This window comes from Peribacillus sp. V2I11 (genome assembly GCF_030817135.1).
In the GTDB taxonomy this organism is placed as follows: domain Bacteria; phylum Bacillota; class Bacilli; order Bacillales; family DSM-1321; genus Peribacillus; species Peribacillus simplex.
Genome location: NZ_JAUSYW010000001.1, coordinates 1,082,239 through 1,138,848, shown reverse-complemented (window position 1 = coordinate 1,138,848; position 56,610 = coordinate 1,082,239). Strand labels below are relative to the sequence as shown.

General features: G+C 41.0%; 64 protein-coding genes and 2 riboswitches (2 of these 66 cut by a window edge). Of the genes, 37 read left to right on the top strand and 27 right to left on the bottom strand.

Going from position 1 to position 56,610, the window contains the following annotated elements; translation table 11 throughout:
* Both metC and QFZ73_RS05535 read right to left on the bottom strand, forming a co-directional pair.
* Positions 1-659: the 5' portion of a cystathionine beta-lyase gene (metC, locus tag QFZ73_RS05540; protein ID WP_251433260.1), read on the bottom strand. Its footprint begins 523 nt before the window's first position; 659 of the gene's 1,182 nt are visible here — the first part of the coding sequence; the start codon lies at positions 657-659; the stop codon falls past the left edge of the window.
* A complete protein-coding gene (locus tag QFZ73_RS05535) occupies positions 656-1,768 on the bottom strand; it encodes a methionine biosynthesis PLP-dependent protein (protein WP_307263932.1) in 1,113 nt (370 codons plus the stop codon). Before QFZ73_RS05535 ends, metC begins: the two co-directional genes overlap by 4 nt.
* An 86-nt stretch (positions 1,769-1,854) precedes the next feature.
* A riboswitch (SAM riboswitch) is annotated at positions 1,855-1,968 on the bottom strand.
* Positions 1,969-2,293: 325 nt separating this feature from the next.
* On the opposite strand from QFZ73_RS05535, the gene fumC reads away from it, so the two are divergent.
* On the top strand, positions 2,294-3,676 hold the full coding sequence (fumC, locus tag QFZ73_RS05530) for a class II fumarate hydratase (RefSeq protein ID WP_307263929.1): 1,383 nt from the start codon (positions 2,294-2,296) through the stop codon (positions 3,674-3,676).
* Positions 3,677-3,780: 104 nt separating this feature from the next.
* Positions 3,781-4,023 carry a hypothetical protein gene (locus QFZ73_RS05525; RefSeq protein WP_063232298.1) on the top strand — a complete coding sequence of 81 codons (243 nt, stop codon included), beginning with the start codon at positions 3,781-3,783 and terminating at the stop codon, positions 4,021-4,023.
* A 59-nt stretch (positions 4,024-4,082) separates the two neighbouring features.
* On the opposite strand, the gene QFZ73_RS05520 is transcribed toward QFZ73_RS05525, so the two are convergent.
* Together QFZ73_RS05520 and QFZ73_RS05515 are read right to left on the bottom strand one after the other, a co-directional pair.
* A complete protein-coding gene (locus QFZ73_RS05520) occupies positions 4,083-5,228 on the bottom strand; it encodes an ABC transporter ATP-binding protein (protein ID WP_307263924.1) in 1,146 nt (381 codons plus the stop codon).
* A 119-nt stretch (positions 5,229-5,347) separates the two neighbouring features.
* Positions 5,348-6,232, bottom strand: a complete 885-nt coding sequence (locus QFZ73_RS05515; RefSeq protein WP_307263921.1) for a PucR family transcriptional regulator — start codon at positions 6,230-6,232, stop codon at positions 5,348-5,350.
* Positions 6,233-6,433: 201 nt separating this feature from the next.
* On the opposite strand from QFZ73_RS05515, the gene QFZ73_RS05510 reads away from it, so the two are divergent.
* A complete protein-coding gene (locus tag QFZ73_RS05510; RefSeq protein ID WP_307263918.1) occupies positions 6,434-7,471 on the top strand; it encodes an NAD-dependent epimerase/dehydratase family protein in 1,038 nt (345 codons plus the stop codon).
* A gap of 144 nt (positions 7,472-7,615) precedes the next feature.
* On the opposite strand, the gene QFZ73_RS05505 is transcribed toward QFZ73_RS05510, so the two are convergent.
* The 4 genes from QFZ73_RS05505 to QFZ73_RS05490 form a co-directional block, all read right to left on the bottom strand.
* A complete protein-coding gene (locus tag QFZ73_RS05505; RefSeq protein ID WP_307263915.1) occupies positions 7,616-8,722 on the bottom strand; it encodes an iron-containing alcohol dehydrogenase family protein in 1,107 nt (368 codons plus the stop codon).
* Between the two features lie 62 nt (positions 8,723-8,784).
* Entirely contained in the window at positions 8,785-9,606 is an 822-nt protein-coding gene (locus QFZ73_RS05500; RefSeq protein WP_307263913.1) for a MetQ/NlpA family ABC transporter substrate-binding protein, read from the bottom strand.
* Positions 9,607-9,661: 55 nt separating this feature from the next.
* Positions 9,662-10,330, bottom strand: coding sequence for a methionine ABC transporter permease (locus QFZ73_RS05495; RefSeq protein ID WP_207440868.1), 669 nt, complete (start codon positions 10,328-10,330; stop codon positions 9,662-9,664).
* Positions 10,317-11,333, bottom strand: a complete 1,017-nt coding sequence (locus QFZ73_RS05490; RefSeq protein ID WP_307263910.1) for a methionine ABC transporter ATP-binding protein — start codon at positions 11,331-11,333, stop codon at positions 10,317-10,319. Before QFZ73_RS05490 ends, QFZ73_RS05495 begins: the two co-directional genes overlap by 14 nt.
* 69 nt (positions 11,334-11,402) lie before the next feature.
* Positions 11,403-11,507, bottom strand: a riboswitch (SAM riboswitch).
* A gap of 294 nt (positions 11,508-11,801) precedes the next feature.
* Between QFZ73_RS05490 and QFZ73_RS05485 the strand changes: the two genes are divergently transcribed.
* Positions 11,802-12,626, top strand: coding sequence for an MBL fold metallo-hydrolase (locus QFZ73_RS05485; RefSeq protein WP_307263906.1), 825 nt, complete (start codon positions 11,802-11,804; stop codon positions 12,624-12,626).
* A 103-nt stretch (positions 12,627-12,729) separates the two neighbouring features.
* Here QFZ73_RS05485 and QFZ73_RS05480 read toward each other — a convergent pair whose 3' ends face one another.
* The 6 genes from QFZ73_RS05480 to QFZ73_RS05455 form a co-directional block, all read right to left on the bottom strand.
* Entirely contained in the window at positions 12,730-12,918 is a 189-nt protein-coding gene (locus QFZ73_RS05480; RefSeq protein WP_053534060.1) for a hypothetical protein, read from the bottom strand.
* Positions 12,919-13,003: 85 nt separating this feature from the next.
* Complete coding sequence (locus QFZ73_RS05475) at positions 13,004-13,207, bottom strand: YheE family protein (protein WP_251433303.1); 204 nt, start codon at positions 13,205-13,207, stop codon at positions 13,004-13,006.
* Positions 13,208-13,270: 63 nt separating this feature from the next.
* Positions 13,271-14,467, bottom strand: a complete 1,197-nt coding sequence (locus QFZ73_RS05470; protein WP_307263898.1) for a YheC/YheD family endospore coat-associated protein — start codon at positions 14,465-14,467, stop codon at positions 13,271-13,273.
* Positions 14,464-15,831, bottom strand: a complete 1,368-nt coding sequence (locus QFZ73_RS05465) for a YheC/YheD family endospore coat-associated protein (protein ID WP_251433308.1) — start codon at positions 15,829-15,831, stop codon at positions 14,464-14,466. The genes QFZ73_RS05470 and QFZ73_RS05465 overlap by 4 nt, the downstream gene beginning before the upstream one ends.
* A gap of 3 nt (positions 15,832-15,834) precedes the next feature.
* A complete protein-coding gene (locus QFZ73_RS05460; protein ID WP_307263893.1) occupies positions 15,835-16,905 on the bottom strand; it encodes a YheC/YheD family endospore coat-associated protein in 1,071 nt (356 codons plus the stop codon).
* A 16-nt stretch (positions 16,906-16,921) separates the two neighbouring features.
* On the bottom strand, positions 16,922-18,283 hold the full coding sequence (locus QFZ73_RS05455; RefSeq protein WP_307263891.1) for a YheC/YheD family endospore coat-associated protein: 1,362 nt from the start codon (positions 18,281-18,283) through the stop codon (positions 16,922-16,924).
* A gap of 220 nt (positions 18,284-18,503) precedes the next feature.
* Between QFZ73_RS05455 and QFZ73_RS05450 the strand changes: the two genes are divergently transcribed.
* The 5 genes from QFZ73_RS05450 to QFZ73_RS05430 all read left to right on the top strand — a co-directional run bounded on the left by QFZ73_RS05450 (position 18,504) and on the right by QFZ73_RS05430 (position 21,372).
* Positions 18,504-18,824 (top strand): DUF445 domain-containing protein, encoded by a 321-nt coding sequence (locus QFZ73_RS05450; protein ID WP_251433316.1) that lies wholly within the window; start codon positions 18,504-18,506, stop codon positions 18,822-18,824.
* Positions 18,825-18,840: 16 nt separating this feature from the next.
* Positions 18,841-19,596, top strand: coding sequence for a DUF445 family protein (locus QFZ73_RS05445; RefSeq protein ID WP_307263886.1), 756 nt, complete (start codon positions 18,841-18,843; stop codon positions 19,594-19,596).
* 19 nt (positions 19,597-19,615) lie between these two features.
* Positions 19,616-19,972, top strand: coding sequence for a YlbF/YmcA family competence regulator (locus tag QFZ73_RS05440; protein WP_307263882.1), 357 nt, complete (start codon positions 19,616-19,618; stop codon positions 19,970-19,972).
* 146 nt (positions 19,973-20,118) lie between these two features.
* Positions 20,119-20,985: a Cof-type HAD-IIB family hydrolase gene (locus QFZ73_RS05435; RefSeq protein WP_307263880.1), complete on the top strand. Its 867-nt coding sequence runs from the start codon at positions 20,119-20,121 to the stop codon at positions 20,983-20,985.
* Positions 20,986-21,099: 114 nt separating this feature from the next.
* On the top strand, positions 21,100-21,372 hold the full coding sequence (locus QFZ73_RS05430; protein WP_251433325.1) for a transcriptional regulator SplA domain-containing protein: 273 nt from the start codon (positions 21,100-21,102) through the stop codon (positions 21,370-21,372).
* A gap of 539 nt (positions 21,373-21,911) precedes the next feature.
* Here the strand turns inward: QFZ73_RS05430 and QFZ73_RS05425 are convergent.
* Complete coding sequence (locus QFZ73_RS05425) at positions 21,912-22,361, bottom strand: DinB family protein (protein WP_307263876.1); 450 nt, start codon at positions 22,359-22,361, stop codon at positions 21,912-21,914.
* A gap of 345 nt (positions 22,362-22,706) precedes the next feature.
* Here QFZ73_RS05425 and QFZ73_RS05420 point away from each other — a divergent pair, with 345 nt between their 5' ends.
* From QFZ73_RS05420 to QFZ73_RS05375, 10 genes are all read left to right on the top strand, one after another.
* Positions 22,707-23,009, top strand: a complete 303-nt coding sequence (locus QFZ73_RS05420; RefSeq protein ID WP_048687392.1) for an urease subunit gamma — start codon at positions 22,707-22,709, stop codon at positions 23,007-23,009.
* A gap of 16 nt (positions 23,010-23,025) precedes the next feature.
* Positions 23,026-23,340 (top strand): urease subunit beta, encoded by a 315-nt coding sequence (locus QFZ73_RS05415; RefSeq protein ID WP_251433330.1) that lies wholly within the window; start codon positions 23,026-23,028, stop codon positions 23,338-23,340.
* 4 nt (positions 23,341-23,344) lie between these two features.
* Positions 23,345-25,054: an urease subunit alpha gene (gene ureC / locus QFZ73_RS05410; protein WP_251433333.1), complete on the top strand. Its 1,710-nt coding sequence runs from the start codon at positions 23,345-23,347 to the stop codon at positions 25,052-25,054.
* Between the two features lie 9 nt (positions 25,055-25,063).
* On the top strand, positions 25,064-25,510 hold the full coding sequence (gene ureE / locus QFZ73_RS05405; RefSeq protein WP_063232276.1) for an urease accessory protein UreE: 447 nt from the start codon (positions 25,064-25,066) through the stop codon (positions 25,508-25,510).
* The gene (locus tag QFZ73_RS05400; RefSeq protein ID WP_307263865.1) at positions 25,503-26,189 is read left to right on the top strand and encodes an urease accessory protein UreF; all 687 of its coding nucleotides are present in this window, start codon (positions 25,503-25,505) and stop codon (positions 26,187-26,189) included. The genes ureE and QFZ73_RS05400 overlap by 8 nt, the downstream gene beginning before the upstream one ends.
* Positions 26,190-26,239: 50 nt before the next feature.
* Positions 26,240-26,857, top strand: a complete 618-nt coding sequence (gene ureG, locus QFZ73_RS05395) for an urease accessory protein UreG (RefSeq protein ID WP_251433339.1) — start codon at positions 26,240-26,242, stop codon at positions 26,855-26,857.
* The gene (locus tag QFZ73_RS05390; protein ID WP_307263861.1) at positions 26,854-27,669 is read left to right on the top strand and encodes an urease accessory protein UreD; all 816 of its coding nucleotides are present in this window, start codon (positions 26,854-26,856) and stop codon (positions 27,667-27,669) included. The genes ureG and QFZ73_RS05390 overlap by 4 nt, the downstream gene beginning before the upstream one ends.
* A 21-nt stretch (positions 27,670-27,690) precedes the next feature.
* Entirely contained in the window at positions 27,691-28,335 is a 645-nt protein-coding gene (locus QFZ73_RS05385) for an urease accessory protein UreH domain-containing protein (protein ID WP_307263858.1), read from the top strand.
* Between the two features lie 163 nt (positions 28,336-28,498).
* Positions 28,499-28,894, top strand: a complete 396-nt coding sequence (locus QFZ73_RS05380) for a hypothetical protein (RefSeq protein ID WP_251433348.1) — start codon at positions 28,499-28,501, stop codon at positions 28,892-28,894.
* Positions 28,895-29,035: 141 nt separating this feature from the next.
* Positions 29,036-29,512, top strand: a complete 477-nt coding sequence (locus tag QFZ73_RS05375; RefSeq protein ID WP_307263852.1) for an HIT family protein — start codon at positions 29,036-29,038, stop codon at positions 29,510-29,512.
* Between the two features lie 484 nt (positions 29,513-29,996).
* Here the strand turns inward: QFZ73_RS05375 and QFZ73_RS05370 are convergent, their stop codons facing one another.
* Positions 29,997-30,875, bottom strand: a complete 879-nt coding sequence (locus QFZ73_RS05370) for a dimethylarginine dimethylaminohydrolase family protein (protein ID WP_307263849.1) — start codon at positions 30,873-30,875, stop codon at positions 29,997-29,999.
* A 597-nt stretch (positions 30,876-31,472) separates the two neighbouring features.
* Here QFZ73_RS05370 and QFZ73_RS05365 point away from each other — a divergent pair.
* Positions 31,473-33,086: a long-chain fatty acid--CoA ligase gene (locus QFZ73_RS05365; protein ID WP_307263846.1), complete on the top strand. Its 1,614-nt coding sequence runs from the start codon at positions 31,473-31,475 to the stop codon at positions 33,084-33,086.
* Between the two features lie 96 nt (positions 33,087-33,182).
* Complete coding sequence (locus QFZ73_RS05360) at positions 33,183-33,980, top strand: enoyl-CoA hydratase (RefSeq protein ID WP_251433360.1); 798 nt, start codon at positions 33,183-33,185, stop codon at positions 33,978-33,980.
* Positions 33,981-34,387: 407 nt separating this feature from the next.
* On the opposite strand, the gene QFZ73_RS05355 is transcribed toward QFZ73_RS05360, so the two are convergent.
* Entirely contained in the window at positions 34,388-34,576 is a 189-nt protein-coding gene (locus QFZ73_RS05355) for a YhzD family protein (RefSeq protein WP_251433362.1), read from the bottom strand.
* 338 nt (positions 34,577-34,914) lie between these two features.
* On the opposite strand from QFZ73_RS05355, the gene cysK reads away from it, so the two are divergent.
* The 8 genes from cysK (at position 34,915) to QFZ73_RS05315 (ending at position 43,964) form a co-directional block, all read left to right on the top strand.
* Entirely contained in the window at positions 34,915-35,838 is a 924-nt protein-coding gene (cysK, locus tag QFZ73_RS05350) for a cysteine synthase A (protein ID WP_251433365.1), read from the top strand.
* 194 nt (positions 35,839-36,032) lie between these two features.
* Entirely contained in the window at positions 36,033-37,235 is a 1,203-nt protein-coding gene (locus tag QFZ73_RS05345) for a metallophosphoesterase family protein (RefSeq protein WP_307272608.1), read from the top strand.
* 21 nt (positions 37,236-37,256) lie between these two features.
* A complete protein-coding gene (locus QFZ73_RS05340) occupies positions 37,257-40,277 on the top strand; it encodes an ATP-binding protein (RefSeq protein WP_307263835.1) in 3,021 nt (1,006 codons plus the stop codon).
* Between the two features lie 41 nt (positions 40,278-40,318).
* On the top strand, positions 40,319-40,726 hold the full coding sequence (locus QFZ73_RS05335) for a hypothetical protein (RefSeq protein WP_251433371.1): 408 nt from the start codon (positions 40,319-40,321) through the stop codon (positions 40,724-40,726).
* Positions 40,727-41,051: 325 nt separating this feature from the next.
* Complete coding sequence (locus QFZ73_RS05330; RefSeq protein WP_251433374.1) at positions 41,052-41,876, top strand: ABC transporter ATP-binding protein; 825 nt, start codon at positions 41,052-41,054, stop codon at positions 41,874-41,876.
* Positions 41,869-42,567, top strand: a complete 699-nt coding sequence (locus QFZ73_RS05325) for a (2Fe-2S)-binding protein (RefSeq protein ID WP_251433389.1) — start codon at positions 41,869-41,871, stop codon at positions 42,565-42,567. The genes QFZ73_RS05330 and QFZ73_RS05325 overlap by 8 nt, the downstream gene beginning before the upstream one ends.
* 176 nt (positions 42,568-42,743) lie before the next feature.
* Positions 42,744-43,682, top strand: a complete 939-nt coding sequence (gene yhaM, locus QFZ73_RS05320) for a 3'-5' exoribonuclease YhaM (RefSeq protein WP_251433392.1) — start codon at positions 42,744-42,746, stop codon at positions 43,680-43,682.
* A 99-nt stretch (positions 43,683-43,781) separates the two neighbouring features.
* A complete protein-coding gene (locus QFZ73_RS05315) occupies positions 43,782-43,964 on the top strand; it encodes a sporulation YhaL family protein (protein ID WP_053344914.1) in 183 nt (60 codons plus the stop codon).
* Between the two features lie 53 nt (positions 43,965-44,017).
* On the opposite strand, the gene QFZ73_RS05310 is transcribed toward QFZ73_RS05315, so the two are convergent.
* Positions 44,018-44,884, bottom strand: coding sequence for a peptidylprolyl isomerase (locus QFZ73_RS05310; protein ID WP_251433395.1), 867 nt, complete (start codon positions 44,882-44,884; stop codon positions 44,018-44,020).
* A 199-nt stretch (positions 44,885-45,083) separates the two neighbouring features.
* Here QFZ73_RS05310 and QFZ73_RS05305 point away from each other — a divergent pair, with 199 nt between their 5' ends.
* Both QFZ73_RS05305 and QFZ73_RS05300 read left to right on the top strand, forming a co-directional pair.
* Positions 45,084-45,167, top strand: coding sequence for a YjcZ family sporulation protein (locus QFZ73_RS05305; RefSeq protein WP_081112840.1), 84 nt, complete (start codon positions 45,084-45,086; stop codon positions 45,165-45,167).
* A 183-nt stretch (positions 45,168-45,350) separates the two neighbouring features.
* Positions 45,351-45,434 (top strand): YjcZ family sporulation protein, encoded by an 84-nt coding sequence (locus QFZ73_RS05300; RefSeq protein ID WP_061462016.1) that lies wholly within the window; start codon positions 45,351-45,353, stop codon positions 45,432-45,434.
* A 112-nt stretch (positions 45,435-45,546) separates the two neighbouring features.
* On the opposite strand, the gene QFZ73_RS05295 is transcribed toward QFZ73_RS05300, so the two are convergent.
* Positions 45,547-45,729: a hypothetical protein gene (locus QFZ73_RS05295; protein ID WP_251433398.1), complete on the bottom strand. Its 183-nt coding sequence runs from the start codon at positions 45,727-45,729 to the stop codon at positions 45,547-45,549.
* A 107-nt stretch (positions 45,730-45,836) separates the two neighbouring features.
* On the bottom strand, positions 45,837-46,223 hold the full coding sequence (locus QFZ73_RS28875; RefSeq protein WP_373458993.1) for a DUF3267 domain-containing protein: 387 nt from the start codon (positions 46,221-46,223) through the stop codon (positions 45,837-45,839).
* A gap of 394 nt (positions 46,224-46,617) precedes the next feature.
* Here QFZ73_RS28875 and QFZ73_RS05290 point away from each other — a divergent pair, with 394 nt between their 5' ends.
* A complete protein-coding gene (locus QFZ73_RS05290; RefSeq protein ID WP_063232259.1) occupies positions 46,618-46,944 on the top strand; it encodes a DUF1878 family protein in 327 nt (108 codons plus the stop codon).
* Between the two features lie 3 nt (positions 46,945-46,947).
* Here QFZ73_RS05290 and QFZ73_RS05285 read toward each other — a convergent pair whose 3' ends face one another.
* Both QFZ73_RS05285 and QFZ73_RS05280 read right to left on the bottom strand, forming a co-directional pair.
* Entirely contained in the window at positions 46,948-47,526 is a 579-nt protein-coding gene (locus QFZ73_RS05285) for an HTH-type transcriptional regulator Hpr (RefSeq protein ID WP_034314691.1), read from the bottom strand.
* 189 nt (positions 47,527-47,715) lie between these two features.
* Positions 47,716-48,078 carry a YtxH domain-containing protein gene (locus tag QFZ73_RS05280; protein ID WP_251433401.1) on the bottom strand — a complete coding sequence of 121 codons (363 nt, stop codon included), beginning with the start codon at positions 48,076-48,078 and terminating at the stop codon, positions 47,716-47,718.
* 293 nt (positions 48,079-48,371) lie between these two features.
* Here QFZ73_RS05280 and yhzF point away from each other — a divergent pair, with 293 nt between their 5' ends.
* A complete protein-coding gene (gene yhzF / locus QFZ73_RS29130) occupies positions 48,372-48,575 on the top strand; it encodes a membrane protein YhzF (protein WP_483878190.1) in 204 nt (67 codons plus the stop codon).
* A 99-nt stretch (positions 48,576-48,674) separates the two neighbouring features.
* Here yhzF and QFZ73_RS05275 read toward each other — a convergent pair whose 3' ends face one another.
* The 3 genes from QFZ73_RS05275 to QFZ73_RS05265 all read right to left on the bottom strand — a co-directional run bounded on the left by QFZ73_RS05275 (position 48,675) and on the right by QFZ73_RS05265 (position 51,115).
* Entirely contained in the window at positions 48,675-49,193 is a 519-nt protein-coding gene (locus tag QFZ73_RS05275; protein WP_076367276.1) for a tryptophan transporter, read from the bottom strand.
* 126 nt (positions 49,194-49,319) lie between these two features.
* A complete protein-coding gene (gene serC / locus QFZ73_RS05270; protein ID WP_307263815.1) occupies positions 49,320-50,423 on the bottom strand; it encodes a 3-phosphoserine/phosphohydroxythreonine transaminase in 1,104 nt (367 codons plus the stop codon).
* A 269-nt stretch (positions 50,424-50,692) separates the two neighbouring features.
* The gene (locus QFZ73_RS05265; RefSeq protein WP_251433407.1) at positions 50,693-51,115 is read right to left on the bottom strand and encodes an HIT family protein; all 423 of its coding nucleotides are present in this window, start codon (positions 51,113-51,115) and stop codon (positions 50,693-50,695) included.
* A gap of 660 nt (positions 51,116-51,775) precedes the next feature.
* Here QFZ73_RS05265 and QFZ73_RS05260 point away from each other — a divergent pair.
* The 3 genes from QFZ73_RS05260 (at position 51,776) to QFZ73_RS05250 (ending at position 54,740) form a co-directional block, all read left to right on the top strand.
* Positions 51,776-52,519: an ABC transporter ATP-binding protein gene (locus QFZ73_RS05260; protein WP_307263811.1), complete on the top strand. Its 744-nt coding sequence runs from the start codon at positions 51,776-51,778 to the stop codon at positions 52,517-52,519.
* Positions 52,512-53,720, top strand: coding sequence for an ABC transporter permease (locus QFZ73_RS05255; RefSeq protein WP_307263808.1), 1,209 nt, complete (start codon positions 52,512-52,514; stop codon positions 53,718-53,720). The genes QFZ73_RS05260 and QFZ73_RS05255 overlap by 8 nt, the downstream gene beginning before the upstream one ends.
* 312 nt (positions 53,721-54,032) lie before the next feature.
* Positions 54,033-54,740, top strand: coding sequence for an EcsC family protein (locus QFZ73_RS05250; protein ID WP_307263803.1), 708 nt, complete (start codon positions 54,033-54,035; stop codon positions 54,738-54,740).
* Between the two features lie 28 nt (positions 54,741-54,768).
* On the opposite strand, the gene QFZ73_RS05245 is transcribed toward QFZ73_RS05250, so the two are convergent.
* Positions 54,769-55,980, bottom strand: coding sequence for a M20 family metallopeptidase (locus tag QFZ73_RS05245; protein ID WP_251433413.1), 1,212 nt, complete (start codon positions 55,978-55,980; stop codon positions 54,769-54,771).
* A gap of 184 nt (positions 55,981-56,164) precedes the next feature.
* Here QFZ73_RS05245 and QFZ73_RS28870 point away from each other — a divergent pair, with 184 nt between their 5' ends.
* Positions 56,165-56,311, top strand: coding sequence for a phosphatase PAP2 family protein (locus QFZ73_RS28870; protein WP_373458992.1), 147 nt, complete (start codon positions 56,165-56,167; stop codon positions 56,309-56,311).
* 174 nt (positions 56,312-56,485) lie between these two features.
* On the opposite strand, the gene QFZ73_RS05240 is transcribed toward QFZ73_RS28870, so the two are convergent.
* A protein-coding gene (locus tag QFZ73_RS05240) for an antibiotic biosynthesis monooxygenase family protein (protein WP_144477784.1) crosses the window boundary here: on the bottom strand, positions 56,486-56,610 show its 3' end. It continues 391 nt past the right edge of the window; only the last 125 of its 516 coding nucleotides appear in the window; its start codon lies beyond the right edge, outside the window; its stop codon occupies positions 56,486-56,488.

The following is a 56,610-nucleotide window of genomic DNA, read 5'->3' as shown; positions in this document are numbered from 1 at the left end:
AATTCCGGATCTTTCACTACCGCAAGCCCAGCTACCACATCACTGTGTCCGGATAAAAACTTCGTCGCGCTATGAAGGACAACATCAGCGCCCAGATTCAGTGGTTTTTGCAATGCTGGCGTCAAGAATGTATTATCAACAAAACTTAAGGCACCGGCTTTTTTTGCGATATCACATACGGCTTGAATATCGGTCACTTTAAGTAACGGATTTGAAGGCGTTTCGATGTATATGGCCCTGGTATTTGGCTGAATGGCCGCTTTGACGCTTTCAAGGTCCGTCATGTCAACGAAGGTATGCTCAATATTGAAACGCGACAATACGCTTGTGACCATCCTGAACGTTCCGCCATACACATCCTCGGAAATGACGATATGATCCCCGGCAGACAATAGCAGGAAAGCTGTAGAAATGGCAGCCATACCTGATGAAAAAGCAAAGCCATGGGTGCCGTCCTCAAGTTCGGCAATGATGTCTTCAAGTGCCTCGCGAGTTGGGTTCCCGCTTCTGCTGTAATCATATTTGCCGAATTGATCGATATCGGATTGATGGAAAGTCGATGCGTGCTGAATGGGGACGCTCACACCGCCCGTTGCCGGATCGAATTTATGTTGATTATGAAGTAATTTGGTTTCAAAGCTAAAATCATGATCTGTCATCGTAGTGCCTCCCTTTTTACCTGTGCGAATGCTTGATGCAAGTCACCAATCAAATCATCGCTATCCTCGATGCCAACGGAGAAGCGGAGCAGGCGATTACAAACGCCATTTGCCGTTCTGACTTCAAGCGGAATATCGGCATGTGTTTGTGTGGCAGGATAGGTGATGAAGCTTTCAACCCCTCCAAGGCTTTCTGCAAAAGAGATTAATGAGAGCGATTGTAAAAATGGGTTGACCGCCGCTTCATCAATGATTCGGAATGAAATCATGCCGCCTCTGCCGGGATACAATACGTCCGTAACACAATCATGTTCCGATAAGTAATCTACAAGTATCTTGGCATTCTTTTCATGACGCTCCATCCGCAATGCCAGGGTTTTCATTCCGCGCATCAACAGCCAAGAATCAAATGGGCTCAAGACAGCGCCAGTACCATTATGATGGAAGGCAAGTGAATCACATAATTCAGCGCCGCTAGCAACGATCAGTCCGGCGAGCACATCATTATGACCACCGAGATACTTGGTTGCACTGTGAATCACAATATCCGCTCCAAGCAGGATGGGTTGTTGAATAAGAGGCGTGTAAAAAGTGTTATCAACGATTAACAATAAATTATATCGTTTGGCCAATGCGGCAACGGCGCTAATATCCGTTTGCTGCATAAGAGGGTTAGTGGGAGTTTCGATGAAGATGGCTTTCGTGTGAGGAGTGATGGCTTTTTCGATATCCTCCAAACAACAAGTGTTCACATAGTCACACTGCAACCCCCATTTTTTAAAACCTTGTTCTAATAGACGATATGTACCGCCATAAAGATCTTCGCTGACAATCCATGCATCACCAGATTTAAAAAGGGCGAGTATTGTGGAAATGGCGGCCATTCCTGAACTGCAGGCATAACCTTGGTCGCCTTTTTCCAGATCGGCGATGGAACGCTCCAATAGCTGGCGTGTAGGATTACCTGTCCTTGTGTAGTCGAATCCCGTCGATTGGCCAATTCCTTCGTGGCGAAAAGCTGTTGAAAAGTATACCGGCGGATTGACTGTTCCTGTCGCCGTTTCGCTGCGATTTCCTAATTGAGCAAGATATGTTTCAGTTTTGTACATGGTTTTCACTGCTCCTTTGAGTTATATAGAATAAAAAAAAGTCTTCTTTAAGAAGAAGACTTTGATTAAGTAGGGACGAGTCATTCTTCTTATCTTCCAAGTTCACAAACTTGTGGAATTAGCACCTTTTCATTGGTTTGAAACAAATGAAGGTTGCTGAGGTGTCATCGGGCCATTCCCTCTACCTCTCTCGATAAGAGTTTAGATTATTCAATTTCTTTTGAATTTACTATATATACAAAATACTGTCAAGAACATTTTGGGTGGGTAAAGCTTTGATGTGCATGACTAGGTCAATTGGAGCCTAGCGGTGTCAACACTTTATGTGTCCAAAAAAAATATCCGAATTTTCATATAAACAGCAAGGATCATGGATTTTTCAGAAAAATGGGAAGGGTCAGCCGGATATTTTTGCTTTAAAATAATAAAGTTTGTACAATGTATGGAGAGAAAGAATAATACGACATTATTCATTCCATATGCAAAAGGTACTCAATGAATTGTGCAAACATAGGAGGAGAACACATGGAATACAGAATCGAACGAGATACGATGGGTGAAGTGAAAGTTCCTGCTGATAAATATTGGGGAGCACAAACCGAGAGAAGCCGTAACAATTTCAAAATCGGTAACGAAAAAATGCCGATTGAATTAGTGCGTGCATTTGCATACGTTAAACAAGCTGCGGCAAAGGTAAACTATGATCTTGGTGATCTTTCGGAAGTTAAAAAGAATGCCATCGTCAAGATTTGCGGCGAAATCCTTGAAGGTACACTTGATGAACATTTCCCGCTTGTAGTTTGGCAAACGGGAAGCGGCACACAAAGTAATATGAACGTGAATGAAGTGGTCGCTAACAAAGGGAATGAATGGTTGAAAGAAAATGGTGAATCGGAAACCCTTCACCCGAATGATGATGTTAACAAGGCACAAAGCTCCAATGATACTTTCCCGACCGCCATGCATATTGCTGCCTTTATGGAAGTCGCTGAAAAATTGGTCCCTGCCATCAAAGCCCTTCGTGATACATTCGATATAAAAGAAAAAGAATTTTGGGATGTCGTGAAAATTGGCCGGACACATCTTCAAGATGCTACACCATTAACATTAGGACAAGAAATTTCCGGGTGGAAAGCGATGCTCGACAAAGATCTAGCGATGATTGAGGAAAGCAGCCAAAAATTATTGAACCTTGCACTAGGCGGAACGGCTGTAGGAACCGGAATCAATACAAAAAAAGAATTCCCGGGACTTTCTGCCAAACAAATTGCAGCGGATACAGGATATCCTTTTGTAACATCTGATAATAAGTTCCATGCATTGACAAGCCATAACGAAATCGTCTACGCACACGGTGCTTTAAAAGCATTGGCAGCCGATTTAATGAAAATTGCGAACGATGTCAGATGGCTGGCAAGTGGTCCTAGAAGCGGAATCGGCGAAATAGCCATTCCAGAAAACGAGCCAGGCAGCTCCATCATGCCAGGTAAAGTCAATCCAACACAAAGTGAAGCGCTTACCATGATTGCAACACAAATCGTGGGTAACGATGCTACAATTGGCTTTGCAGCTAGCCAAGGTAACTTTGAATTGAATGTATTCAAACCAGTCATCATCTATAACTTCCTGCAAACGGTCAAATTATTGACGGAAGGCATTCATTCATTCAACAATAATTGTGCGGTTGGCATCACTGCAAATGAAGATAAAATCAAAGAAAATGTAGAACGTTCCCTTATGTTGGTAACAGCATTGAACCCGCATATTGGTTATGAAAAAGCAGCCAAGATCGCCAAAACAGCATTCAAGGACAACTCTACGTTAAAAGAAGCGGCGTTGAAATTGGAGTTCCTGACGGAAGATGAATTCAAAGCATGGGTCGATCCTGCTAACATGGTTAATAAATAATTGCGGTGCCCTCCCTCTGGTATTAGGGAGGGTGTTTCCATGTGTTAAAATAATGGAATCAACAAATACTGAGATCATAAGTATCGGGAACAGGAGGAAAAACAATGTCTTTATGCCCGCTTTGCAACGGTCTAAGAAAAATTCATGTGAATTGCCCGGAATGCGGCAGTGATCTTGATGATAAAGGGAAATTCATGGACTACGCTGATGATTACAGTGCTTACATGGATATCGACATACTTAAAGAAAACGACGGATATCCTCAATCCCTTCAGAAAGGCCAATGCCCGCATCTCATGAAATGCTCTGAATGCGGACATGATGAAGTGGTATTGGTCCAGGAATGAATCTACCCCTTATTTTGAATCAACGAAAAAGACCCATTCGTGAACGGGTCTTTTTACGTTTAATTGGCAGGTAACTTCATGCTTTCCTGCATCTGTTCATCTTCTTCAACTAAAATGCGATGTTCAGTCCCTTTATCAAAAAAGTGAGCTTTATCCATGTCGAGGGCAAGTTCGATATTTTCACCTGCCTGGATGATATTCTTGGCATCGACCCGTGCGACGAAGTCCTGCCCCTCTAACGTGGAGTAGAGCATGATCTCCGCGCCCATGAGTTCGGCTACATCAATTTGGGTCGTGAATGTAGTGTTACGGGACTCCGTAAAGCTAGTTCCTTCATTATGGAAATCCTCCGGACGGATGCCAAGGATTATATCCTTTCCGATATATCCTTGATCACGCAGCATTTTCATCTTCAATTCAGGTATTTCAAGCGTTTGTTCGCCTATTTTAATTGTGCCTTCTTTTAATGTCCCGGTAAAGAAGTTCATGGCAGGCGATCCGATAAAACCGCCGACAAAGACGTTTGTGGGTTTCTCGTATACGTCTTTTGGGGCACCGACCTGTTGGATGATTCCATCTTTCATTACAACAAGACGTGTCGCCATGGTCATTGCCTCTGTTTGGTCATGCGTGACATATATCGTCGTGGTGTCTAGCCGTTTATGTAGTTTAGCGATTTCTGCACGCATTTGAACCCGCAGTTTTGCATCGAGATTGGATAATGGCTCATCCATCAAGAAAACTTTTGCGTCCCTTACAATTGCACGGCCAAGTGCCACACGCTGGCGCTGACCTCCTGAAAGGGCTTTAGGTTTCCTGTTTAGCAGCTCTTCAAGTCCGAGAATCCTTGCCGCTTCATTGACCCTTTGCTTGATTTCCGCTTTTGGCGTTTTCCTGAGCTTTAATCCAAATGCCATATTGTCATATACGGACATATGAGGATATAAGGCATAGTTCTGGAAAACCATCGCAATATCACGGTCTTTTGGGGGGACATCATTGACTCGCTTGCCGTCTATATATAAATCCCCTTGTGAAATGTCTTCCAGTCCGGCAATCATCCTTAATGTCGTCGATTTGCCGCAACCTGAAGGTCCCACAAAAACTATGAATTCCTTATCGGCAACGCGAAGGTTGAAGTCTTTAACGGCCGTCACCTTTTTATCATAAATCTTGAATATATGATCTAATACTAACTCCGCCATGAAAAATCCCCCTTTTAAAATGATTACTTGTACCAATTAGCTATAGTCTAAGCTATCAGTTCAGAAAAAAGTATGGGCACATTGCACAAAAAAAGGATGATATTACCTACTCATGAAAATTAATCAATCAGTAATAGAATCAAGTACGCAGTAAGGGCATGACGGAAGTTTCTAATATCAAGACCAGTACTTTCAGAGAATTTGTCTATTCGGTATTGTAAGCTGTTCCGATGTATATAAAGCTGTTTGGCGGCATAGGTGGCATTGGAATTACATTCGATATACGTTTTAATCGTTTTGATAAGTTCAGCATCCTGCTTGGTCTTGCCAAGAATCTCATTGATATACCACTTTGCATTCTTAACGGATGGATCATTAATTAATGAGTGAGGGATGATGTCTGCCAAATCAGCCACCTTTAGATCCGGCAGGTGCACCTGTGCCATATCAAAACACTTTTTTTCCTGAGTCCAGTGATGATGAAGGTCTTGATTTACAGGGTGAAAGCGCCCGGTGAACATACGGGTCTTAACATAAAAGTCACCTTCAAGGGTGGAAGAAATGGCGATTAGTTCTTTATTTGATAATGGTTCATCCTTGCCCGTTTCAATTAAGACTCCTGCCGTTTCATTTTCCCAGACCAATGTTGCGTCAGATGGAACGAAAGAGAGGAAGGCCTCTTCAAAATCGGAGTTGGAAAAATCAGCATGAGTCAGCTTAAAATGAAGAAATCGAACATTCTCCCAGCTCGTTAAAGGCAATGGTGCATTCGGTTCGGATAAAAAAGTTTTCCATGATGAGTCTGGATGTGCATTGAGGTTATTTGGGTTTATGGAAGGAGCAAAAAGCAGTTCCAATAAACGGATTTCTTCGGCTGTGATTTCTGAACGGGGAATGCCAAGTATACTTCTTGAGTCTTCGAACCAAACATAGTCAGAAATATAATCAGTATCATTTTTATTGGTAAGAGCCTTCGGGAATTTTTGTTTGAGATTTTCAAGCATCGTTTCCACCTTCTTTCTCCCTTTCCATATCATTATAGCGAAAAAGAATAAAGTTCAAAAGAATAGGATATTGCGAGTTTTTCCGAGAAGGGAAATTCACGGTTCAAAAAGAGAGTTCAAAGAAAAGTTGCAAGTAATATTAATTTTAGGAAAGGGTGTTGCGTATGCTTAATGGAATATCGTTAAAGAGGAGGAGATCTTATGAACATTTTAATATTGGGTGGTACACGGTTTTTAGGCCGATATTTAGCAAAAGCTGCGATAGTGAAAGGGCATGAGGTCACACTTTTTAATCGTGGAAGCGATCCTTATGTTTTTCCCGAAATAGAACAGTTAAGAGGGGACCGCGACGGGGATCTGGAAATGTTGAAAGGAAGACAGTGGGATGCAGTCATTGACACATCGGGTTTTATCCCTCGAACTGTTTCGAAATCTTGCAGCTTGCTTAATCAAGTTAAACATTATACATATATTTCAAGCATCTCAGTTTATAGTGATCCAACCGAACCAGGTATTGATGAAAATGGAGAGGTTCATACACTAAATGAAGATAAAGCAGAAGAGATCACCGGCGGAACTGCTGGACCGATATACGGTGAATATTATGGACCTTTAAAATCATTAAGCGAAAAAGCAGCTGAAAAAGAACTGCCTGGAAAAGTCTTGTCAATTCGTGCCGGGCAAATAGTAGGTCCGTATGATTACACTGACCGATTGCCGTACTGGCTTAAAAGAATAGCGGAAGGGGGAGAAATTTTATCTCCTGGACGCCCTGGACGTCCAATCCAAGTTATCGATGCAAGGGACTTGGCTCAATGGGTCATACAAATGATAGAAAAAAATATGACAGGTACATATAATGCCGTCGGACCAGATTACACACTGACTATGGGGCAATTACTTGAAGGCTGCAAAAAGGTAACAAGAAGTAATGCTGATTTTACATGGGTATCTGAAAAGTTTTTAATTGACAATAAAGTGGAGCCGTGGGGAGAGATGCCTTTATGGATACCAGAAGAGTTCCCTTTACCGGGAGCTAAGAAACCTTTGAATGGGTTTTTGGCTGTCGATAACAATAAAGCCATCAATAATGGACTAACATTCCGTCCCCTTTCAGAAACTCTCCAAGATATATGGAATTGGGAAAAGGGCCGTCCGGAATCTGCCGATAGAAAAGCAGGTATCCACAGACAACTTGAAAGTGATCTTCTTGGATTATGGAAACAAACAGTAGGTTGAAACCTTCTTTTATTATTCTGAAGTATTGACGCACTTTATGTTTGCTTGGTGAAAAGGATGATTTAAACAAACATGGTTATAATACAATCCCTTTACTTCCCGAAGGGGAGTAAAACAAGGATGGATAAAAACTCCATCGCTTTTTTAGTTCATGGATGTGCTTGCGTGGTTTGTGAGGATTTCAAGGTTTTCCATGGCGGCTGCCACTTTTTCCTTGTTGATATCAGGGAAAAGAAGATGGATGTCTTCACCTTCTTTGACAGAGTGGGCTGCAATCTGTTGAAGTTCCGCCTTATGTTCAACCGTCAGGCCAATATCAAGCATTGTCATCGGCAGTTTAAGCACCAGGTAGATTGGCAGCAATTGTTTGATTTCCGAGAATTTCCCTTCTAACACAAGCTGGACTAAAATGCCATATGCCACTTTTTCCCCGTGAAGTAAATGATGAGCTTGCGTGATGGTAGTCAGGCCATTGTGAATGGAGTGGGCACCGGCAACGCGCAAGTACTGGTCGCCAAAGCCGCCAACTAGACCACTGGTGATGATGTTCGTTTCAATTACACGCTGCAGCGCGTCTGTCCATTTACCCTTTTCCAAATCAGCTAAGGCTTCCTCGCCATATGTCAATAAAACTTCCTGGCATTGCCTTGCGGCTATATGGGCCAATTCAATACAAACGGACTTGGTGGCAAGCTTTTCGGCCAGTGCATTGCCCTCATACCATTTCGCCAATGTATCGCCGATTCCAGCCCGTAAATAGTTAATAGGCGAATTCAGAAGAATTCCTGGTTCGATAAATAACATCCAAGCGCTTTTTTCATGAATATCATAGCGGACATATGAACCATTATCATCATAAATGACACTCAACGGTGTCCAGGCAGCGCAGGTGGAAGCTAAGGTAGGAATGAGGATGATTTCCTTTTGAAGCGAGTTTCCGGCAGATTTGGCGAGGTCGAGCAGCTTACCGCCGCCAATGCCGATTAATGCATCCACACCTTGTTCAAGAGCAGACTTATTGACACGCTCAATTTCTGCGTCACTGCATTCCCCGCCGTATGTGAAAAAGATCGTCTCAATATTTTCTAAGGAAGGAAAAAAGGGTTCAGCAACTTCCCATGATTTTCTTCCATGAATAACGAGCACTTTACGAATGTTCCATTTACTCAGTTTTGCTTCCAGGTTTTCAAGGACATTAGCTTTACAGGCGTAATAAGCGGGGCCGCTGCGGACCTCCAGTAAGGTATTCATATTCTTTCTCCTTAATGAAAGGCCTGTTCCCAGTGAAGGGGAAGCAGGCCTTGATTATTTGATCAATTCATCCAGTCAGGTTTTCCGAATCCGGCAAATTTGTCATCGATCACTTTTTCAAACTGGTCGGATTCCACTACTGATTTAATATCCTTGGCAAATTGAGCGTCTATATCTTTTGTATTCACTGCAACAACGTTTCGATACATATCCGGCATTTTTTCTAAAACAAGGGCATCCTTTAGGTCCATTTTCGCTGCAAGAGCGAAGTTGCCAGGGACCGCTGATAGGTCAACACTGTCTGTTGCCCGTGGCAATTGAGCGGATTCCAATGGTTTGAGCTGGATGTTTTTTGGATTTTTCGTTACATCCTTTTCAGATATTTTTAAAGGATCGACATCCGGATCGACTTCAATCAACCCTTCATCCACCAGCACTTTAAGTGCACGTGCGAGGTTAACCGGATCATTGGGCACTGCAAGGGATGTACCATCTTTAATTTCTTTCAATGATTTATACTTGTTCGAATATATGCCCATTGGTGCTGTTGGAACAATGATAAGGTCGGAAAGCTTTAAATCATTTTCTTTAGCGAAGTTGTCCATGTACACTTTATGCTGGAATAGGTTGGCGTCGATTGAATGGTTGCCAAGCGACTTATTCGGCTGGATATAGTCGGTGAATTCGACGATTTCTATTTTGTAACCGAGATCTTCAAGACCTGGTTTGATGGCCTCTTTAACCATATCGGCGTAGGGACCGGTAGTCGCCCCGATCTTCAATTCTTTTTTGTCTTCAGTTTTTGGGGATGCATCATCGCTTCCGCAAGCTGCTAAGCCAAGGGCAAGTGCACAGACTGATAATAACGAAGCTATTTTCTTCATTTGAAATTCCTCCTGAGTAATGAAATGTATTGAATCATTGAAATAATGACTGATCCTATCGTTTGTTAACAATGTATGAGGCTTTGTCACCAACCATTTGAATGATTTGCACAAGGCAGATCAGCACGACGATCGTCGTGATCATGACTGTGTTGTCATAACGGTAATATCCGTACCGGATGGCAAGGTCGCCAATTCCGCCTCCGCCGATTGTCCCTGCCATTGCAGAGTAACCGATTAGCGAAATGGTCGTTAATGTCAATCCTTGAATGATTCCCGGTTTTGCCTCTGGAAGAAGTACATCCTTAATGATCATCCATGGAGTGGCACCTACGGCAATTGCAGCTTCAATCACTCCTCTGTCTATTTCACGTAATGCCGATTCAACGATTCTTGCAAAAAAAGGTATTGCCGATACGGACAGGGAAACAGAAGCCGCTCTTGGCCCTATCGTCGATCCCGTAAGAAGGTCCGTTAAAGGAAGGAGGGCGACCAAGAGAATGATGAACGGGATTGAACGTACAATATTGACTGCGAAACCGAGAGATCGATTCACGATGCTATTTTCAAAAAATAAATTCCTGGTTGTCGTAAACAGCAATACTCCAAGCGGTAAACCGATCAGCAGAGCTACTGCAAGGGAAACGCCGACCATATAAATCGTTTCAAGAAAGGCTTTATTAAGATCAGGTAAAATATTGACGATGGGATCAAGCAGTGACATGTTTTAACACCTCCACAGAACTGGAACGACTTTTTATATATTCCAATGTCGAATGAATTTGGGTGGCATCGCCAATTAACTCGATGATCAAAATGCCTAAAGGGACATCCTGGATATACTCAATTTTACCGTGTAAAATATTACCCTTTACTGAATGGGATTGGAGAGTATCCGAAAGAATCGACTCACCGGCGGTTTGCCCTTCGAATTGAATTTTAATAATCGTACCTTTACTTTCTTCAAGCAAGTGCGAAGGGAGTTCGAAATCCAGTACACTGCTAATGAATTGCTTCGTTAACTCCTGCTTAGGCTGTGAAAATATTTCATAAACGGGGCCTTCCTCAATTACCCGGCCATCCTGCATGACGGCGACTCGGTGGCATAGTTCTTTGACCACTTCCATTTCATGTGTAATCAACACGATGGTGATACCAAGCTCACTGCTTATCTTTTTCAATAACTGTAAAATCGCTTTTGTAGTTGTTGGATCAAGGGCTGAAGTCGCTTCATCACATAATAGTACAGTGGGTTCATTTGCTAAGGCGCGAGCTATGCCGACCCGCTGCTTCTGTCCACCGCTAAGCTGTGCCGGATAGACATCTTTCTTATCGCTAAGCCCTACGATTTCCAACAATTCCAATACACGTAACCTGATGGCGTCCTTCGATCGATGCGCTGCCTTTAAGGCGAAAGCGACATTTTCATAAACGGTTTTTGAACTGACCAGGGAAAAGTGCTGGAATATCATTCCGATTTTTTGGCGTTGTTTACGAAGCTCTTTACTTGATATAGAGTTTAAATCAATGCCGTCGATGATGATATTTCCACCTGTCGGACGTTCAAGCAAATTCAAGCAGCGGAGTAATGAGCTTTTTCCAGCCCCACTGTAGCCGACAATTCCATACACTTCGCCTGTTTTAATGGTCAAAGAAACGTTATCCACTCCGATAACTCGGTTTTTCTTCGAGACGTATTCCTTTCGGACTGAACGGATTTCAATCATGCGCTTTCCCCCTTAAACATTAAAAAAGCTGCCTCTATCATTCAGAAAGAGGCAGCGAAATTATATCGCGTCTTATCTTTCAGAATGCAATCATTCTGCAGGAAGTGGCACCGTTCCCTAAGGGCGGTTGCCGGACATCACAGGGCCTGATCCCTCCGTCACTCTTGATAAGTAAATTATTATTTTAGAATATTTCAAGTTTTATAATATAATCTATATTATTTGTAAAATTCGACAATGTCAATCGTTTCTGTGATTTTGGAATGATTTTTTATCGTTAAATTTGGTATGGTCCGTTAAAAAAATTCATGGAAAAAGGGCTATTATGCAATAATCCAGCAATTCCATCAAGGTTAATTATTCCAATATTTTCTTGTCAAAAAGGTAAAGTGGTACTACATTTATTATAGTGAAGTTAAAAAAAGGAAGATTAAACTATTTTGGTACAATGATGGGGGAGGCAATTGAATGATAGAGATTAAGACGATAAATGATGTGGTTTGTGTTCACGGGACTCCTGGCGGGAACAAGTCGGGGATGAGTGTTTATGTCTTTTTAACGGATGGCCTATTGATAGATACTGGAGCAGAGATTTTATTGGAAGAGCTTATTCCATTCTATGAGTCCGCAGACTTCGACTCAGTGGCACTGACTCACTATCATGAAGACCATACGGGGGGCGCTGCATGGATACAGGAACATAAAAAGGTCCCGCTTTTCATTCACTCGATGTCGGTTGAGGTTTGTGCAAAGGATGCTGTATATCCTGAATATCGCAAAATTTTCTGGGGAAAGAGAGACGCCTTTAAAGCTGAGCCGCTAGGGAAGGCCATTCATTCCCGTACCCAAACGTGGGAGCCGATTTTTACCCCTGGTCATGCGAAGGACCATATGGTGTATTTGAATCACAGTAATGGCATGCTCTTTTCAGGAGACCTTTTCGTAACGCCAAAAACAAAGCTTGTCTTACGGGAGGAGTCTGTCCCGGTCATCATCGGTTCCATAAAAAAATTACTTCAATATGACTTTGGGGAAGTGTTTTGCTGCCATGCTGGGCATGTGCCTGATGGGAAGGAAATGTTCCGGAAAAAACTCGATTATTTGGAAAACCTCCAAGGTGAAATTTTAAACTTACATTCTCAAGGGCTGACCGTTCATGAAATCCAGCAGGTCGTTTTACCGAACCGCTATCCCCTTATCGAGATATCTGGGCATGAATGGGATTCAGAACATATCATTACATCGATATTAAACGAAAATATTTTAAGTGCGAGGGAGAATGGAACTATTTGAATGTTATCCGTTTAACGGTCTGACTGCATACACATGGAGATGAACGGGATAGGTAAGTCCACATCAAATAAAGGAGAGCCCTCCATAAGAGAGCCCACATAATTTATTTATTGATATTGGGATCTGTTTCATCATAAAAGTCATGTGCTTCTTCGATGTTCTGAAGGTTAGCGACTTCATACACATTTCCGCCCGCCATTCCTTCATTGATGATACGGTCGATATCCAGGTAAACGGAATCCTTGCCATCATATTCGGTATCCTTTAAAAATGTCATTTTTTCTTTATCCAAAATAAATCCCTCCTAGCTTTTTCTTTAGTTTAGGCAAAGGAGTTTTTTTTATTCTGTTTAGGGATTTCATGAATGTAAAGGGGGTTCATTCGTATACATGGAAGATCATTAAATCATGTATCATGCTTTTGAGTTTGGTTTCATCTGTTTCGGAAGGCGGATTGGCTGTCCACTCGATGGATCCATCTTTATGATACAAGGCTTGGACTGCCTGCTTGTTGAAATAAAAGGAAATTTTCCATCCTGGCAGATTCTTATGTAATGGTGCCCATTGAAAATGAGTGATCATATGTATTACCTCCATATATACAGTTTCTCATTTAATTATAATGGAAAACGGCAGATGGAGGTGTTATTTTATTGTTAGGTTGGGAAAAGTTAATTCAATGAAAAGTTTTTTTAAATGCAAAAGCCTATTTGTTTCAATTTCCTCCTCATCGAATTGCATGGGCTTTGAGTTTACTTCGTATATGAAGAGAGAGCCTGATTCGTCTTCCCCTATATCAATGGAAAACTCTCCGAGAAACCCGATTTTTTTTGAAAGTATCTCTCCGCATTTTTGGGCGATAGTCTCTAATTTCAGATTCAGGCTTCTTGATTGCAGGTCTTGATAAGGAAAAAGCTTACCCCCTCGGGGAGTGTGGGTGGTGATTTCCTGAGTTTGTGACATCCTTACCGCTTTGCCGGTCACTTTATAAAAACCTTTTTCATAATGGACGAGAATCCGGTAATCGTAACGATGTCCAAAAAGTTTTTTTGGTATGATCGCCTGTTGAGCAATGTAGCTCCTTTTTAATAAATCCCTTTTTTTTGTTTCCCAGAATGACGCGAAGTCCGGGAAGGACTCACTATGCTTTAAGCTATTGAACAATAGTGTATCATCATCGCTTTTGATTATGGTATAAATGCCCTTTCCTTGGCTTCCTTTGCAGGGTTTAAGGTATATATGCCTGTAGGTCTCCAGGAAAGCATCAAGGCAACCGCTGTTTCGTAAGACCATGGTGGGCGGAAGGTGATTGGTGAGGGATCCATCTTCCATTAATGCTTCGAACATCACATATTTATCTATAAAACAGGGGTTGAATAGATTCATTCGGCATTCTTTAAAATATTTGATGAGATGTTGGAATTCCTCTGACGCCTCATAGCTCCTCGAGGGGATACGGTTATAGACGATGTCAGGTAAGGGCACTTTACATTCGATCCACTTGTTTGAAATGGAGGAAAAAACATAAGCTCTCATCGACTCGGAATGAAGGGCATTTCCTGTGAATGCATACGCCAATATTCCATGTTTCAATAAATATAAGGATAGGTCCCGAAAAAGGTTCAGGTTTCCACCCAAACCTGATTCCTTTTTGGGATTGGAAATAGTTAAAATTCCGACGGTAAGCATCCGGTTACCTGGAAATATTGTGATTGGAATTAGAGGTTGATTTGAATGGACCTTTTTATAGCTGATTTCCTCTTGGGCAGAGCCGGCGAAAAGCTCCGCATTCTCATGAGTGTGGTGCCAATTTTCAGTGGGGATATCGTAAAAAATGTTCATCGCGGCACACTGATTGATTTCGTAATCGTCTGTTCCGTAAGATAAATGGCATAATCAAGGCTTAGCTTTCTGGTCAGCAATTCAAAATCCTTGAGTTTTGGATGGGAGAAGATGGATCGTCCCGGTTTGGAATTGGCTTCAAACATCCAAACCTGCCCTTTTTTATCCAATCCAAAATCAAATCCTATTTCTGCAATGATGCCATCCAAGTTCTTTTCTATACTGTCACTTAAAATCAGTGCGGCTTCCGATAGCTTTCGTTCGACTTCTTTGGCCTCATCGTCATCTCCAAACAGTTCGGCAACCGTTTTGATGACACCCCCGCTTTTAATATGGGTCGTGACGCTGCCGGCGCCGGCGATTTTTGCGGCGATAGCGGTTACCTGCCATTTTCCATTACTGTCCTTGTTCGTATGGACCCGGAAATCCACTGGACGTTTTTCAGATCGAATTAATGGGATGCCCTGCTGCACGATAAGGTTCTCAAGCGGTCGGTCGTGAAAAATATGTTTAACGATGGATTCCAATGTGGAAAACTTTTGCAGTTTATTTTCTTTTGCTTCATTTGTATAGCGGCAATAGTAAACATCCTCATGCTTATCATAAAGAATTTGGTGAATCCCTAGACCGAGGCTGCCGTGAATGGGCTTTATATAAACTTGCCGGTAATGGGAAAGAAGGGTTTCCACCACGGACATGGATTGAAATGGATACGTTTCCGGCAAATAAGGCAGTGCCCGCTCATCTGCGCATAACCTTTCATTTACATCCCATTTATTGAAAAACCCAGGATTATACCATGGAATGGTATATTCTTTTTGAAATTTTTGCTTCACTTCTTTAGGTCCATCGCGGTTTTCCATCAACCGATTCGGGAGACGGTCATAGATGACGTTAGGAAAAGGAAATTCATTAATGTGCCAGTCATCGTTATCAAATACATAGCCTTTGATAGTCTCCTCATCCCAATTGATTACATTCTCTCCAAAAACAAAGGGGATACAGCCTGTGGTCCTGCTAAGCGAAAGGAGCTTTGAGAAAAATTCCGATCTCTCCCCTAATGGTTTGTTTGAAAGGCCGGTGAAGCCTGAAGAAAAAATTCCGACAAGCGGTCCGATATGGATGCTCTTGCCGTATATGAACAAATGAAGGGGGATATCGGTATGATCGAATATTAGAGATTCCGCAAGACTTTCCGATAGGACGATTGATTGATTGACTGCCGGGTTTTGTTTGACGATGGCAGGACATGAATGTCGTCCGAAATAAATTAATTCAATCTCTGCCAAATCTCCAAGCTCTGAAGGGTAGAAGAGAACATTGCCAGGGATAGCGGCAATTTCGGCAGGATAAGTCTTTCTCACTTTCTATTCACCTGCTTTCTGAAGATGTTCGGCTAAATACTGGCTATATTGAAACGGTGCGCGATGAATATCTTTCATGGTCTCCGGCTGTAGTGCCTGAATGATTTTCCTTCCGGGCTTCGAGTTAATGTCCATTATCCATATTTGGCCTTTTTTATCGATGCCTAAATCAATCCCCAACTCGAATAATCTTTCAAAGACAGCCTCGGTTTCTACGGGCAGGGTTCGAAGGATATGCTGAATCTTTCGTTCGACAGCAATCGTAATCGTTTCCGGGTTTCTTTTGATGAAAGTATCCAGTGAAATGGCTTCCCCGCCTGTGGCAAGATTTGAGGTAATTCCGTCTTTTTGCCCCGTACGAATTCCGCGGCCCCGTTCCATCCAGTGATTCTTCTCGTTTTTTTGAAGTAAAATCCGTAAATCAAATGGCTCGTTATTTTGGTTGCAAAGTTCCAAATATGGCTGGCAGAGGTAACGGTATCGATTTAATAAATGCTGCAGCCATTTGTTAAGCTGTGATTTGGAGGAGAATTGGCGGTCATATTTGGTGCCCTTTTTCGTCATGGATACCAAAGTGCCGTCTTCGGTATTTGAAAGAAGATAGATTCCTGTACCGCCTGCACCGAATTCAGGTTTGATGATGATTTTATCCAGACGTTCCAAATGACCGGTAATGTCTTCAGGTGTCGTCACTTGTACGGTCTCTGGAAAAAATGCTTGTAGGTGTGGATGGTTTTTTAGGATTTGGTACACTTCCCACTTACCAGGAAGACCCAGCCCTAAGAAATTCGAGTTATCTTTTAACCAATCGATTTTGTGTCGCGTTTCCGTTGACTCACGGACTAATCCGTGAAAACAGCGATCATATACAAAATCGGGTAAATCAAAAGATGCGGCGATCCAAGTTTCGTTCTCGGCATCAAAACGCTCGCCCTGCACTTTTTTTAGACCCATATCAATATTTTCCGGTGAGAATTTACAAACTTTCATATTAAATGATTTAGCGGTTTTGGCTATCTCGGTGAAGTAGTTGTTTTCATGTGTATCCGACGCGGCCATTAATCCTATTAACACGTGCTAGCAACTCCTTTTATGGATGGTTTTCGCGGTTAAGGGCAAGCATGAAATCTATGATTGACTTTACTGATGGACGAAAGGTTTCATAGTTGCCTTGAAATTTTTTCGAAGGTTTTGAATTCACTTCGATGATCCATGGGTGGGTATCGGTATCCAGTGCCAAATCGATCCCTAGCTCACCGAATGAATCGTCATGGTTTTCCACTAAGGCCTGGGCAGTGTTTTTAGCTAGCCGTACGAGCTTTTGATATATGCGGCTGGCGTCCTGAAGGTCAAATGCTTCCTTTAGAAAATCCGGCCCATTTTTCATCAATCCGCCTTGTGCAATATTGGAAACGATAGTACCAGGGTCCCCAATCCGGGCAACCATTGATGAAACTTTCCATTCAAGCTGATCGTTCCGGTGAAGAAGAATGCGGAAATCAACTTTTCTCTGAGCGGTTTCGAATAGGGAAATCCCTTTTTGAAGAATGAAGGATTGTTTTCTGGAAAATCTTTTTAAGGTTTCATACAACTTTTCATCCGTATCAGCAAAATGCACATCCTGGAGATGTCCAGATTGCTCGATTTTCCATTTTCCAGCTACTTGCGTTAATCTGCAAATATTCCTGCCTTGGCTGCCTGATACGGGTTTAAAGTAGATTACCGAATGCTTTTCTATAAAAGTGAAGAAAGATTCCTTTTCGTTAAAAAGTATCGTCTCTGGTAAATTTGGCAACAGCTCATCTTCTAAGATTAGCAGCTCATGTACATGATGTTTGGAGAGGAAGCTTCCATTGAACATCGGTATCGACCGTTCCTCCAGTTCAGTTTTAAACAGCTTGAAAGAATGCGATTCTTCAAGTTTGCGCGAATGAATCCGGTTATAAAATACATCAGGAATGGGGAGGGGCAAGGTTTGCCAGCCACCTTGCCATGGCAGGTAGCCTTCCACAACTCCATCTTGAAGAGACTGCAGTTTTACTAAATAGAAGGGAATGCCCTGCTGATTACAATATGATTTCATTTCCTGGTAAAATTTTTCCATCTCGCCGAATGTCCCGTCTTGTAAGGGAGTCTGGTTCATGAGTGAAGCGAAGAATGGGCCTATTTTAATTGACCTTCCCTCCGCATGGTATGAGACGGAGATTAGATCGGAAAAAACGGGTAAGGATAAAATTTGGTTCATATCATATGAAAGTTTCAATGTAGGCTGGGATGAAGGGAATGGCTGGACAAGTACCGGGACGGAACGGCATCCAGCCATGATCGTTACGGGTTCTCCAAATTGAAGGCCCCATTCCTCAAATAGTTTTTCTTCGATAAACAGTAGCGCCTTCTTTCTAGTCTCTGCGGGATTTACCGTAATGAAAACTTTCTGATGGTTTAGGTTCATAATAATTCCCCGTTTGCACTAAGTTTAATATCCTTTTATTATTAAATGATGGGCAAATGTGGATAACACATTCTATGTTTTTTTAATTAGAAGGTGTCATCAAGCCTCTATTTCAAGCAATAAAAAGAGAAATTTCATGGGTGAGTTTTGGATGACGATACTGTTTATGGTTGTCGTAGGTGCTGTAATAGGTAGCTTCACTAATTAATTAGCTATCAGAATGCTGTTCAGACCTTATAAACCAATCTATATGTTCGGGAAACAGCTGCCGTTGACACCAGGGTTGATTCCGAAGCGGCAGGATGAGTTAGCCAAACAATTAGGCAAATTGGTGGTTGATCATTTAATCACGCCAGAGAGCATTCAAAGTAAAGTCATCAATGATGCCTCTATACAGAATATGAAAATATTCGTGAAGGCAGAAGTAAAGAAAGCAATGTGCAAGGAAAAAAGTACTGCTCAATTGCTTGATCAATTGGGAATGAAGAATTCTTCATTTACGTTGGAACAGAGATTACAAACATTCATTCTTGGCGGATGAGAACAGGAGCAAGAGCTTGAAGGATATCGTCCCGCCGCACATTCAGCAAAAAGCCCTCGACTCGATTCCTGATTTTTCACGTTTCATCGTGAAAAAGGGAAAAGAATATTTTGACAGTGCAGAAGGCAAAAGCCGTCTTGAAGACATGTTGGATGATTTTTTCAAGGAACAGGGCAAGCTGATCAATTTAATTCAGATTTTCATTGGAAACGAAAAGTTAATTGATAAGATTCAGCCGGAAATCATTAAATTCTTTGAACAATCGAGAACGATTGATATATTGTCAGTGATGATGGTGAAAGTGTGGGGAAATCTCGAGAAATGGGATGTAGAGAAAATCGAGGGAATGGTCGGACGAGAAACGATAAAACAAATGATTACCGAAAAAACGGCTGAAATGCTGCCTGTCGCTTCGATCATGAATAAGCCGGTACGAGAATTGACGGCCAATTTCTCGGACACCATTGTGGAAAAGGGCGTCCCGATCTTCGTGGAAAAAGGTGCCGAGTACTTATTCAATCATTTTCAGCCGCTATTCCAAAAACTGCATTTGGACGATATCGTGGAAGAACAGGTTTCGTCGTTTTCGGTGTCCCGACTTGAGGAAATGGTCGTTTCCATCACTAAGAAGGAATTGTCGATGATCACATACCTTGGGGTTCTGCTTGGTGGAATAATCGGTTTATTTCAAGGTTTCGTAACTGTTTTAATAGGATGGCGTGTAATTCGCAATCGGATTTGTTATAGTGGAAAAGGTGTAGGAATACAATGATTACCGGGAGGGGAAAAAAATGAGTAACGTATATGATGCAGCGTATGAAATGGAAAAGGCGATTAGGGCAAGTAATGAATATGCCGATTTGCAACGCTTATATGATCTTGTCAATTCTGATGAAGCAACAAAAGGAATGTTTGAAAACTTCCGTAATCTGCAGATGTCATTGCAGCAAAAGCAAATGATTGGACAGGAGATTGCACCGGAAGAAGTTGAGCAAGCGCAAAAGACGGTACAGCTTGTCCAACAAAACCCAACCATTTCACAATTGATGGAAGCTGAACAACGGATGAGCATGGTCATCGCAGACCTCAATAAAATTATCATGAAGCCGCTTGAAGATTTATATGGCTTGCCTGAACAACAGCAATAAGCTGTTGGAGACTCCCTTCTATAATGGTTGGGGGTTTTTTTGTTCCCTGAAAGCACCGGTGCAAGGGTCATGAACCACTATTTGTTCTATTCTCGAAATTTTAGTCATAAATTTGAAAGAGGATACTACAGATGGGGGAGATCAGCATGGTATATCGACTACTTGCGGTCAATATCGACGGGACATTGCTCCAGTCGAATGGCCGTTTAAATAAATCGACTAAAGAAGCAATAGATTATGTTCACCAAAAAGGTGTCCATGTTGCACTTGTGACGTCAAGAAACTATCACTCAGCAAAAAAAGTGGCCAAAGCCCTAAAAATAAATCCGATGATCGTTGCTCAGCAAGGGGCCTTTGTCGGAGCTTCCATAGAAAAGCCTATAATGGTAAAAAGAATATCAGAAGAACTGACTGCAGAGCTCGTGCAAATGCTTGAAAAGACCACGTGCCAAATATTACTCATTCATGAAAAATACTCGCTGGGCAATCGGGTGAACCTTCCGGAGAATTTGCTTGGTAAAACGATTATGTATATGAATGATCAAAATATTTATGCTCAAAATTATGTGGACGATATCAGTGAAGAGCTTTTTGACCAGCCGATGGCCCCGACGAAGATGGACATAATATTTTCAGAAAAAAGCGATCGAAATGATATATTGAAACTGATAAAGGAAATGTTCCCTGAAGTGGATGCAATCTTACATCCAGGACATAAAGTGACAATCGTTCCGAAGGGTGTTTCCAAATGGAGTGGTGTATTGTATTTAGCTGACCATTTAGAGGTGAAAAGAACGGAAATCGTCTCGATCGGAGATGGTTTGGATGATATGGATATGATTGCCGGTTCTGGTCTGGGAGTCGCCATGGGCAATGCGGATGAGGAAGTAAGGAAAGTTGCAAAATGGGTGACGCGCTCCAATGATCAAGATGGTGTTGCCTATATGCTGAGGGAATTTTTCCGAAAACAGCATCCGATCGATTTTTTACAAAAGATGAATATGCTTAAGTGAATGGCGGGGCTCCTTCATATAGAAGGGGCCCCATTCAGATAATGCCGCTTGCGAGGCCTGTTATATTTCATAATAATTAAAAGCTTCCTTCCATAAACTAAAGGAAAATAAGTAATGGAAAGGAAGAATTCAATGGGTGTAATCAATGCAAAAGAAGTGCAAGTCGGTGACGAGGTGTTTGTGATTTATAATAATCCCCATGTTCCTACCGTTTCGAATATAAGGGCAGCGGAAATTGTTCCGCATCCCAAAGATCCCAATGCAGTTGCCTTGTTCCTGAACGATACATTTCATACGATTGAGGATAATGATGCTTTGTTCACATCGGAAGCCGCAGCGGAAAAGGCATACAGTGATTATATGGATAACCAGGACCAGATGACTTGAAGAGGCGAATACTTCGCTTTACGGAAAGAGAATGAACAGATGAGGGCCCTCGCTTAAAGAGCGGGGCTCCTTTTGATTTAATGAATTGGAGCGTCGTTCAAACGTAGCTTGGCGTCGATTGGACCCGTAAAAGCATCCAAACTCACGAGTTTGGAGCAAATACTCGTGAATTCGAGCGTTACTCTGTGATTGGACCACATAATTGAAGTTTGGAGCGTTTTCTCATGAGCTTCGTGCTTTTTACTCGTAAGTTTGGCGCGTTTACTCGTGAATTCGAACGTTATTCGTGTGATTGGACTACGTAGTCGAAGTTTGGAGCGTTTACTCAGTGTTTCGTGATTTTACTCGTGAATTTAATGCGTTTATTCGTGAGTTTGGAGCTTTTACTCGTAAATTCGGAGCATCTAGTACACCATCCATACTCACATGTCTGAAGCCATTAGTTATTAAAGCAGCATATTTGACTGGTGAATTTCCGTCTTAAATAAAAAAACTGCCACTCGTTTTTATTAGAAAAACAGAGTGACAGTTACTTAATCTCAGTTATTGGATTGTATGAATAGTTTCATTGCGTGAATTTGGCCTATATGATTGGTTTCGTGCAAGACTACAAAATTAATGAATTCTCCCACTGTTTCCATTCCGTTGAAAGGCTGTTCCGTTTTTTCTGTCACTCGTTCTTCCGGAATTTCAAGAAGTCGATCAAGTTGTTCATGCAACTGTTGCTTTAAAACTTCAACGGTAGGCACATCCCCGGTCCAGTCGGCAGGTTTTGAACCATATCCGAATAGCTGGCTGTAATTCGCTGGCAAATTGCTGTTGGAGTTCAATAAAAATTTTTCCGCAGCAGTAAGGACATGTCCAATGTGCCAATGGATTGTATTATTAAATCCTTCAGGCTGCACATCCATAAACTCTGGATTGATTCCCTCGATTTCTTTTAAAAGATTGCCGCGCATGGCTGTCAGTTGATTTTTAACATAATTCATTTTACATTCCCCTTTCAATCTTGTTTTTTCTTACAGCTATCTCATGAAATTATAGCAAGGATATTTCAATATTATCAAATTTTGGATAAGCCTTTTCAAAAGGGAAAGGCTTATCAATTTACAATTTATTTCATTTTAAGGGTTGTAATTGTCAGATAATTCATTATAATTAAAATAATGTCAGATAAACTTACGTAACGATGTAAAGTTAAGGTGCGGAAAGAGAAACAAGATGATGGTAACTGAAGTCAGTGCATGAATTTATTGCAAGGGAAGAGTGCATCCCAATTTAATGGGGGGGACTTGGAATATTTGGCGGTATAGTTTGGCAAAAGGAGAGAGGGTATGCGCTTAACAGCAAGGGAACAGGAAAAGTTAATGGTTGTAGTGGCGGCAGATTTGGCAAGAAGGCGAAAAGATCGCGGCTTGAAATTGAACTATCCGGAATCCATTGCTTTGATTACCTATGAAATAGTCGAAGGGGCCAGGGATGGGAAATCAGTATCGGAACTGATGCAATTTGGCAGGACGATTCTTTCAAGTGAAGATGTTATGGATGGGATTCCTGAGATTATTCATGATATACAAGTTGAGGCAACGTTTCCGGATGGTACAAAGCTTGTGACTGTTCATAATCCGATTCAGTAAGGAGGAGGAGGAGGCCATGATACCAGGTGAATATATCTTGAAAAAAGAACCGGTCGTATGTAACGAGGGAAAGGTTTCAACGGTCATAACAGTCATCAACAGGGGAGACCGTCCGATACAGATTGGCTCACACTTTCACTTTTATGAAGTGAATCTTGGACTGGAGTTCATTCGTGAGAATGCTTTTGGGAAAAGGCTGAACATTCCTGCCGGTACAGCTGTACGTTTTGAGCCAGGCGATGCGAAGGAAATCGAACTGGTCCCATTCAGCGGCAAGAGAGAAGTTTATGGATTAAGCAATAAAACGAATGGTCCGCTTGATAAGGAGTGAAAATATGAGTCATGAAATGTCACGTAAGCAATATGCCGACATGTTTGGTCCGACAACAGGGGATTTAATTAGATTGGCAGATACCGAGCTTTTCATAGAAGTGGAAAAGGATTTTACAAAGTACGGGGATGAAGTGAAATTTGGCGGGGGTAAAGTGATCCGTGATGGTATGGGGCAACATCCAACCGCTTCAAGAGATGAGGTGATGGATCTTGTTTTCACCAACGCGATCATCATCGATTATACAGGCATTTATAAAGCGGACATTGGCGTGAAGGATGGAAATATTGCAGCTATAGGAAAAGCGGGAAATCCCCTATTGATGGATGGGGTGACAATGGTGATAGGAGCAGCTACCGAAATAATTGCAGCTGAAGGAAAGATCGTTACAGCTGGTGGTATTGATGCCCACATCCATTTCATTGCCCCGCAGCAAATCGAGACTGCACTGTCAAGCGGGATCACGACAATGATCGGTGGGGGAACCGGACCTGCAACGGGAACGAACGCCACGACGTGTACTCCGGGAGCTTGGAATATACATAAAATGCTCGAAGCGGCAGATCATTTCCCTATGAATCTCGGTTTTTTGGGTAAAGGCAATTCCTCGGCCAAAGAACCGCTTGCTGAGCAAATCGAGGCTGGTGCGATCGGGCTGAAATTACATGAAGATTGGGGCACGACGGCTGCAGCGATCGATACAAGTTTAATGGTGGCTGACGAATACGATGTTCAAGTGGCGATTCATTCCGACACGCTTAATGAAGGTGGTTTCGTCGAGGATACGATCAGAGCGATCGACGGCCGTGTCATCCATACATATCATACCGAAGGAGCGGGCGGGGGGCATGCCCCTGATATCATCAAGGCGGCTAGTTATCCCAATATTCTCCCGTCCTCGACGAATCCTACCCGTCCATACACCATCAATACGTTGGAAGAGCATTTGGATATGCTGATGGTATGCCATCATTTGGATCCATCCGTTCCGGAAGATATTGCTTTTGCCGATTCCCGGATAAGAAAAGAGACTATTGCAGCTGAAGACATTCTTCATGACCTGGGCGTCTTTAGCATGATCAGCTCCGATTCCCAAGCGATGGGACGTGTAGGGGAAGTTATACTGCGAACATGGCAGACGGCCGATAAGATGAAAAAGCAGCGTGGCAAAATGCTGGAGGATACAGGGGAAGGGGACAATTTCCGCGTTAAGCGTTATATTGCCAAATATACGATAAATCCTGCAATTACACATGGGATTTCTGATGTCGTCGGTTCTGTGGAAGAAGGGAAATTCGCAGACTTAGTGCTATGGGATCCTGCCTTTTTCGGGGTTAAACCGGATATGATTCTAAAAGGGGGCATGATCGCGCACAGTATGATGGGGGATCCGAATGCTTCGATTCCAACGCCTCAACCCGTGTTATACCGCCCGATGTTTGCAAGTTTTGGAAAGGCCGTTGCGAGTACGTCGATTACGTTCCTATCAAAAGCGTCATATGAAGCGGGAATTCATGATGACCTGGGTTTGAAAAAAATAGTGAAGACTGTCTCGAACATTCGCCATCTTACAAAAAAAGATATGAAGTTAAACGGGGAGACCCCCGTCATAGATGTTGATCCGCAAACATATGAAGTGACGGTGGATGGTGATTTAATTACGTGTGAGCCAGCGGAAATCCTGCCTATGGCGCAACGATACTTTTTATTCTGAGGTGATGACATGATAGTTGAAGAAGTATTGGGAAATATAGAGTTTATTGAAAAAAAAGCGAAACATATGGAAAAGGTTTATCTGGAAAGCGATGCATTAAGAAAACGGATACTAAGGGTTAAAACGGATCATGGAAATGAAATTGGGATACGCCTTAAAGAAAACAAGGATTTGATGGATGGCGACATCCTTTATATGGATGAAAATAATATGATCGTGATCCATACGATAGATGACGATATTTTGACGATCTTGCCTACAACTCTAGGGCAGATGGGCGATATAGCGCATCAATTGGGAAATCGCCACTTACCTGCCCAATTTGATGGGGATGAAATGCTTGTTCAATATGATTACCTGGTGGAAGAGCTATTAATGGAACTTGATATACCGTTTCGTCGTGAAAAGAGAAAGGTGAAGCAGGCATTCCGTCATATCGGCCATTCACATGATTGAACGTTTGTTTCCGTTGATCCAGCTTTGTGATTCCAATTTTCCTTCTGGGTCGTTCTCCCATTCATTCGGGATGGAGACTTACATTCAAGAAGGGAAGATCCATGATGCAACTTCTTTAAAGGCGTTTTTGAAGGTATACATTTCTAAATCTTTAACCTATACAGATGGACTGGGGTGCCGGCTTGCATATGAATTCGTAAGTAGTCATAGGGCTGAAGGAATATGGGATCTGGATGAGCTGCTTTATGCCGCATGTTCCGCCCGGGAATCCAGGGAAGCCTCGAAAAGAATTGGACAGCAGATGGCTAAATTATGCTCGAACTTATACCCATCCGAAGAGTTATCGGCATACTTGAAGAAAATCCAAGGAAAACAATGCTATGGACATCCGGCCATTGTATTTGCGCTTGTGTGTAACGAACTGAACCTTACCGTAGAAATGGCCATTCATGCCTGTTTGTATGCAGCCGTGTCCTCGCTTATCCAAAATGCAGTAAGAGGAATCCCTTTGGGTCAGACAGCTGGACAATCCTTGTTATTATGGACACATGAGGTCATCCAGACAGCCGTTACATTTATTAAAGGACTTCGGGAGGATGAACTCGGACGGACACTGCCGGGATTGGAAATCGCCCAAATGAGGCATGAGGGTTTACATGTAAGACTATTTATGAGTTAACCAGAAAAGAGGTGACAGGTTTGCCTCATATGGAGGTAAATCGATGATAGATGAAACAAGTAGTCAAAATAGGTGTAGGCGGCCCGGTTGGTGCCGGAAAAACGATGCTTGTCGAGAAGTTGACACGGGTAATGGAAAATGACTTCAGCATGGCAGTTGTAACGAATGATATATATACAAAGGAAGATGCGCTGTTTTTAATGAAAAATGGTGTACTTCCTGAAAATCGGATCATTGGTGTGGAAACCGGCGGCTGTCCACATACAGCGATACGTGAGGACGCCTCGATGAATTTTGCAGCCATTGATGAATTGATGGAACTCCATCCGGAACTGGATTTGATTTTTGTGGAGAGCGGCGGTGATAATTTAGCGGCGACCTTCAGCCCTGAACTCGTTGACTTTTCAATCTATATCATTGATGTCGCACAAGGGGAGAAAATCCCTCGGAAAGGTGGCCAGGGAATGATTAAATCGGATTTATTCATCATTAATAAAACGGACTTGGCCCCGTATGTAGGAGCAAGCCTGGAAGTGATGGAGAGGGATACATTAACGACCCGAGGGGATAAACCTTTCTTTTTTACTAACTTAAAAGACGAAAAGGGTTTGACTGATGTCGTGAACTGGATAAAGTCAGAGGTGTTTCTAGTAGGTCTTGAGCAGTGAGTTGGACAGGCAGCATTCGCTTAAAGGCGGTACTGAAAAATGCTCGAACGATAGTGAGTGATGCTTATTATGACGGGGCATTCAAATTGTCCCGTCCTGTGTTTCTTGATGAACTTTCACCTACCTATTTTCTCATTCATGTTGGAGGCGGCTATGTAGGTGGTGACAAGTACCATCAGCTTTTTTGTTTGGAAGAAGGGGCTACAATGACATTGACGACACAGTCTGCGACAAAGATATACAAAACGATGGATGAGCCGGCAGTGCTGAAAACCGAGGTGGTTTTAAAAAAGGAAAGTTTCCTTACCTATGTGCAGGACCCTTTAATTGCCTATGAATCTGCTCGATATATTCAGGATACGACGATACATATGGAAAGCGGAGCGGGATTGTTGATAACTGATATATTTACACCAGGATGGTCAGAGAGCAGGGGGACATTTACATATGATTGGATCCGCTCCAAAATGAACGTGTTTCAAGATGGTAAAAGGCTGATAATGGACCACTTGTTTCTGAATCCTTCAGATGAGATGGACTCTGTACTTTTATTGGAAGGATATAGTCATTTTGGCTCGCTATTATTGATAGATCAAGAGGTGGATGGGGAATTCATTACCGAACTCGATGAAATGCTTTCCCCGTTAGGAAGCAATGTTAGAATAGGTTTTTCCCGGCTGCCAATACGTGGTTTGATGCTGCGGGTATTGGCAAATCAAACTCAACAGATAGAAAAGGTATTTTCAGTTTGTGAGGATCTCTTCCGAAGGAGGGTCCGTCGGGAGGATCCAATTTTTTATCGTAAATATTAGTAAAGGGAAAGGCGGTGTTATATGGAAATGAGTTTATTGCTGGTTTTAGCGATTGGATTTGTATTAGGCATCAAGCATGCTCTGGAACCCGATCATATCATTGCCGTTTCTACGATTGCAAGCCAAAGCAAGAAAATATGGAAATCTTCACTTGCAGGCGTATTTTGGGGAATCGGGCATACACTAACTCTTTTGGTGTCCGGTGTCATCTTGATCCTTTTGAAAAACGAAATTCCGGAAGCTTGGGCAATGTCATTGGAATTTCTTGTGGGAATCATGCTGGTATATTTAGGCGTCACGACGATTTTTTCTTGGAAGCAAACGCAGCAACATAACCATACAGGCCGGGCTACCTATCTGAGATCGATGTTAGTGGGAATTGTCCACGGACTTGCCGGAAGTGCTGCAATGGTCCTTCTTACTATAAGTACGATAGATGCAGCGTGGCAGGGGGCGATCTACATTATCATATTTGGTGTAGGTACTTGTATAGGCATGCTTCTGTTCACTACGATTTTAAGCATCCCCTTTGTCACAAGCTCTTCCTCCAAAAAAGTCAATCGTTCACTCATCCGATTGACAGGTGTGATAAGCACGGTTTTCGGAATCTATTATATGTACAATCTGGGCGTCAACGAGGAACTATTTTCTGTATGGTTTGGTTGAATGCAGGCCATATGCAAGGATACAAGGCTCATGAACTCTCAAGTCAAAAGCTTGAGGGTTTTTTGCTGTAAATAAATCGATAAACATTCCTATTCTTTTGAGTGGACTAGTATAATGAAATATATTGGATAATTAATCCATTTGGGTATGAGGAGATGATGTAATGAAAAGGAAACCGTTCCTGGTTGCACTTAGCCTGATATCAATAACGTTAGCTTCAGGTTGCACAACAAAGCAAGAACATATTTCCATTCAGAAGTATGAAGGTAAAAACTATAAATTCGAAGCATATAAAGAAAAGATAGAAATTGAAAGAACGGAAAGAACAAAAGAAATAGTGAAGAATGCTGATTGGGAAAAATTCGCGTTGGAGAAAGGTCATCCTAAGGCGGACTTCATCTTTTATTTTAATGATGAAAAAAGCGAAGGTAAAATGGCTGTATTTTATGTTTGGGTTAATACTGATGAAAATATTGTAGAATTGACGAAGGATGAACATAGCCAGTATGTACAGTTAAATAGAAAGGATTCTGAAACTATATTAAGACTGTTGCATTAATGAAAAGGAGAAGATCCGCACTTTCAAAATTCCAGACAAGCATCTTTTTATTGTATTTAGAACTCTTATGTGCCCGAATATCAACAGAGGTAGAGTTATTTAACTAGCCGGCTTTTTAAGGTGTAATCTTTAGGGGGACTTATGAGGAAAATTACTTTATCTAATGGAAAAATGGTGGAAGTTGAATGTTTGAGCTGTGCTTTGACAAGTGGAGAAATAGAAGCCGAGGGTGGTGTAATAGTCGAATCTGAATATTTTGATGCTCACCAAGACGTTGCATATACCATTGAAGGTTTAGTTATTTTAGCATCTAAACGCCATATTAAGTGCTTTGATGAATTAAATGAACCAGAAAAGGTTGATTACATAAACTTATTATCCAAGATTAGAAAAGCTCAAAGGGAAATATTAGGGGTAGAACACGTTTATTATTTTTACAATGAGGATACTACCCACCATTTTCATACTTGGATGGTTCCTCGATATGAATGGATGTACGAGTTTGGACGTTCGGTGGAATCAGTTAGACCGGTTTTGCTGCATGCAAGAAACAGATTGAATGATGTTGAAAATTTAAAAAGTGTAATGGAGGGTATCGAGGCATTAAAAAAGAACTAAACCCTTAATCATTCCTGTTCCAAAGAAACAGATGCGTGATTTCCCATAAAATAAAGTGATCACATAAGAGTCCCATTTGTTTTTAGAAAAATCAACATTAAACATAATGTTTCAGACAGACAAATTCGAACAAACCGAGTTTGCCTACATTTTTTTACTTATTAAAAAAAGTTCCAGTTTTTTTCAGAAATCCGCTCCCTTTCCGCCGACTGTCTGCCGGGCCTCCTCGCCGCAAACATCAGTGGGGTCTCGGCTAGCCAGTTATTCGGCAGGAGTGTCGCAAATTTCTTCAAATCCAGTGAGGGTTTCATAAAACAGTAAAAAACCAAGAAGGATATCCTAGTCTTAACCGTGGTTCGGGATGAGACTATTCCGAACACCCTTTTGTCGACAAACTGCAACATTTAACATGTTTGATATCATCTTGTTTAAAAAAGGCGAAAGAACCAGGATTTCCATACAAGTCCGGGTTCTTTCATTCTGCTCAGGTTTGGTCAGTCTTCTTATTCGTTGTTCTCAATAGTGGCATTGTGCAACAACGGAAAGAGCCACCGGACTTGATGATTTCGCTTATATCGACTTCAATGACTTCGTATCCCCGTTTACGAAGCTCACTATTTACCTGTTTATTACAAGGAAGACTGAATAATTTTTTATTCCCAATCGAAAGCACGTTTGTTCCTAATGTGAATTGTTCTTCTTTAGTCACTTCGATCATGTCATAACGTGAAGCTAATAAATCCATCTCTTTTTTTGTAAAGGACTCTGGAAAAATAAGCGCCTCTGTCGGTGATATGATATTGAAAACACAATCTAAATGAAGGAATGTTTCAATGAAAGGAACCGCGATGATATCGTATTCAGGTAATAGGGTTTGAAGATGCTTGACGGATGATTCATCCGTTCTTTCACTGATTCCAATATAGATGGTCTTTCCGTCAATAAGGACATCTCCGCCCTCAATATGACTTTTGAGGAGGTTGAAAAATGAGATACCATTCGTTTCGAGCCAGGATTTCAATATTTGTTCTTCACCCTGCCTGATACCTGTTGCCAACTCAGCAACGTAAACGGTATTGCCAAGAGTGAAACCGATATCTCTCGTAAAGACTTGTTCCGGATATGTAAATTCTGGCGGAAGTTTTATGACTTCAATCCCTTCATGTTCAAGAGCCTTTATAAATTGGGCGTGCTGCTTCAAGGCAAGTGCCTGATCGATATTTTCTTCTTGAAACTCTTTTTGAGTTTCGTTAATGATCTCCCGGATCTCCATATGACGAGGTTCACAGACGATCACCCGTGATAGCTTTGAATATTCACTCGCACAATAAGCTTCTAGTTCTTCGTTTATTTTGTTTACCATAAATGAGCTCCCTTTAAATATAATTGTATCTTTACTATTTCCTCTTTTTTCTAGAAAGAAACATAAAAAATATGTCAGAGAGCCTGCACCACTAAATTTGGATGGTTTAAAAATAACTTTTCAGATTACGCTGCTAATAAATGATTCCGATATATACCGGTTAGGTCCTTTCAATTCGAAGAAAGCGAGTTTGCCTTCAGTTTTTGCTTTTGAAAAATTCCAGTTGATTTCCGAGATCCGCTCCCTTTCCGCCGACTGTCTGCCAAACCGCATCAAAGCAAGCGGCTGTGGAGTCTTGACTAGCCAGTTATTCGGCAGGAGTGTCGCAAATTTCTTCAATCTAGTAGGGGTTTCATAAAACAGTAAAAAACCATGAAGTATAACCTAGTCTTAAACAGGGTTCGGGATGAGACCATTCCGAATCCCCTTTTAGTCGTCAAACAGAAAGGATCTGGTTTAAATCCTTTTTTTATTTGAAAATTTCATCAAGATAAAGCTGGATTTAAATAATCGTAAAAGGCACCTAGGGAAAAAGGATTATTTTTTTTCTGGTCGAATATATAATGGGCATGCTTTTAATATAAGGGGGAGATTGTAATGATGGATACTCCATTGATCATGACTCAAATCATTGAGAGAGCTGAAAAATATTTTCCTAAGAAAGAGGTAGTTTCGCGTGCGGATGGTGGAATTCATACATTTACATATGCTGAGATTGCTGAGCGTACAAGAAGGCTGACAAGTAATCTTGAAAAATTCGGTATTCAAACAGGGGACCGTATTGGAACACTTGCCTGGAACCATCATCGTCATTTAGAAGCTTATTTTGCGATTCCTTGTCATGGTGCTGTCCTACATACGATTAATATGCGTCTGTCTCCTCAACATGTTTCTTATATCGTCAATAGTGCGGAGGATCGATTATTATTGATAGACCCGGATGTCATCCCCCTTTTGGAAGCAATTAAAGATGAGTTAACGACAGTGGAAGGTTATATCATAATGACGGATAAAGAGGAGCTGCCCGATACGACCCTTTCACCTATTTATCATTATGAAAAATTATTAGCCGAAGGGAATCCGAAACAGCCATTCATTCAAACCTTGGATGAAAATGCACCTGCCGGCATATGTTATACTTCCGCCACGACCGGGAATCCAAAGGGTGTGGTTTATTCACATCGCGGAATTTTGTTGCATGCGATTGCGCTGGGGCTTGCCGATTCTACAGCATTAAGCGAACGTGATGTGGCCCTTCCTGTAGTGCCCATGTTTCATGTGAATGCCTGGGGCATGCCTTTTGCCAGTGTTTGGTTTGGAACGAAGATGGTTTTGCCGGGACCCTATTTCACCCCAAAGATTTTGGCCGAGCTTATAGAAACGGAGAAGGTTACAATCGCAGCAGGGGTTCCGACGATATGGCTGGGCTTATTGAAGGAGCTAGAAGAAAGCAGCCATGATACGAGCAGCATTCGTGCTGTTTTATGCGGAGGGTCGGCTGCTCCGAAAAGCATGATTAAAACCTTTGAACAAAAGTATGGTATACCATTCCTGCATGCCTATGGAATGACTGAAACAAGCCCGCTCGTATTTGTATCCAAACCAAAAAGCTATCAGGAAGACCTCCCTGAAGAAGAACTTTATGAGCTGAAGGCCAAGCAGGGCATTGTTTCGCCAATGATAGAAATTAAAGTGATCGGTCAGGATGGCGAAGTGAAACCTGATGGAAAAGAAATGGGCGAATTGCTGATCAGGGGTCCTTGGATAGCAAATGAGTATTTTAAGGATGGGCGGTCAGAGGATACGTTTAAAGATGGCTGGCTGTATACGGGGGATGTTGTCACAATTGATGAAGAAGGATTCGTGAAAATCGTCGACCGGACTAAGGACTTGATAAAAAGCGGCGGTGAGTGGATTTCTTCCGTAGATATAGAGAATGCATTAATGGCCCATGAAGGAGTCTTTGAGGCGGCGGTAATTGCAGTGCCTCATGAAAAATGGCAGGAACGGCCGATTGCCTGTGTTGTTTTGAAGGACGCATACAAGGGGCAAGTGTCCCAGGAGGACATCATCGAATTTTTAAAACCGCAGTTTGCAAAATGGTGGCTGCCGGATGAAGTGGTCTTTTTGGATGAAATCCCGAAAACCGGTGTTGGGAAGTTCTTGAAAAGGGCATTGCGTGATCAGCTTCAGTATAAATATACCAATTAATAATGCTATATTTGTTTAATTATAACTTTTCACCCTATTCTGTTAATGGTTGAAAAATATATAATAGAGTCATAGAACGAAAGAGGAGGAAATAAATTGAGTATTGAATCGACATCACCTGCAGGCACTGTTTTAGTCACATATTCGGACAGGACGGCTACTGTTGCAATGAACCGTCCTGAGGCCATGAATGCTTTAAATCCGAAAATGCTGCATGATTTTATTAATGCCCTTAAGGAAGTAAGCGAGAATGATGAAGTGGACGTCGTCATTTTAAAAGGGAACGGAAAAGCATTTTCCGCGGGCGGTGACATTAAGATGATGCTCTCGCCTGGAAAAGAAAACGCTTTCGATGAACTGATGGATGGAATCAGTGAATTGGTGACCACTCTATACTTCATGCCTAAATTGACCATCAGTGCCATTCATGGTGCAGCTGCAGGGCTTGGGTTGAGTATAGCTCTTGCAACCGATCATCTTATTGCCGATTCGGAAAGTAAGGTTGCGATGAATTTTATCGGGATTGGATTAATCCCTGATGGCGGCGGACACTTCTTCCTTGAACGTCGTCTTGGTGAAGTGGGTGCGAAAGAATTGATCTGGGAAGGTAAAGTGCTTACAGCGCTTGAAGCAAAAGAAAAGGGCCTCATTCATGAAGTGGCAGACGGAACCTTGGAACATGCTGTAGAGAAGAAGGTGCAATCATGGCTGCAAAGCCCGGTTCAGGCCATGATTAAAACGAAAAAGATCCTTAGTGAAAAAAATCGCCCACTATTAATTAAAATGCTTGAGATTGAAAAAGCTGCTCAGATGAAAATGCGCCAAACAGCTGACCACCAAGAGGGAATAAAAGCTTTCGTGGAAAAAAGGAAACCGAACTTCAGCGGAAAATGAATGAGAAAGTCCGTCATTTTTTTAGTGAAGACCAGTTTGTAGACAAAAGGGGTTCGGAAAACGTATCTTTCATCAAATGATGTTCCCGAACCAACTGACCCAAAGCGACAACTTCAACTCCTCAGGTATGATCTCTATCTAAATGTTATAACAAAGTTGATAGGAACGGGTGTGCGAGACTCCTGAGGGAAAAGCGCGTCCAAGGGAGTCCCCGCAGGCGCTAGCCGAGGAGGCTCCCCGGACCGCCCGCGGAAAGCGAGTGCCTGTAGCGGAAACAACGGCCAAATAGTACAAGCCATAAAAAAACTGTAGGCCGTCACGTTTTTGTGACGGCCTTTCCTATATAGTTTTAAAAGGAAAATGTAGAAAAATTGATTACATCTTAAGTGATTGCGCTTCCATTTCAATCAGCGATGAAAAAGCAATAAAGCGCCTGAAGGTGATGTACAGCGATGTGTTTGATCTTGATAGTTTTTTTCATTCAATATATTTTGTCCCAATTCTTTTGCTTGTTCATCATTCTCGGCTGTAAATGATTCATCCAATAGTTTTTCCCCTGACGGTTCAAAAACGGTTAATTTGTATATTCTGCTCATTTTCAAAAACTCCCTTGTCAAAAATAATACTGTCTTTTATCTAAAGATAGGAACTGTTATAAAAATCTTATCATTATCTGTCAATTTTGACTATTGTTATGTGAGGGAAATGTATTAAGACAGGGAATATTGATCAGTAGCTGAAAATCTTGAAAAATGATGGAAAATAATTATATCGAACTAATTTCATAGTTTTTTTCCTTTAAGTTTGGAAAGAATGAAAACAAAACCTATTTATACTAGAGGAATCTCTCTTTAAAATGAAAAATCATAAATGATATAATGAACTGAGTAAAAGTGCATGTTGGAAGTGTATGGGTCGAAGGGGGATTTATTGAATGACGGTAAAAATCGTTAATAATATCACTGAATTGATAGGAGATACACCTGTTGTAAGGATTAATCATTTAACAGCGGAGGGTGACGCTGAAGTATTTGTGAAACTTGAATATTTCAATCCGAGCCGCAGTGTAAAAGATCGGGCTGCCTTCAACTTAATTAGGCAGGCTGAATTGGATGGTATCATTCAATCCGGGGCGACGATCATAGAACCAACATCAGGGAATACAGGTATTGGGCTTGCTATGAATGCCGCGGCAAAGGGGTATCGGGCCATTATGGTCATGCCGGATAATATGTCGAAAGAAAGAATCAATATCTTAAAGGCATACGGAGCGGAAGTTGTCCTTACCCCTGCATCTGAGCGGATGCCGGGAGCCATTCGTAAAGCTGAGGAACTCGCCGCAGATATTCCTAATAGCTTTATTCCGCAGCAATTCGAAAACCAAGCCAACCCTGATATTCACAGAGTGACGACAGCAGTCGAGATTCTAGATCAGATGGATGGAAACCTGGATGTGTTTGTCGCTACTGCTGGAACGGGAGGGACGATAACCGGTACTGGTGAAGCCTTAAAAGAACATCTTCCCGATTTAAGGGTTGTCGTTGTCGAGCCTAAGGGTTCTCCAGTTCTTTCCGGCGGAAAGCCTGGGCCTCATAAGTTAGTGGGTACGAGCCCTGGTTTTATCCCCACCATCTTAAATACAGAGGTATTTGATGAAATCGTTCAAGCGGCTGATGAAGATGCGATTTCCACCATGAAGGATATGGCTTCGAAGGAAGGTATACTGATTGGACCTTCAGGAGGTGCCTCTGTCTGGACTGCCCTGCAGGAAGCCCGTCGTCTTGGAAGTGGAAAGCGAGTATTATGCATTGCACCGGATAATGGTGAACGCTATTTAAGTATGGATATTTTTAAATGATGAAAAAGACCGAATGCCGTGCATGAAACAATGTTCACGCCATTCGGTTTTTTTCCTGCTGAATTTGCCCATACTGGAATATCTAGGTACCATGATGCCATATTAAAATAATAATGTATGGGAAAGTATGTTCTGTTCATGTTAAAATTAAATGTGAAATGTTGATAGAAATCGAGGTGATACTTTTGAGCGGTGTGAAGTTCATTCATGCGGCGGATCTCCATTTGGATAGCCCCTTTTCAGGGTTGAAGGATATGCCGTCATCTATATTAAAGGAATTAAGGGAAAGTCCGTTTAAAGCTTTTCAAACTATCATTAATGAAGCAATTTCCCATCAGGTTGACTTTATCGTGTTATCGGGGGATCTATTTGATGGGGAAAATCGGAGTCTCCGGACACAGGTCCGCTTTCGAACCGAAATGGAAAAACTCCAGCAACATCAGATCCCTGCTTATATCATTCATGGTAATCATGATCATCTCAGCGGCTCTTGGATTACTGTGGAGCTGCCGGATAATGTCCACGTATTTTCAGGGCAAACCGAAGTGAAACGGTTTGAAAAAATCGATGGGACGACTGTCCACCTTTATGGATTCAGTTATCCACGCCGTCACGTAAGGGAGAGAATGATAGAAACCTACATAAAAGCTGAAGGGGCCGATTATCATATAGGTCTGCTTCATGGGAATTTGGAAGGCAATTCCGAACATAGCCCATATGCCCCTTTTTCATTGAAGGAACTGACTGCTAAAGATTTCGATTACTGGGCATTAGGCCATATTCATAAGCATCAGGTGGTTTCAGAAGATCCGCTAGTGATATACCCAGGAAATATTCAAGGCAGGAACAGAAAGGAGTCTGGCGTTAAAGGATGCCTGCTCGTCGAATTCGACGGGGGCATGAAGCGTCATTCCTTTATTGAAACCTCTGAAGTGATATGGGAAAGCGAAACAATTGAAATATCCGCGGAAGGTGGATTTGATGCCCTGTTCAAGCAATGCAAGGAAGTAATTGAACAGAAGGGTTTTGATGGGAGAAGCTTTCTTTTGGAATTGAAGCTGGATGCAGGTGACTCAGCAGGAGGTTCCGGGGAATATCTTGAAGAATTGACCCGGATCTTGCAGGAAGAGGACCAAGGGGAATCATTTGTCTGGGTGTATAAAATCAAAGTCATCCAGTCCATGCCGATGATTAGGTCAAATGAAAGAATATCACCATTTATGGCTGAGGTATCCAGGCTTGCTACTGAATTTGATGAAACGGAGGCTGCTCTGGCCCCGCTTTATATTCATCCGGGTGCAAGAAGGTTTCTTGATTCGATAGAGCCGGAAGAGGAGAGGGAACTTTTGGATGAAGCGGAAAGATGGCTTTTGCAAGTTTTTGAAGCGAATAAATGAGTGTAGGGAGGAGGAACGGACTTGATTATTAGAGACCTCCATGTTTATGGTTACGGCAAACTGGAAAATCAGCGTTTTCCTGAATTGGGACAGCTGCAGATTTTCTTTGGGGAAAATGAATCGGGCAAGTCAACCATCATGTCCTTCATTCATAGTATGCTATTTGGATTTCCGACAAAGGTTCAAAACGAACCGCGTTACGAGCCCAAAATGCATGCCAAATATGGGGGAAGGCTCAGTCTCATAACAAAAAAAGATGGGAAAATCGTTATTGAACGTGTAAAGGGAAAGGCTGCTGGTGATGTAATATTGACCTTCGAGGATGGAAGGGTCGGCGGCGAGGATGAATTGAATGAGATTCTCCATGGCGTTGATAAAAACTATTACCAAGCCATTTTTTCTTTCGATCTTCAAGGTCTGCAGGGTTTACATACGCTAAGTGAAGGGACCATGAGTAAATATCTGCTTTCAGCTGGGCTGATTGGGAATGATAAACTTCTTGAAGCCGAAACGAAATTGCAAAAAGAGCTAGATTTAAGGTTCAAGCCATCAGGCCAAAAACCTTTACTGAATGTGAGATTAAAAGAACTTAAGGAATTGCAGAAAAAGGTGAAAGCATCAGAAGAAGAACAGCAGTCATATACGGGATTGCTTCAGGAAGAAGCAAAACTTAAGGAGGAGCTCTCTAAAGTCACGGAAGATATTCAAGAGATTGAAGAAAACCTTGTTAACGTGAGTACTTTTTTGCGAATTAAACCCTTGGTTGAAGAACAGGAGGAACTTGAAACAGAAATAAGTAAAATTCCGGAAGTGAGTTTTCCTGTTGATGGCTTAAAAAGACTGGAACAGTTGCAGGCAGTTGGAATGCCCATGAAAGCCCAACTTGCCGCATTGACAGAGAAAATGGAAAAACTTGAAGGAAAACTCACGGAAATCGAAATCGATCCGTTCATCAAGGAGCATAAAGAGCAAATTGAACATGCAATCGATCAAGGAACATTGCTGGAGAAGCTCGAGCTGGATATAAGAAAAGCGGAACACGAAAGGCTGTTGGAACAAAAGAATATCGAAAAGGTGAAGCAGGAATTATTCTTGGATGTTTCTGATGATGCAATAAGAAAACTGGATATCAGTACATTCATGAAGGAAAAGGTGAAAAGGGCCGAGAGGGAAAAGCATCGGCTCCAAAATGATAAAAAACAGCTTGATGAGAAATATGGACTGCAAAAGGAAAGTCTGGAAACGATAGAATCCAGCTTGCAGGAGATAAAGGTCCAGTTACTTCCAGATGAAAAAAGAATCGAGCTGGAGTCCTTATACAACAAGCAGAATAACATCGAATTTGAAGCAGCACAATCCCTTATTCTTGATGAACAAATACTCGAACTTGAAAAACAATTGGCAATACAGAGGAAGAAGGAAGCGCATAATCGCAAACGTTCACTTATCATGAATGGCAGTTTAATAATACTTCTTTGTTTAGGTGCGATTGGAAGTTATTTCAGTGAACAGATTTTGTTGGGGATTACACTTCTAGCCGTGGCTGTTCTGTTTGCGGTTTCCAGGTATCTCTTTAAAGGTGATGATATATTGTCCGGATATATCAGGCAATTGGATGAGGTGAAAAGGAAAAGGGCTGAAATTGGGAGTGAAACCAATAGTGGGTCTGAAGGAGAGTCGATGGGACGGTTGCTTGAACTGGACCAACGTCTTCAAAGGCGGTTTGAAAGTGAAAGGTTCAAATATGAAGAAAGAGAGGAAGCGTTTGAATCGACAATTCAGGAGTATGCTACTTGGGAAGCCAGCAGGGACCGATTGGATAAAGAAGTGAGGAGCATCTTAAGTGGTTGGGGTCTGTCTTATCCCGGAATGGAAATCAATCTTGAATCTGTATTTGAACTTCTTGAGAAATGGAAGGAAGCCGTAGATAGGAAATATGAAACAATCAAGAGGCACAATTTTCTCCATGCAGAATTTGAGGGTAAATCGAAGGCTTTATTTCATTTTGCACACAGCCTCGATTTTGAGCCATCCACATGGCGGGAAGCGATTGGCATATTGAAACGGGAAATGAATAAAGCCGTTGAATTCTCCATTCAACTAACACAATGGATGCAGGAACGGAGTCGTTTGACGAACGAAATCGAGCAGTTGACGATGGAAAAAGGCTTTCTTGATACAGAAATGGAAATGCTTTTTAAGTTAGCGAAGGTCAAGGACGAGGAAGAGTTCAGGCAAGACGCTGCATTGTCCGAAAAGAAAATCACTTTACAAAAACAGCTTGATTTGATTGCCATTCAAATTGGGCAATCCAGAATGCTGCCTGAACAAATCCAAACTTACCTAAAACAGGGGATCAATACGTATACATTTGAAAATTCAGAACGGAAACGAAAGGATTCTGTAAAGCTGAAATCACTTTTATTAGAGAAACAGGCGGATGCGAAGCATAGGATAAGACAGCTTGAAGTTTCGGGGATTTATGATGAATTACTTCATCGTTTTTATGAAGAAAAAGCTGCTTTTAACGAAGAGGCGAAGGGATGGGCGAAATTGGCAATAGCCAAAAGCTTATTGAATAAAGCCTTGGACCGATATAAAAGGGAACGCCTACCGAAGGTCATCGCTGATGCCGAGCGTCATTTTTCCTTTTTAACGAATGGAAACTATCGTAAAATCATCCTTGATCAGTCGGGAGAAGGAATTTGGGTACAGCGCAGTGATGGATTAAGTTTCAGGGTTGAAGAGGTCAGCCGCGGGACAGCAGAGCAAATTTATGTTTCCCTAAGGCTTGCACTTGCTGATCATACTTTTGAAAATGATTCTTTCCCTCTCATCATTGATGATAGTTTCGTCAATTTTGATGCGGAAAGGACAAAACGGATGCTCGAGTTATTGAAAAAAGTTTCGGAAAAGCGGCAAATTTTATTTTTTACATGTCACCGATATATAATGGAGTACTTTAGCGAAAATCAAGTGATTCGTCTATCCAGCCCCGTATTGCGCCAAAATATGAATGAATTGATCATCCCCGAAATATAATGGGTTTTAAATTATAAATAAAGAGAGTGAAGTCATTGAATATGAATGAGTTTGTAAGCCACCACGATTCTTCTTTGGAGTTAATCATCGAAAAGGAGTTTCCTGGCAAACGATGTGTTGGGGGAAAGTATTCTGCCAAAGGACATAGCATCACTTTATATGAGAGAGATATCGAAATTCAGTGTGAACGCTCCCTAGGCTCGCTTGCAAGGCTTGAGGAATATACATGGGTGATCCTCACTCATGAGATGGGCCACGCATTTGACCCCGATCTTGCTGTGCTTAGTGAGGAGCTAAACCATACAGGAAAATCAGAAATCCTTTATCAAATAGAGGTCAATGCATGGAATATTGCAGAAGGACTAATTCCTTTTATCGTTCAGGATTTATTTACCTTCATTAGGGATGAATCCCTGGAACATTGTACGAATCGCCTGCTGGTCGGTTAAAAGGCTCTCCCATGGAGGGCTTTTTTTATTTTCCGCTAATGGAATTTGGAAATGCCGATTTGGATTGCGCGGAGGGGGAGAATGGACTATTGAATCGTTCGGAAGCTACAGGAAGCGGTAAATGATAGGGCAAGTTAATATAATGTGCTATTTTTTTTACTAATGTTTCCAAAAGAAGCATCATATCTTTAAAGGAGTATTCACTTTAATGAATCATTTAAGAGGAATGGGACATGGAGTTTTTGGTTTATATTCATTTTTAAGATTGACAGTGAGAATCATTTTCATTAAACTGGTATTATTAGACTAAAAGGGGAGTATTTTAATGCGACCAGCTATTAACACACAGTCTTTATCGCTCGGTTATGGTGATAAATTAATTATAAATGATATGAATATAGAAATACCCCAAGGGGAGATCACCGTATTCATCGGTGCCAATGGATGTGGAAAATCAACACTGCTAAGGTCGGTTGCCCGATTGTTAAAACCTCAATCCGGCTCAGTTTTGCTCGAAGGCAAAGCGATTTCAACCATGTCATCGAAGGATGTAGCAAGAAAGATGGCGATTCTTCCACAATCCCCGGTTGCTCCTGAAGGACTTACAGTCTATCAACTTGTTAAACAAGGAAGATATCCTTATCAAAGTTGGTTGAAACAGTGGAGTTCCGTGGATGAAGAAAAAGTTCAAAAGGCGATTGAAGCAACGAACCTGTCCGATTTAAAGGATCATGCAGTCGATGAATTATCGGGAGGCCAGAAGCAACGGGCATGGATAGCGATGACGCTGGCTCAGGATACGGACGTCATTTTGTTGGATGAACCGACTACATATCTTGATATGACCCATCAAATCGAGATTTTGGACTTATTGTTCGACTTGAATGAGTTTGAAAACCGAACGATCGTGATGGTGCTTCATGATTTGAATTTAGCTTGCCGTTATGCGGATAATCTGGTGGCACTTAAAGATGGGGCGATACATGCCCAAGGCCGGCCAGAGGATATCATCACGCCTGAATTGGTACAGCAAGTATTCAGCATGGAATGTCAAATTTCTTTTGATCCAATTTTCGGCAGTCCCATGTGCGTCCCGTTTGGTAAAGGACGCTACGCCCAAAGGCATGTAAAAGCGCTGGCCAATGCATAACCTCACACCATCTATTGAAAAAGAGCTGCAAGGATATCGCATATCCTTTCGAGATGAAGCCAAATTTTCAAAGACCTTCAATCATGCTGATGAGCTTATTAAATATGCACAAGCACGGTCTGGGGCGGAAACGTCAAGGATAGCAATTTCAATGTGGTTCAGACGTTATGCTTTTTTAGTCACGGCACAATTTTACATGTTAAGCAAACATCGGCTTATCTGGGAGGGCACTCTTCAGGACATTGGCGTTTTGGATGATCCAGAAGATGAACATTGGCTCCCGAATTTTTTGCTGAAAACTAACAGGTGGAGCAATGTTACGGAAAAGGAAAGCCCTTCTGCCCTCCATTCCATATTAAGCGGCTTTGGTGCTGATGCCATTCGCTTCTTTACCGGAAATGCTAAAATATCGAAACTTGTACTCTGGGAAAATATTTGGAGCTATACGGTATGGATGTATAGTGAGTTACTGAAGGAGACAGAGATAAAGACGCGAGTTGAAAAGGACATTGAAATGCTGCTTGCAGATGAAGTATGGCTGAATATTGAAACGCATTCCCCCTTTAAACGGTTCATTGGGGAAAAAAGTGTTCCGGCGTCCATGAATCCTTATAAACGGGTGACATGCTGTTTATATTACCGAATTGAGGGTCAGGAAAAATGCGCGTATTGTCCGAACAAAAACTGTTGAAATAGATTTGATTAGAGAGCCAGGCTTGGGGTCAAGCCTGGCTCTCTTGTGGAGTGATAAGAGACGGTCAGCTTAGGTTTTTCTCGTCCATTGTCTATCACTTATTAACGAAAACTAAACGCACTAACGAGTTGGTATGTTATAATGTTGATATTTAATTGAACGGAGGCAGTCGCATGGGAAATGGGATCATACACTACGGAATTGGTGAAGTAGTAGATATATATATGTACATTAAAACGAGTACAAAAGCGGTAGCAAGTAATGGAAAGCCGTTTTTAACATTGATTTTGTGCGATAAAACCGGGGAGATCGAGGCAAAGCTATGGGATGTTTCTGAGACTGATGAGAAAACATACAGTGCGGAAGCTACGGTGAAAGTTCAAGGGGAAGTCCAGAATTATCGAGGACGCAGCCAATTGAAAATCCGTAATATTAGAATTACTTCAGATGCTGATGGGGTCACTAAAGCCGATTTAATTCAAACGGCCCCTTTAAGTCAGGAAGAAATGATGGAAACAATCACTCAATTCATTTTTGAAATGAGGAATCCGAATATCCAAAGGGTTACTAGGCATCTCATTAAAAAATATCAGAATGAATTTCTGACGTTTCCTGCTGCCACCAAGAACCATCATGAGTATTTGTCGGGTCTGGCCTATCACGTTGTATCGATGCTAGGGCTGGCTAAGGCCATTTCAACCCTATATCCTTCGCTCAATAAGGATCTTTTGTATGCAGGGGTCATTCTGCATGACCTTGGAAAGGTACATGAGCTATCTGGACCTGTTTCGACTGTTTATACAGTGGAAGGAAACTTGTTGGGGCATATCACCATCATGGTAAATGAAGTCGGTAAAGCTGCAGAGGAATTAGGCATTGAAGCGGAAGAAATCATGATTCTCAAGCACTTGATATTAAGCCACCATGGTAAAGCTGAGTGGGGCAGTCCCAAACCGCCAATGGTGAGGGAAGCGGAAGTGCTGCATTATATTGATAATATGGATGCCAAGATAAATATGATGGACCGGGCATTGGAAAAAGTGAAACCGGGTGAATTTACGGAAAGAGTCTTCGCGCTCGATAATCGTTCATTCTATAAACCGACATTTTAATGAAATATGCTTCTTTCTCGATGGAGAAAGAAGCATATTTTTTTTGTTCGCGCATATTCTCTAGTAAATGAATAGTAGATTTTTTGGGAGGGAATGGACATGCCAATTTGGATCTGGTTCGTGTTTATTGGGATAATTGTCAGTGCAGTCATGTCAATTTGGACAGCTAGACAGGAACGCCTCATAGATGATGCTTGGATTGAGAAGGAAGGTCAGAAGTACATTGAACGCATGGAAGAAGAGCGCGAGAGGCGTAAAAAGGATATAAATCAGGGAGCATAGCTCGAATGATGAAAAAAAGCGACAGGCAAGTCCTGTCGCTTTTTACTATTCAATTATTTTTCAGCCTTGGTTGCGTCACCGGAAGTGAGGGCATCTTTTAGATCTTCATCTTTAATCTTCACGTCGGCTTTTTTGACTTCTGAATTCAAAATATCCTGAACTTTAGTTTGGTCAATTTTAGCGACTTTCAAATCATATTCAAGATCTTTTTTCATATCTTTGTATGATTTTTTTTCTTTTGTATCAAGAAGTTGGATGATGTGGTAGCCATAATCGGATTTAATCGGCTTGCTGATTTCATCTTTCTTCATTTTGTAAGCTTGTTCTTCAAATGCAGGAACCATTTCACCTTGACCGAACCAGCCTAGCTCCCCGCCTTTTTCAGCTGTGCCTGTGTCTGTTGAATATTCTTTGGCAAGTTTAGCGAAGTCTTCGCCTTTGTCCAACTTAGCTTTAACTTCGTTGGCTGTTTTTTGGTCTTCCACTAGAATATGTCTCGCTTTGATTTGTGGTTTATAGTCTTCATAAGCTTTTTTCACATCAGCTTCTTTTACTGTAATATCGGCAACGGCTGCTTTTTCTTGAAGCATTCCGATTTTAAGTGCACGTTTAAGATCATCTTCGCTCTTATATCCGGAAGAGGCCAGGGCCGTTTCGAAATTTTCACCCATTTGCGCTTTAAGCTCGTCCGTTTTAGCTTTAACTTCCTTATCGGTTACTGTATATTTTTCTGAAAGAACTTTTTCATAAACAAGTTCCTGAAGAACGGTTTCACCATAACGGTCTTTCATTACATTGTAAAATTCTTCTTTAGTTATATCCCCCGCTTTAGTTTCCACGACTGCTTCCTTGTCGCTGTTGCATGCTGTAAGTCCGATCAGGCCTGCAGTAACAGCAATCGATAATGCCCACTTCTTCATAAAAACAACTCCTAGTTTTAAGTTTCTGGTTTGCTATTTTTCGTATTTCCACAAAATTAACTATAACATATTCTGGTTACTTTACAAAAAATAATATATTGGTGTATGAATAAGATTTTTTTGAAAAATGGGTGTACGCCTACCCAGATAATAAACCATTACATATGATAAATCGAGGACAACAAAAGGAGGTAGCATAATGAGTAATGGATTTAACGGAGGTTTCGCTTTGTTAGTGGTGTTATTCATATTATTAATAATTGTAGGATCAGCCTGTTGCTAATCGGTTGCAAAATTAATAATGGAAAGAGCCCACTCCTTTTGCCATGGAGTTGAATAGGATAGGGTAGCCGCTCAACAAAACGACGAAGTGATTATCAAGCTTAGAAAGGAATGGATTCCTTTTGGCGGATTTAAGGGTGTGCATGAAATTACAATTACTTAAGAATGGAAAGGAGGAAGATCAATGTCTGGAGGAATAGGTGGAGGCTTTGCTCTAATTGTCGTTCTTTTCATCCTGTTAATCATCATTGGAGCTTCTTGGTTATAAACTCATAAACAAAAGGCGAAGCTTATTGCTTCGCCCTTTTTCTTTATGTGGATAATGCTCCGGGTATCACCAATGTATGTAACAAATGATGGCTATCATTTGTTGCTCATCTCTACGTATACAAAATTTCAATATAGGAGGATAATAACATAATAGTAATTAATACATTAATGGTCCTGAATACTTTAGGCTGCCGGTCTTCAGCAATTTCCTTTTGAATGCATAAAGAGTTTGTCATTCTATTAATATTAAAAAGGATCAAAATAGCAAAAATAATAAACCAGAACGAGATCAAAACCTAAAATCCCTCCTTGCAAAACATCATGTATAAATACGATACCAAATTATAATGAAAAAAGATACCTAAAAATCTTATTAGGCATCTTTATGAATAATAAGAAATCACTTTTGAATAAGTATATCGTATCCTTCGAGATGTTCCTCGATAAAAGAATTTCTTGGGGAACCAACCAGGTTTTTTATATAAATAAAATCCGATACGCATAACCCGGTGTGCAAGGATAATAAAATAGTGAAATAATGGATATAATGTGGAAAACTAAGGGCACAACCAATCAATATGACAGACATAATGAAGAAAGGCAACACAAGGGTAAAGAGATAAAGATGCTTTCGAATCGGATAATGCACATTGACTCTGCATGTAAGCACAAGGTTCCACTTCAAGGACCAAGAAGTTTTTACTTTTTTACATAATAATCGTAAAGGTAAATAGTGTAATAGTTTGTGAACAGGATATAATAAGAATAATAGGCTAAAAAATACCATTGTTTGATCGCCATACAAAATAACATGGGTTGAAAAGACACTTAATAATGTATAGATCAGAACAAAAGACATCAATATAGTAAAAACTGAAAAAAAGATCAGACGGCAATTCCCATATTGTTTTGCCACGTCAATTGTTTTCCACGAATTCATTTCGAAATCAGCCCTCCAAAGCTGTTGAATATACTTACATACATTACGATGAATTGGTGGAAAAAGCAATGGAATTCTTGGATTAAGTTCAAGATAAAATCACATTAGTGTGTAAGCATGCTAGGGCGTTTAAGTCCAGGTTTTGAACCAGGGATCAGGCGGATTACTGAGTGTGAAAAATCAAGAATTGGTTATAAGCCTATTATGTTAAATTGAATGATCGATTGGGGATTAGTGATGTATGAAAAATATAAATGAAGAAATAGAAATACTCCGTTTTCATCAAAGGCTTTTATTAAACCTGATACGAAATCCGGAGGCAAAGTTGGACTATCTATTTGTGGAAAAAAATTTCACGAAGCAGGAAGCGGAAGAATTATTGGAAACATGTGATATCTTGAGCAAACGCTATGAAATAGAAAAAGCGGAAGGGTATATGAACTTTCGACCGCTTTTTAATCAATTTGAAAGAAAGGTTAATCCAAAAATAACCATAAAGGAATGCATTGATGCATGCCTTTCACAAGGTTTATATGTATCATTCATGAAGGAAATGGATAGAGTATGAGATTTAAACTGGCTCAGTTTCTTTCTCTATCTTTTTTTTTGTGATTTTACCTTCCACGTCAGTAAACTCCTGATCGATGTTATCGAAGGATCGTTCAAAGATTTGCATGAAATCTTCACCGTAGATATTACGGATGATGGCCATCATTTCGATCATATCCGGAAACTTGCCATATAGCTCACGCAGTGGAAGAGCACCCGAGAAAGCTGAGTTCTTGCTTGGGTCGTATGTCTCCATTAAATCAAGTAGAATTTTTTCACCTTCTGCTGTGATCTCTATATACGTATTCCTTTTGTCATTTTCTTTTTTTGAAAATGTTAAGTACCCGCGTTCCTCTAATTTTTTTGAAAAGTTAAATGCCGTAGAAACATGCATGACCCCAAATTTTGCAACATCAGAAATGGAAGAGCCATTAAGATGGTAGGCAATCCAAAGAATATGGTGCTCATTGATATTTAAATCATAGGGCTTGATCCATTGCTGCCAATCTTTTTCAATCGATTTCCATAATGCTTTGCTTAATTGTGCAATTCGTTGACTAAAAATCATTGCTTCTTTCATAGAATAATTTTTATTCTGCATTTTATGGGCTCACCTACTTATAAGATTCTATATATTTATTATGACAATAAAATAAAAATTAATAAAGATAAATATTTGCAAAATTTTTAGAAAATTTTAGATATTCTAATGAATTCTCCATTCTTCTCCAATAAACCATGTAATTTATTGGGAAAAATGGAGAATCAAGCTTGTGTGACGATGTCACTATTAATTTTTAGAAGAAGGGGTGGCCGCTTCCAATTCTTTTAATGAATTTTCAATTTCTTGAACGTTCTTCAATAATTCATTCTTATTGGGTTCGATTTCCCGCTTCCAGTTCTCGATGACGACCTGAACATCCGAAATGAACGTTTTTACCGTTTCTTTGCTGATTTGTGAAGCTTCCATCGTGTCATCTTTAATATTTAACATCTTTACCTTTAACTCATCAATTGTATGCTTAATTTCGTCGGTATTCGTTTTGATGCGGTTCCGTAGGTCTTTACCTGAACTTGGTGTTGAAAGTAGGGTTGCCGCACCAGCTACTACTGTTCCGGTCAAAAAGCCAATTAGTAATGATTTTACTTTCATTAGGATCACCTCATTTTATAATATGTTTTCGCTTTCCATGGTCTGAATCCCTGCTGAAAAAAACATCAATTGGAAATTATGATAAATAGGGAGAGAAATACTATTGATATCAAAATACCATAATTTTCATCCTTATGGAAGAGTATCGACCATTTTATCTTTATATCACAAAAATATTTTTTTAAACTTAAAGAGTAGATATATAATATTTAAAAATAACTTGAAGCTTTAATAATAATGTTTCATATAAAGGGAAGAGCAGCATATAGATAATAAAAACAAGCTGTCGGAACATGGATGGCACTGGTGGGTTAATAATGAAAATCATTTTTTTATTAAGCCTGGTATGCCTGTGCGGAATGGGGTATTTTCTAAGGCGAGCAAAAACTCCTGGCATCTATCCGCCTAAGAGGGTGCTCCAGGCTAGAGCCTTCGCTATGGGTCTCCCCGGGGTTTTACTGCTTTTCATTTGGTTTATGTGGATATTGATTCATTGACCCTTGGAGGATGATTCTGACTAGAATTCCTGATTCATAAGATTGGAAAAAAAAGCACCGGACATTCCGGTGCTTTTTTAGGTATGATGATCCTGCTGCTTAAGCATTAATGGGAATATTTGATTTTCTTACGATGCCGTTCACAATTGGATAAATGATGACCATCGCAACTGTATTTAACAGTACGGCAGGAAGTACAACAGCGCCGAAAAGTGCAACGAAAGGCCCTGGAAGGGAAACGATATAATAAGCCGAACCAAGGAAGACAGCGCCGGAAATCATTGTTCCTACGGCAGTCAAGATACTTACGGTGACAACGGATGTTGAAAACTTCTTAAGACTGATGAATAAAAGGTAAAACAGAAAGGCTGTTGCCAATTTGTCTATGATATTTGGAATCTGTCCTCCAGGAAATGTAGTTGTCATGGCAGAGATGGCTCCAGCAGCCAGGGCAACAATGAATACATTCTTCTTCGCGGGAAACAGGGTAATCGCCAAAAACATCATCAACAGCATCATATCCGGTTTCATTCCAAGGAAGAATCCAGGTACGATAAAATGCAGGGCAGCCCCAATCCCGATTAATAGGGACAGTGACACAAGGGTTTTCGTTTTCATTTACTCATCTCTCCTATTCTCATCTCAACTAACATCTTTTCTTCAACAATGCACTATTGCCTGTTGCAAGAAGTTTAAAATAGTATATCATAAGACCTATTTTTTTAGAAGTTATATTTGTTTGAATTAAAGGGTTTGAGCTTCCTTCGCTTTATACGATTCCTGGAATTTCTTCATGAAATCGGCAAGGTCCTGGCAATGGGATAGAGGGACCGCATTATAGATGGATGCTCGGCAGCCACCGATGGAACGGTGACCGTTCAGTCCTACGAATCCGGCTTGCTTCACTTCTTTAAGGAATTGTACTTCAGCTTCTTCAGACGGAAGCGTGAACGTTACATTCATTAATGAACGGCTGTCCGGTAGGGCATGGCCTTTATAAAAACCATCACTGCCGTCGATGGCATCGTAAATGACTTTTGCTTTTTCTTCATTGATTTCAGCAATCTTTTCCACGCCGCCCTGTTCTTTTGCCCAATCCAACACAAGGGACAATAAGTAAATGGCCAATGTCGGAGGAGTGTTGTATAAAGATTTATTTTTCGAATGGATAGAATAGTTCATCATGGATGGGATTTTGTCATTATCCGTTATTAAATCTTTACGGATGATAACGACTGTGATTCCCGACGGACCTAGATTCTTTTGTGCACCTGCATAGATGATGCCGAATTTACTAATATCAATCTTTTTGCTGAGAATATCGCTTGACATATCAGCCACTAAAGGAATATTGCCTGTTTCCGGGAATTCCTTCCACTGAGTTCCGTAAATCGTATTATTGCTTGTGATATGAAGATATGCAGCATCATCATTCAATTTGATGTCTTCCACTTTAGGGATGAACGTATATTTTTCATCTTTGGATGAAGCGACTACGGCCGTTTCACCAACCTTTTTGGCTTCTTTTAATGCTTTTTCAGACCAAGAACCAGTGAGGACATAATCTGCCCTTTTTCCATCATTCAAAATGTTCATGGGAATCATGGAAAATTGTAGACTTGCTCCTCCTTGCAGCAGGAGAACTTCATAATTTTCAGGAATTTCCATAAGGTCTTTTAATGATTGAATGGCATGGTTATGAATTTTTTCGAATTCCGAACTTCTATGGCTTAATTCCATGACGGACATACCGGAATCCTCAATATTCAACCATTCGTTTTGGGCTCTTTGTAAAACTTCTAAGGGAAGGGCGGCTGGCCCAGCATTAAAATTGCGTGCACGTTTCAATTTTTTTCCTCCTATACGACTATGTGATAAAGTATTTGAGACTAATATATCCTACCAGAAAACTAAATTCAATAGGAGGAAAATTTAGAATTTTAAGCGACAATTCGTTTTAATGATAGCCCAAGGTAAAAAGGTCCTGCACTTTGAGTGAGGACCAAACCGGTATTATTGTTTTTTTCATGAACCAGCGTTTAGCTAAAGTTCAATTGCCGGTTCTTTTAAAAAGATATAACGAAAGGAGAAAGAAACCCTTACAGGCCATCACAGTCTCATTTTAAATGCTGTGCAATGGAGTCAGCGATTTGTTTCAGGTCATCTGGTGTATAGTCGCTGGTATTCGTTTTCCAAACAGCCCCAAAGCCGTCTCCTTCCCCATGCCGGGGAATTAAATGCATATGAAAATGGAAAACGGACTGTCCTGCAGCTTCACCATTATTATTTAAAAGATTCAGGCCTACAGGTTGGAATTCCTGCTTCATGGCGCGGGCAATTTCCGGCACCACTTCAAAAAGATTCTTGGCAATCTCAGGTGTCAACTCATAAAGATTTTCCTTATGTACTTTAGGTATTACCAGCGTATGCCCTTTTGTTACTTGACTGATATCGAGAAAAGCCAATACATGTTCATTTTCGAAAATTTTCGTACTTGGAATTTCCCCATCGATTATTTTGCAAAAAATGCAATCACTCATTAAAAACGCCCCTTTAAAAGTTAATGTATTTGGTTAATCGTACCATAGCTTGAATCCTTGAGAAAAGGAAAAATCATAAAAACAGGATGCAACATTAAGTTGCACCCTGCCTGTCGAAAAAGGGGGTTTTGCTTCAAAATTCGCATTAGCATAAATTCTCTGCGACAAACACCTCATCTACATTGTGGTAAAATATGGTTGTTATCTGACTAGAGATTTTCCATTCAAAGCAACCATCTCCTATATCTTTAAAGTTTCATTAACTTTCAAAGCATAATTGATAATTATTGAATGATTTTTCTGCTTTTACGTGCAAGAGAACCATCTCCTTGCTCGAAACGATTTTTTTTAATGAAGCTTCTGGTTTAATTCAGTTATACGTCTTTAACTGACACCTCATTTACAATATGATGTGAATCATTTGTAATAAAACTTATGGGTATTTCAGTGTAATACGTCTTTAACTGACACCTCATTTACAATATGATGTGAATCACACGTAATGACTAACCCCTTCTTCCTTATATATGATGACCACCAAGTAGGGAAAATATAATTAGTTATTTATGGAAATTTAGTTCCGGGAACACCCGACTATATAAAAGCAGGAGAATTTGGTAAAATGGAAATAAGAACCTCTATATAGAAAGGATCGTTTATATGTCCTTATTGGAAATAAAGCAATTAGTGGGTGGATACACGAAAACGCCCGTTTTAAAGGGAATAAGTTTTGACATTCAACCAAATGAGCTAGTAGGGTTGATTGGGCTCAACGGGGCTGGGAAAAGTACGACGATTAAACATATCATCGGACTCATGGAGCCGAAAGGCGGAAATGTCTCGATTCATGGTAAAACTCTTGCCCAGGACCCTGATACATATCGTAAACAATTCACTTATGTTCCAGAAACGCCAATCTTGTATGATGAGCTTACACTTGAGGAGCATTTAAAGCTTACGGCCATGGCACATGGTTTGGCGGAAGCCACATATAAAGAAAGGATGGACGTTCTATTAAAGGAATTCCATATGGAAAAAAGACTTAAATGGTTTCCGGCCCATTTTTCAAAAGGAATGAAGCAAAAGGTCATGATAATGTGCGCCTTTTTAGTACAGCCGTCTTTATATATCGTCGACGAACCCTTCGTTGGTCTTGATCCATTAGGCATTCAATCCCTGCTCGATTTGATGAGGAAAATGAAAGAGAGCGGAGCGGGAATTTTAATGTCTACACACATACTGGCGACAGCCGAGAGGTATTGTGATTCTTTCATCATACTGCATAATGGAGAGATCCGGGCAAAAGGCAATCTTGAGCAGCTTCGTGAACAATTTTCCATGCCGGGGGCAACTCTTGACGACTTATATATTCAATTGACGAAAGAAGAAATCGGTCATGAATAGTCAAAATCTCTGGAAGGAAAGATATTTAGGCTATATAAATGAAACGCAAAAATATCTTCGCTATATTTTTAATGGCCATCTTGTTTTTGTCATGGTATTGGTTCTTGGTGGTTTGGCTTATTATTACAGTGATTGGGTAAAGACGTTAGACAGTGATTTCCCTGCTGAATTGATCATGGCCTTTGTTTTATCGATCATTGTAACCAGAAGCCCGATAAATACTTTTTTGAAAGAACCTGATACGGTATTCCTGCTTCCGCTTGAAACGAAGTTGAGAAGCTATTTCAAGAATTCACTGATATTAAGTTGGGTCATGCAGGGTTTTATTCTTCTGGTTGGCCTAATTGCATCTATACCGATGTATTCGAAGGTTACGGGTGCAGGAGGTACGGACCTTGGAATCATCCTGGTCGTTTTGCTTTTTTTGAAGTTCTTGAATTTAACCATGCGCTGGCAGGTGTTGAAATATCAGGATTCATCAGTGAGCCATTGGGACTCTCTCATCCGCTTTTTACTTAATGGAGTGATTCTTTATTTCATCTGCTCAAGGGCAAATATACTGTTTTCACTTATAACATTTTTATTATTGTTAGCACTTTACATGTATTACCGAAGTGCAACTAAAGGTTTTATGTTGAAGTGGGAACGGCTGGTGGAACTGGAAAACAAACGGATGAATTCTTTTTATCGAATAGCGAACATGTTTACTGATGTTCCTCATTTGAAAGGGAAGGTAGCGAGAAGGAAATGGATGGACTGGCTATTATCTTTCATTCCGTATGGTGAAAAATCAACTTATACCTATCTTTACGCCCGTACTCTTTTGCGATCCAATGATTATGTGGGACTTTGTTTTCGCTTGACTATCATTGGGTCCGTGATATTAAGTGTTTTCATTAACATATGGGCACATTTGATTGTAACGTTCATGTTCCTATTCATGACAGCCCTGCAACTGCTGCCGGTTTGGAAGGCTCATGAATGGAAAGTATGGGTCTCATTGTATCCATTGCCGGCAAAAATGAGAGAATCTGCAGTCATAAAGCTAATTTCCTATTTCTTATTATTTGAGGACCTGGTCTTCAGTTTGGTCTTGCTAGTGAAAGGGGAATGGATGTCCGCTTTAGCGGCCTTGGCAATGGGGCTTGTTTTCTTATTCGGTTTTAAAATTTATGCAGCAAAGAAAATTAAAAATTTTTAATCAGAAGCTGATTTTTATAAAATCAGCTTTTAGATTGAAAAAATTTGCGACACTCCTGCCGAAAAACTGGCTAGCCGAGACCCCACAGCCGCTTGCTGCGAGGAGGCTTGGCAGACAGTCGGCGGAAAGGGAACGGATTTTCTGAAATCAACTGAAACCGTTCATAAAGAAAAAATTGTAGGCACTTGCTTTCCTTCGAGTTAGTCTAGAGTCGGAGCTGATTTTTCATAAAATCGGCTTTTTCTTTTAAGAAATGAAAATTGAAAATAAAAGCTTCATAGGGGGTATATACATATTTAACGGAGGTGTTAAATGATGGATGAATATGGACAAAAAGCAATATCAGAACTAGTATCATGGAAAAAGAAAGTAGCCAAGAAATCCGGCAGGTTTGAGCGGATGTCCAAAAAGGCGCAAATCAAATTGAATAGTTATATTCCAGACCGGGTGCACAAAATGATTACTGATAGTATTAAAGGGATGATAGAGGCCGTATTATCAGGTTCTAAATATATGTCTAAAGAAAAAAATGTAGTGCTTCTATCCTTGCAGCAAAAAGAAGAATGGGTTGCGGAAACTATAACGGCATATCGGAAAACGGCCGTTATAGAAGGTGTGGGAACCGGAGCGGCAGGGCTATTAATTGGATTGGCTGATTTCCCATTACTGCTTAGCATCAAGATGAAGTTATTATTCGAAATATCCCGTATATACGGTTTTGATCCAAATAAATATGAAGAACGCCTGTTCATTCTCCATATCTTCCAGATGGCATTTTCATGCGAGGAAAAAAAGCTGGCAACTTTACGGGTAATAGAAGAATGGGATTCAGGTAAATGGCCGGAAATAGACTGGAAAGAATTTCAGCAGGAATATCGCGATCACATCGATGTCATCAAAATGTTCCAGCTCGTTCCAGGTTTTGGGGCAGCTGTCGGTGCATATGCCAACCATCATTTGTTGGAACATCTTGGGGAGACGGCTGTAAATTGTTACCGAATCAGACTTCTTAAAGAGTAAGGGGCGGGGATAACCCGTCCCTTTACCATTACCGCAATAAAGATTCATTCACCTTTTGGGATGATTGTTTCTTATTGTGATAGGTTACCGCTGCAGTGCCTAATATTTTGGCTGCAATGAGCATCGCTTTTTCATCAATGTCAAACAACGGATGATGATGCGGATATGTATGTTCATTTTTTGGCATGGCCCCTGTAAAGAAGAATGTACCTTTTACATTTTGTAAATAATAAGAAAAATCTTCACCTGTCATATCCGGGTCAATTTCCTCTGTAATCAAAACCTCCTTGACGGACTCAGCGCTTTCGATGAGGAAATTAGTTTCCTCAACATGTGGAATAACAGCTGGATAACCTTGAAAGTATTGATATTCATAGGTGCAGTCCGCAGCTAGGCAGGTTCCTTTAACAATCCGCTCGATTTCTTCGCTAATGAATGAACGGACATCTTCCTTGAATGTGCGGACGGTCCCGATTATTTTAGCCTTATCTGCTATGACGTTAAAGGCATTATCTGCTACAAAGGAACCTACGGTAATGACTGCAGAATCTATTGGGTTAATGCGGCGGCTTACTATTTGCTGTAGGGCCATGACTAGCTGAGAGCCGACTACGATTGCATCACGGGTTTTATGCGGCTGGGCTCCATGTCCGCCTTGCCCTTTAATGGTGATTTCAAAACGGTCAGCAGCGGCCATAATAGGTCCAAAAGCGTATTGGACTGTTCCGGTAGGGACCGTAGCCCATAAATGGGTGCCGAAAATTACATCCACCCCATCAAGGCAGCCAGCCTCAATCATTGGTTTGGCGCCTCCTGGAGCATATTCTTCAGCATGCTGATGGATTAATATATATTCACCTTCGAGCTCATCCTTCAGTTCATTCAGATTTTTTGCAAGGACAAGGAGTGACGCTGTATGGCCATCGTGTCCACATGCATGCATTACCCCGGGTACGGATGATTTATAGGGAACTTCTTTTTCATCTTGAATGGGTAATGCGTCGAAATCAGCGCGCAAAGCTACGGTTTTACCAGGCTTACTGCCAGTAACTTTGGCAATAACACCATTACCGCCTACATTCGTCAGGTGTTCGATTCCAAGTTTTTCATAATAGGCAGCGATGAAGGCTGCCGTTTGGGTTTCTTGAAAAGAAAGCTCAGGGTGTTGATGAAGATAACGTCTGATGGAAACCATTTCTTCATATGAACCATCTAGAAGATCATGTAATCGCTGTATCATTTTGCGCCTCCCAATGATTGGATTAATTGTAAATAGTATATCATATTCTGAATAATCCAAAGTGAATTAAGCGCCCTGAAAATCATTTGATGGAGACTGCTGGCTTCAGTTTTCCAAGTGGCCACGCAATGGTAGGCCTTATTTTGGTTGCTTATTTAATTATTAAAGAAGTTAAAGGAGACTCATTTGTCTGGTTCTGCTCATCGGAGTCAGCAGGATCGCTATGAAAGTTCATTTTCCAACTGATATCTTGGCAGGTTTTGCACTAGGAGTTGCATATAGTTTAACCTTGTTTAATTTGTATAAGTTCCTGGGGCGGAGAGTACATTGAAAAAAGGATTCTTAGATGAAATATATGTAAATATCCGTTGCATTTCCCCGGAAATAAAGAAGGAATTTGTCGGATTGTTATCGGGTTTTATCATTTATTGGACCGTCCAAAATACGCTTTGGATTACCATGAATTCAAAGAAACCCATCCTTGAGGGGATGGGCAAAGAATGGATTATTCTTCTGAATCCTTCACCAAAGTATACTGCGTTACATAGGCTTCACCTGAAAACATCTTCTGGCTGGAATTCGTAACGGGAGCTTTGGAGTCGCTGTTATGCGCCTTCTGAAAGGAACTGG

Coding starts and splice junctions, on each gene's coding strand:
- QFZ73_RS05535 (WP_307263932.1), bottom strand. CDS start 1,768: ATGTACAAAACTGAAACATATCTTGCTCAATTAGGAAATCGCAGCGAA.
- fumC (WP_307263929.1), top strand. CDS start 2,294: ATGGAATACAGAATCGAACGAGATACGATGGGTGAAGTGAAAGTTCCT.
- QFZ73_RS05525 (WP_063232298.1), top strand. CDS start 3,781: ATGTCTTTATGCCCGCTTTGCAACGGTCTAAGAAAAATTCATGTGAAT.
- QFZ73_RS05520 (WP_307263924.1), bottom strand. CDS start 5,228: ATGGCGGAGTTAGTATTAGATCATATATTCAAGATTTATGATAAAAAG.
- QFZ73_RS05515 (WP_307263921.1), bottom strand. CDS start 6,232: ATGCTTGAAAATCTCAAACAAAAATTCCCGAAGGCTCTTACCAATAAA.
- QFZ73_RS05510 (WP_307263918.1), top strand. CDS start 6,434: ATGAACATTTTAATATTGGGTGGTACACGGTTTTTAGGCCGATATTTA.
- QFZ73_RS05505 (WP_307263915.1), bottom strand. CDS start 8,722: ATGAATACCTTACTGGAGGTCCGCAGCGGCCCCGCTTATTACGCCTGT.
- QFZ73_RS05500 (WP_307263913.1), bottom strand. CDS start 9,606: ATGAAGAAAATAGCTTCGTTATTATCAGTCTGTGCACTTGCCCTTGGC.
- QFZ73_RS05495 (WP_207440868.1), bottom strand. CDS start 10,330: ATGTCACTGCTTGATCCCATCGTCAATATTTTACCTGATCTTAATAAA.
- QFZ73_RS05490 (WP_307263910.1), bottom strand. CDS start 11,333: ATGATTGAAATCCGTTCAGTCCGAAAGGAATACGTCTCGAAGAAAAAC.
- QFZ73_RS05485 (WP_307263906.1), top strand. CDS start 11,802: ATGATAGAGATTAAGACGATAAATGATGTGGTTTGTGTTCACGGGACT.
- QFZ73_RS05475 (WP_251433303.1), bottom strand. CDS start 13,207: ATGATCACTCATTTTCAATGGGCACCATTACATAAGAATCTGCCAGGA.
- QFZ73_RS05470 (WP_307263898.1), bottom strand. CDS start 14,467: ATGAACATTTTTTACGATATCCCCACTGAAAATTGGCACCACACTCAT.
- QFZ73_RS05455 (WP_307263891.1), bottom strand. CDS start 18,283: ATGAACCTAAACCATCAGAAAGTTTTCATTACGGTAAATCCCGCAGAG.
- QFZ73_RS05450 (WP_251433316.1), top strand. CDS start 18,504: ATGCTGTTCAGACCTTATAAACCAATCTATATGTTCGGGAAACAGCTG.
- QFZ73_RS05440 (WP_307263882.1), top strand. CDS start 19,616: ATGAGTAACGTATATGATGCAGCGTATGAAATGGAAAAGGCGATTAGG.
- QFZ73_RS05435 (WP_307263880.1), top strand. CDS start 20,119: ATGGTATATCGACTACTTGCGGTCAATATCGACGGGACATTGCTCCAG.
- QFZ73_RS05430 (WP_251433325.1), top strand. CDS start 21,100: ATGGAAAGGAAGAATTCAATGGGTGTAATCAATGCAAAAGAAGTGCAA.
- QFZ73_RS05425 (WP_307263876.1), bottom strand. CDS start 22,361: ATGAATTATGTTAAAAATCAACTGACAGCCATGCGCGGCAATCTTTTA.
- QFZ73_RS05420 (WP_048687392.1), top strand. CDS start 22,707: ATGCGCTTAACAGCAAGGGAACAGGAAAAGTTAATGGTTGTAGTGGCG.
- QFZ73_RS05415 (WP_251433330.1), top strand. CDS start 23,026: ATGATACCAGGTGAATATATCTTGAAAAAAGAACCGGTCGTATGTAAC.
- ureC (WP_251433333.1), top strand. CDS start 23,345: ATGAGTCATGAAATGTCACGTAAGCAATATGCCGACATGTTTGGTCCG.
- ureE (WP_063232276.1), top strand. CDS start 25,064: ATGATAGTTGAAGAAGTATTGGGAAATATAGAGTTTATTGAAAAAAAA.
- QFZ73_RS05400 (WP_307263865.1), top strand. CDS start 25,503: ATGATTGAACGTTTGTTTCCGTTGATCCAGCTTTGTGATTCCAATTTT.
- ureG (WP_251433339.1), top strand. CDS start 26,240: ATGAAACAAGTAGTCAAAATAGGTGTAGGCGGCCCGGTTGGTGCCGGA.
- QFZ73_RS05385 (WP_307263858.1), top strand. CDS start 27,691: ATGGAAATGAGTTTATTGCTGGTTTTAGCGATTGGATTTGTATTAGGC.
- QFZ73_RS05380 (WP_251433348.1), top strand. CDS start 28,499: ATGAAAAGGAAACCGTTCCTGGTTGCACTTAGCCTGATATCAATAACG.
- QFZ73_RS05375 (WP_307263852.1), top strand. CDS start 29,036: ATGAGGAAAATTACTTTATCTAATGGAAAAATGGTGGAAGTTGAATGT.
- QFZ73_RS05370 (WP_307263849.1), bottom strand. CDS start 30,875: ATGGTAAACAAAATAAACGAAGAACTAGAAGCTTATTGTGCGAGTGAA.
- QFZ73_RS05365 (WP_307263846.1), top strand. CDS start 31,473: ATGATGGATACTCCATTGATCATGACTCAAATCATTGAGAGAGCTGAA.
- QFZ73_RS05355 (WP_251433362.1), bottom strand. CDS start 34,576: ATGAGCAGAATATACAAATTAACCGTTTTTGAACCGTCAGGGGAAAAA.
- cysK (WP_251433365.1), top strand. CDS start 34,915: ATGACGGTAAAAATCGTTAATAATATCACTGAATTGATAGGAGATACA.
- QFZ73_RS05335 (WP_251433371.1), top strand. CDS start 40,319: ATGAATGAGTTTGTAAGCCACCACGATTCTTCTTTGGAGTTAATCATC.
- QFZ73_RS05330 (WP_251433374.1), top strand. CDS start 41,052: ATGCGACCAGCTATTAACACACAGTCTTTATCGCTCGGTTATGGTGAT.
- QFZ73_RS05325 (WP_251433389.1), top strand. CDS start 41,869: ATGCATAACCTCACACCATCTATTGAAAAAGAGCTGCAAGGATATCGC.
- yhaM (WP_251433392.1), top strand. CDS start 42,744: ATGGGAAATGGGATCATACACTACGGAATTGGTGAAGTAGTAGATATA.
- QFZ73_RS05315 (WP_053344914.1), top strand. CDS start 43,782: ATGCCAATTTGGATCTGGTTCGTGTTTATTGGGATAATTGTCAGTGCA.
- QFZ73_RS05310 (WP_251433395.1), bottom strand. CDS start 44,884: ATGAAGAAGTGGGCATTATCGATTGCTGTTACTGCAGGCCTGATCGGA.
- QFZ73_RS05305 (WP_081112840.1), top strand. CDS start 45,084: ATGAGTAATGGATTTAACGGAGGTTTCGCTTTGTTAGTGGTGTTATTC.
- QFZ73_RS05300 (WP_061462016.1), top strand. CDS start 45,351: ATGTCTGGAGGAATAGGTGGAGGCTTTGCTCTAATTGTCGTTCTTTTC.
- QFZ73_RS28875 (WP_373458993.1), bottom strand. CDS start 46,223: ATGGTATTTTTTAGCCTATTATTCTTATTATATCCTGTTCACAAACTA.
- QFZ73_RS05290 (WP_063232259.1), top strand. CDS start 46,618: ATGAAAAATATAAATGAAGAAATAGAAATACTCCGTTTTCATCAAAGG.
- QFZ73_RS05285 (WP_034314691.1), bottom strand. CDS start 47,526: ATGCAGAATAAAAATTATTCTATGAAAGAAGCAATGATTTTTAGTCAA.
- QFZ73_RS05280 (WP_251433401.1), bottom strand. CDS start 48,078: ATGAAAGTAAAATCATTACTAATTGGCTTTTTGACCGGAACAGTAGTA.
- yhzF (WP_483878190.1), top strand. CDS start 48,372: ATGGATGGCACTGGTGGGTTAATAATGAAAATCATTTTTTTATTAAGC.
- QFZ73_RS05275 (WP_076367276.1), bottom strand. CDS start 49,193: ATGAAAACGAAAACCCTTGTGTCACTGTCCCTATTAATCGGGATTGGG.
- QFZ73_RS05265 (WP_251433407.1), bottom strand. CDS start 51,115: ATGAGTGATTGCATTTTTTGCAAAATAATCGATGGGGAAATTCCAAGT.
- QFZ73_RS05260 (WP_307263811.1), top strand. CDS start 51,776: ATGTCCTTATTGGAAATAAAGCAATTAGTGGGTGGATACACGAAAACG.
- QFZ73_RS05255 (WP_307263808.1), top strand. CDS start 52,512: ATGAATAGTCAAAATCTCTGGAAGGAAAGATATTTAGGCTATATAAAT.
- QFZ73_RS05250 (WP_307263803.1), top strand. CDS start 54,033: ATGATGGATGAATATGGACAAAAAGCAATATCAGAACTAGTATCATGG.
- QFZ73_RS05245 (WP_251433413.1), bottom strand. CDS start 55,980: ATGATACAGCGATTACATGATCTTCTAGATGGTTCATATGAAGAAATG.